The 54,337-nt window shown below is 74.4% G+C and carries 58 protein-coding genes, 1 tRNA gene and 1 pseudogene (2 of these 60 only partly in view); 31 read left to right on the plus strand and 29 right to left on the minus strand.

The features are described from left to right. The 4 genes from xylA to ACGF7U_RS24640 all read left to right on the plus strand — a co-directional run. Positions 1-474, plus strand: the end of a protein-coding gene (gene xylA, locus ACGF7U_RS24625; RefSeq protein WP_393110378.1) for a xylose isomerase. The gene continues 714 nt to the left of window position 1, outside the view; the window shows 474 of its 1,188 coding nt (coding positions 715-1,188); its start codon lies beyond the left edge, outside the window; the stop codon is at positions 472-474. Positions 475-486: 12 nt separating this feature from the next. Beyond that, positions 487-1,950 carry a xylulokinase gene (gene xylB / locus ACGF7U_RS24630; protein WP_393110380.1) on the plus strand — a complete coding sequence of 488 codons (1,464 nt, stop codon included), beginning with the start codon at positions 487-489 and terminating at the stop codon, positions 1,948-1,950. A gap of 40 nt (positions 1,951-1,990) precedes the next feature. Next, the gene (locus ACGF7U_RS24635) at positions 1,991-3,100 is read left to right on the plus strand and encodes a DUF5925 domain-containing protein (RefSeq protein ID WP_393110382.1); all 1,110 of its coding nucleotides are present in this window, start codon (positions 1,991-1,993) and stop codon (positions 3,098-3,100) included. 62 nt (positions 3,101-3,162) lie between these two features. Beyond that, a complete protein-coding gene (locus ACGF7U_RS24640) occupies positions 3,163-4,614 on the plus strand; it encodes an MFS transporter (RefSeq protein WP_393110384.1) in 1,452 nt (483 codons plus the stop codon). Between the two features lie 26 nt (positions 4,615-4,640). Here ACGF7U_RS24640 and ACGF7U_RS24645 read toward each other — a convergent pair whose 3' ends face one another. The 5 genes from ACGF7U_RS24645 to ACGF7U_RS24665 form a co-directional block, all read right to left on the minus strand. After that, complete coding sequence (locus tag ACGF7U_RS24645) at positions 4,641-6,317, minus strand: alpha-amylase family glycosyl hydrolase (protein WP_393110597.1); 1,677 nt, start codon at positions 6,315-6,317, stop codon at positions 4,641-4,643. 64 nt (positions 6,318-6,381) lie between these two features. After that, positions 6,382-7,494 (minus strand): LacI family DNA-binding transcriptional regulator, encoded by a 1,113-nt coding sequence (locus ACGF7U_RS24650; protein WP_393110386.1) that lies wholly within the window; start codon positions 7,492-7,494, stop codon positions 6,382-6,384. A 63-nt stretch (positions 7,495-7,557) separates the two neighbouring features. Next, a complete protein-coding gene (locus tag ACGF7U_RS24655; protein ID WP_393110388.1) occupies positions 7,558-8,526 on the minus strand; it encodes a carbohydrate ABC transporter permease in 969 nt (322 codons plus the stop codon). 1 nt (position 8,527) lies between these two features. Continuing rightward, a complete protein-coding gene (locus tag ACGF7U_RS24660) occupies positions 8,528-9,577 on the minus strand; it encodes a carbohydrate ABC transporter permease (RefSeq protein WP_393110390.1) in 1,050 nt (349 codons plus the stop codon). 65 nt (positions 9,578-9,642) lie between these two features. Further along, positions 9,643-10,983 (minus strand): ABC transporter substrate-binding protein, encoded by a 1,341-nt coding sequence (locus ACGF7U_RS24665; RefSeq protein WP_393110392.1) that lies wholly within the window; start codon positions 10,981-10,983, stop codon positions 9,643-9,645. A 248-nt stretch (positions 10,984-11,231) separates the two neighbouring features. Between ACGF7U_RS24665 and ACGF7U_RS24670 the strand changes: the two genes are divergently transcribed. Continuing rightward, entirely contained in the window at positions 11,232-12,008 is a 777-nt protein-coding gene (locus ACGF7U_RS24670; protein WP_393110394.1) for a peptidoglycan DD-metalloendopeptidase family protein, read from the plus strand. Between the two features lie 495 nt (positions 12,009-12,503). Here the strand turns inward: ACGF7U_RS24670 and ACGF7U_RS24675 are convergent, their stop codons facing one another. The 5 genes from ACGF7U_RS24675 to ACGF7U_RS24695 all read right to left on the minus strand — a co-directional run bounded on the left by ACGF7U_RS24675 (position 12,504) and on the right by ACGF7U_RS24695 (position 14,931). Beyond that, on the minus strand, positions 12,504-12,998 hold the full coding sequence (locus tag ACGF7U_RS24675; protein ID WP_393110396.1) for a TspO/MBR family protein: 495 nt from the start codon (positions 12,996-12,998) through the stop codon (positions 12,504-12,506). Positions 12,999-13,154: 156 nt separating this feature from the next. Beyond that, the gene (locus tag ACGF7U_RS24680; protein WP_167179460.1) at positions 13,155-13,298 is read right to left on the minus strand and encodes a GPGG-motif small membrane protein; all 144 of its coding nucleotides are present in this window, start codon (positions 13,296-13,298) and stop codon (positions 13,155-13,157) included. Further along, the gene (locus ACGF7U_RS24685) at positions 13,289-14,065 is read right to left on the minus strand and encodes a metallophosphoesterase (protein ID WP_393110397.1); all 777 of its coding nucleotides are present in this window, start codon (positions 14,063-14,065) and stop codon (positions 13,289-13,291) included. Before ACGF7U_RS24685 ends, ACGF7U_RS24680 begins: the two co-directional genes overlap by 10 nt. A gap of 9 nt (positions 14,066-14,074) precedes the next feature. Then, a complete protein-coding gene (locus ACGF7U_RS24690) occupies positions 14,075-14,350 on the minus strand; it encodes a hypothetical protein (protein ID WP_393110399.1) in 276 nt (91 codons plus the stop codon). Beyond that, positions 14,347-14,931 carry a nucleotidyltransferase gene (locus ACGF7U_RS24695; RefSeq protein ID WP_393110401.1) on the minus strand — a complete coding sequence of 195 codons (585 nt, stop codon included), beginning with the start codon at positions 14,929-14,931 and terminating at the stop codon, positions 14,347-14,349. Before ACGF7U_RS24695 ends, ACGF7U_RS24690 begins: the two co-directional genes overlap by 4 nt. Before the next feature lie 157 nt (positions 14,932-15,088). Here ACGF7U_RS24695 and ACGF7U_RS24700 point away from each other — a divergent pair, with 157 nt between their 5' ends. Next, complete coding sequence (locus tag ACGF7U_RS24700) at positions 15,089-15,820, plus strand: dTMP kinase (RefSeq protein ID WP_393110403.1); 732 nt, start codon at positions 15,089-15,091, stop codon at positions 15,818-15,820. 13 nt (positions 15,821-15,833) lie between these two features. On the opposite strand, the gene ACGF7U_RS24705 is transcribed toward ACGF7U_RS24700, so the two are convergent. Then, entirely contained in the window at positions 15,834-16,526 is a 693-nt protein-coding gene (locus ACGF7U_RS24705) for an SDR family NAD(P)-dependent oxidoreductase (RefSeq protein ID WP_393110405.1), read from the minus strand. Positions 16,527-16,783: 257 nt separating this feature from the next. Between ACGF7U_RS24705 and ACGF7U_RS24710 the strand changes: the two genes are divergently transcribed. The 3 genes from ACGF7U_RS24710 (at position 16,784) to ACGF7U_RS24720 (ending at position 20,136) form a co-directional block, all read left to right on the plus strand. Continuing rightward, positions 16,784-17,698: a MurR/RpiR family transcriptional regulator gene (locus ACGF7U_RS24710; RefSeq protein WP_091103696.1), complete on the plus strand. Its 915-nt coding sequence runs from the start codon at positions 16,784-16,786 to the stop codon at positions 17,696-17,698. Beyond that, positions 17,695-18,651, plus strand: a complete 957-nt coding sequence (gene murQ / locus ACGF7U_RS24715; protein ID WP_393110406.1) for an N-acetylmuramic acid 6-phosphate etherase — start codon at positions 17,695-17,697, stop codon at positions 18,649-18,651. The genes ACGF7U_RS24710 and murQ overlap by 4 nt, the downstream gene beginning before the upstream one ends. 495 nt (positions 18,652-19,146) lie before the next feature. Continuing rightward, positions 19,147-20,136 (plus strand): RNA polymerase sigma factor RpoD/SigA, encoded by a 990-nt coding sequence (locus ACGF7U_RS24720; protein ID WP_176737563.1) that lies wholly within the window; start codon positions 19,147-19,149, stop codon positions 20,134-20,136. Positions 20,137-20,208: 72 nt separating this feature from the next. Here ACGF7U_RS24720 and ACGF7U_RS24725 read toward each other — a convergent pair whose 3' ends face one another. Beyond that, positions 20,209-21,183, minus strand: a complete 975-nt coding sequence (locus ACGF7U_RS24725) for an NlpC/P60 family protein (protein WP_393110408.1) — start codon at positions 21,181-21,183, stop codon at positions 20,209-20,211. 490 nt (positions 21,184-21,673) lie between these two features. Here ACGF7U_RS24725 and ACGF7U_RS24730 point away from each other — a divergent pair, with 490 nt between their 5' ends. Continuing rightward, on the plus strand, positions 21,674-22,201 hold the full coding sequence (locus ACGF7U_RS24730; RefSeq protein WP_393110410.1) for a DUF6232 family protein: 528 nt from the start codon (positions 21,674-21,676) through the stop codon (positions 22,199-22,201). Between the two features lie 5 nt (positions 22,202-22,206). On the opposite strand, the gene ACGF7U_RS24735 is transcribed toward ACGF7U_RS24730, so the two are convergent. Continuing rightward, on the minus strand, positions 22,207-22,536 hold the full coding sequence (locus tag ACGF7U_RS24735; RefSeq protein ID WP_393110412.1) for a DUF3817 domain-containing protein: 330 nt from the start codon (positions 22,534-22,536) through the stop codon (positions 22,207-22,209). Positions 22,537-22,563: 27 nt separating this feature from the next. Further along, positions 22,564-22,980, minus strand: coding sequence for a hypothetical protein (locus ACGF7U_RS24740; protein WP_393110414.1), 417 nt, complete (start codon positions 22,978-22,980; stop codon positions 22,564-22,566). Between the two features lie 122 nt (positions 22,981-23,102). Here ACGF7U_RS24740 and ACGF7U_RS24745 point away from each other — a divergent pair, with 122 nt between their 5' ends. The 3 genes from ACGF7U_RS24745 to ACGF7U_RS24755 are packed head-to-tail and all read left to right on the plus strand — an operon-like array spanning position 23,103 to position 24,322. After that, a complete protein-coding gene (locus ACGF7U_RS24745) occupies positions 23,103-23,426 on the plus strand; it encodes a DUF6158 family protein (protein WP_393110416.1) in 324 nt (107 codons plus the stop codon). Next, the gene (locus ACGF7U_RS24750; protein WP_393110418.1) at positions 23,426-23,746 is read left to right on the plus strand and encodes a hypothetical protein; all 321 of its coding nucleotides are present in this window, start codon (positions 23,426-23,428) and stop codon (positions 23,744-23,746) included. The genes ACGF7U_RS24745 and ACGF7U_RS24750 overlap by 1 nt, the downstream gene beginning before the upstream one ends. 36 nt (positions 23,747-23,782) lie before the next feature. Beyond that, positions 23,783-24,322, plus strand: coding sequence for a DUF1360 domain-containing protein (locus ACGF7U_RS24755; RefSeq protein ID WP_393110420.1), 540 nt, complete (start codon positions 23,783-23,785; stop codon positions 24,320-24,322). A gap of 67 nt (positions 24,323-24,389) precedes the next feature. Here the strand turns inward: ACGF7U_RS24755 and ACGF7U_RS24760 are convergent, their stop codons facing one another. The 3 genes from ACGF7U_RS24760 to ACGF7U_RS24770 form a co-directional block, all read right to left on the minus strand. Further along, positions 24,390-24,599, minus strand: a complete 210-nt coding sequence (locus ACGF7U_RS24760) for a hypothetical protein (RefSeq protein WP_393110422.1) — start codon at positions 24,597-24,599, stop codon at positions 24,390-24,392. 95 nt (positions 24,600-24,694) lie between these two features. Continuing rightward, on the minus strand, positions 24,695-24,934 hold the full coding sequence (locus ACGF7U_RS24765; RefSeq protein ID WP_393110424.1) for a hypothetical protein: 240 nt from the start codon (positions 24,932-24,934) through the stop codon (positions 24,695-24,697). A gap of 364 nt (positions 24,935-25,298) precedes the next feature. Next, a complete protein-coding gene (locus ACGF7U_RS24770; RefSeq protein WP_393110426.1) occupies positions 25,299-26,396 on the minus strand; it encodes a 3-deoxy-7-phosphoheptulonate synthase in 1,098 nt (365 codons plus the stop codon). Positions 26,397-26,653: 257 nt separating this feature from the next. On the opposite strand from ACGF7U_RS24770, the pseudogene ACGF7U_RS24775 reads away from it, so the two are divergent. Further along, positions 26,654-27,111, plus strand: a pseudogene (locus tag ACGF7U_RS24775) (alkaline phosphatase PhoX); the annotation flags it as partial. A gap of 287 nt (positions 27,112-27,398) precedes the next feature. On the opposite strand, the gene ACGF7U_RS24780 reads toward ACGF7U_RS24775, so the two are convergent. Then, the gene (locus ACGF7U_RS24780) at positions 27,399-28,139 is read right to left on the minus strand and encodes a phosphodiesterase (RefSeq protein WP_393110428.1); all 741 of its coding nucleotides are present in this window, start codon (positions 28,137-28,139) and stop codon (positions 27,399-27,401) included. A gap of 88 nt (positions 28,140-28,227) precedes the next feature. Here ACGF7U_RS24780 and ACGF7U_RS24785 point away from each other — a divergent pair, with 88 nt between their 5' ends. The 5 genes from ACGF7U_RS24785 (at position 28,228) to ACGF7U_RS24805 (ending at position 33,275) form a co-directional block, all read left to right on the plus strand. Then, the gene (locus tag ACGF7U_RS24785) at positions 28,228-29,520 is read left to right on the plus strand and encodes a M16 family metallopeptidase (protein ID WP_393110430.1); all 1,293 of its coding nucleotides are present in this window, start codon (positions 28,228-28,230) and stop codon (positions 29,518-29,520) included. Further along, positions 29,520-30,866 (plus strand): M16 family metallopeptidase, encoded by a 1,347-nt coding sequence (locus tag ACGF7U_RS24790; RefSeq protein ID WP_393110432.1) that lies wholly within the window; start codon positions 29,520-29,522, stop codon positions 30,864-30,866. The genes ACGF7U_RS24785 and ACGF7U_RS24790 overlap by 1 nt, the downstream gene beginning before the upstream one ends. Before the next feature lie 260 nt (positions 30,867-31,126). Continuing rightward, positions 31,127-32,152, plus strand: a complete 1,026-nt coding sequence (locus ACGF7U_RS24795) for an aspartate-semialdehyde dehydrogenase (protein ID WP_393110434.1) — start codon at positions 31,127-31,129, stop codon at positions 32,150-32,152. Between the two features lie 132 nt (positions 32,153-32,284). Next, complete coding sequence (locus ACGF7U_RS24800; protein WP_393110436.1) at positions 32,285-32,725, plus strand: PPOX class F420-dependent oxidoreductase; 441 nt, start codon at positions 32,285-32,287, stop codon at positions 32,723-32,725. Between the two features lie 133 nt (positions 32,726-32,858). After that, complete coding sequence (locus ACGF7U_RS24805; RefSeq protein WP_393110438.1) at positions 32,859-33,275, plus strand: CBS domain-containing protein; 417 nt, start codon at positions 32,859-32,861, stop codon at positions 33,273-33,275. A gap of 64 nt (positions 33,276-33,339) precedes the next feature. On the opposite strand, the gene ACGF7U_RS24810 is transcribed toward ACGF7U_RS24805, so the two are convergent. Further along, complete coding sequence (locus ACGF7U_RS24810) at positions 33,340-34,446, minus strand: DNA glycosylase AlkZ-like family protein (RefSeq protein WP_393110440.1); 1,107 nt, start codon at positions 34,444-34,446, stop codon at positions 33,340-33,342. 153 nt (positions 34,447-34,599) lie between these two features. Between ACGF7U_RS24810 and ACGF7U_RS24815 the strand changes: the two genes are divergently transcribed. Together ACGF7U_RS24815 and ACGF7U_RS24820 are read left to right on the plus strand one after the other, a co-directional pair. Continuing rightward, positions 34,600-34,977, plus strand: coding sequence for an SCP2 sterol-binding domain-containing protein (locus tag ACGF7U_RS24815; RefSeq protein ID WP_393110442.1), 378 nt, complete (start codon positions 34,600-34,602; stop codon positions 34,975-34,977). Continuing rightward, entirely contained in the window at positions 34,977-37,037 is a 2,061-nt protein-coding gene (locus ACGF7U_RS24820; protein ID WP_393110444.1) for a glycogen debranching N-terminal domain-containing protein, read from the plus strand. Before ACGF7U_RS24815 ends, ACGF7U_RS24820 begins: the two co-directional genes overlap by 1 nt. Before the next feature lie 147 nt (positions 37,038-37,184). Here the strand turns inward: ACGF7U_RS24820 and ACGF7U_RS24825 are convergent, their stop codons facing one another. Then, the gene (locus ACGF7U_RS24825) at positions 37,185-37,829 is read right to left on the minus strand and encodes an alpha/beta hydrolase (protein WP_393110446.1); all 645 of its coding nucleotides are present in this window, start codon (positions 37,827-37,829) and stop codon (positions 37,185-37,187) included. A gap of 133 nt (positions 37,830-37,962) precedes the next feature. On the opposite strand from ACGF7U_RS24825, the gene ACGF7U_RS24830 reads away from it, so the two are divergent. Both ACGF7U_RS24830 and ACGF7U_RS24835 read left to right on the plus strand, forming a co-directional pair. Continuing rightward, positions 37,963-38,712 carry a lysophospholipid acyltransferase family protein gene (locus tag ACGF7U_RS24830; protein WP_393110448.1) on the plus strand — a complete coding sequence of 250 codons (750 nt, stop codon included), beginning with the start codon at positions 37,963-37,965 and terminating at the stop codon, positions 38,710-38,712. A 219-nt stretch (positions 38,713-38,931) separates the two neighbouring features. Next, positions 38,932-39,192: a cysteine hydrolase family protein gene (locus ACGF7U_RS24835; RefSeq protein WP_393110450.1), complete on the plus strand. Its 261-nt coding sequence runs from the start codon at positions 38,932-38,934 to the stop codon at positions 39,190-39,192. 96 nt (positions 39,193-39,288) lie between these two features. Here the strand turns inward: ACGF7U_RS24835 and ACGF7U_RS24840 are convergent, their stop codons facing one another. From ACGF7U_RS24840 to ACGF7U_RS24860, 5 genes are all read right to left on the minus strand, one after another. Further along, positions 39,289-40,014 (minus strand): hypothetical protein, encoded by a 726-nt coding sequence (locus tag ACGF7U_RS24840; protein ID WP_393110452.1) that lies wholly within the window; start codon positions 40,012-40,014, stop codon positions 39,289-39,291. Positions 40,015-40,087: 73 nt separating this feature from the next. Further along, complete coding sequence (locus ACGF7U_RS24845; RefSeq protein WP_393110454.1) at positions 40,088-40,801, minus strand: response regulator; 714 nt, start codon at positions 40,799-40,801, stop codon at positions 40,088-40,090. After that, a complete protein-coding gene (locus ACGF7U_RS24850; protein ID WP_393110456.1) occupies positions 40,774-41,949 on the minus strand; it encodes a hypothetical protein in 1,176 nt (391 codons plus the stop codon). The genes ACGF7U_RS24845 and ACGF7U_RS24850 overlap by 28 nt, the downstream gene beginning before the upstream one ends. Continuing rightward, a complete protein-coding gene (locus ACGF7U_RS24855; protein WP_393110458.1) occupies positions 41,939-43,117 on the minus strand; it encodes a sensor histidine kinase in 1,179 nt (392 codons plus the stop codon). The genes ACGF7U_RS24850 and ACGF7U_RS24855 overlap by 11 nt, the downstream gene beginning before the upstream one ends. Before the next feature lie 123 nt (positions 43,118-43,240). Next, the gene (locus ACGF7U_RS24860) at positions 43,241-44,143 is read right to left on the minus strand and encodes a class I SAM-dependent methyltransferase (protein WP_393110460.1); all 903 of its coding nucleotides are present in this window, start codon (positions 44,141-44,143) and stop codon (positions 43,241-43,243) included. A 188-nt stretch (positions 44,144-44,331) separates the two neighbouring features. On the opposite strand from ACGF7U_RS24860, the gene ACGF7U_RS24865 reads away from it, so the two are divergent. Further along, positions 44,332-44,955 (plus strand): hypothetical protein, encoded by a 624-nt coding sequence (locus ACGF7U_RS24865; protein ID WP_393110462.1) that lies wholly within the window; start codon positions 44,332-44,334, stop codon positions 44,953-44,955. Positions 44,956-45,036: 81 nt separating this feature from the next. Here ACGF7U_RS24865 and ACGF7U_RS24870 read toward each other — a convergent pair. Next, a tRNA-Arg gene (locus ACGF7U_RS24870) sits at positions 45,037-45,112 on the minus strand. A gap of 166 nt (positions 45,113-45,278) precedes the next feature. Between ACGF7U_RS24870 and ACGF7U_RS24875 the strand changes: the two genes are divergently transcribed. Continuing rightward, the gene (locus ACGF7U_RS24875) at positions 45,279-45,980 is read left to right on the plus strand and encodes a hypothetical protein (RefSeq protein ID WP_393110464.1); all 702 of its coding nucleotides are present in this window, start codon (positions 45,279-45,281) and stop codon (positions 45,978-45,980) included. 19 nt (positions 45,981-45,999) lie between these two features. Here the strand turns inward: ACGF7U_RS24875 and ACGF7U_RS24880 are convergent, their stop codons facing one another. Together ACGF7U_RS24880 and ACGF7U_RS24885 are read right to left on the minus strand one after the other, a co-directional pair. Next, positions 46,000-47,037: an alpha/beta hydrolase gene (locus tag ACGF7U_RS24880; protein WP_393110466.1), complete on the minus strand. Its 1,038-nt coding sequence runs from the start codon at positions 47,035-47,037 to the stop codon at positions 46,000-46,002. Positions 47,038-47,132: 95 nt separating this feature from the next. Continuing rightward, entirely contained in the window at positions 47,133-47,561 is a 429-nt protein-coding gene (locus ACGF7U_RS24885) for an HPF/RaiA family ribosome-associated protein (protein ID WP_393110468.1), read from the minus strand. Positions 47,562-47,905: 344 nt separating this feature from the next. On the opposite strand from ACGF7U_RS24885, the gene ACGF7U_RS24890 reads away from it, so the two are divergent. The 3 genes from ACGF7U_RS24890 (at position 47,906) to ACGF7U_RS24900 (ending at position 51,500) form a co-directional block, all read left to right on the plus strand. Beyond that, on the plus strand, positions 47,906-48,664 hold the full coding sequence (locus ACGF7U_RS24890) for a single-stranded DNA-binding protein (protein WP_393110470.1): 759 nt from the start codon (positions 47,906-47,908) through the stop codon (positions 48,662-48,664). 290 nt (positions 48,665-48,954) lie between these two features. After that, positions 48,955-49,959 (plus strand): cobalamin biosynthesis protein, encoded by a 1,005-nt coding sequence (locus ACGF7U_RS24895; protein WP_393110472.1) that lies wholly within the window; start codon positions 48,955-48,957, stop codon positions 49,957-49,959. Then, positions 49,956-51,500 (plus strand): cobyric acid synthase, encoded by a 1,545-nt coding sequence (locus ACGF7U_RS24900; protein WP_393110474.1) that lies wholly within the window; start codon positions 49,956-49,958, stop codon positions 51,498-51,500. Before ACGF7U_RS24895 ends, ACGF7U_RS24900 begins: the two co-directional genes overlap by 4 nt. Positions 51,501-51,537: 37 nt before the next feature. Here ACGF7U_RS24900 and ACGF7U_RS24905 read toward each other — a convergent pair whose 3' ends face one another. Continuing rightward, the gene (locus ACGF7U_RS24905; protein WP_393110599.1) at positions 51,538-51,939 is read right to left on the minus strand and encodes a rhodanese-like domain-containing protein; all 402 of its coding nucleotides are present in this window, start codon (positions 51,937-51,939) and stop codon (positions 51,538-51,540) included. A gap of 249 nt (positions 51,940-52,188) precedes the next feature. Here ACGF7U_RS24905 and ACGF7U_RS24910 point away from each other — a divergent pair, with 249 nt between their 5' ends. From ACGF7U_RS24910 to ACGF7U_RS24920, 3 genes are all read left to right on the plus strand, one after another. Beyond that, on the plus strand, positions 52,189-52,851 hold the full coding sequence (locus ACGF7U_RS24910) for a uridine kinase (protein WP_393110476.1): 663 nt from the start codon (positions 52,189-52,191) through the stop codon (positions 52,849-52,851). Between the two features lie 36 nt (positions 52,852-52,887). Beyond that, positions 52,888-54,240, plus strand: coding sequence for a dipeptidase (locus ACGF7U_RS24915; RefSeq protein WP_393110601.1), 1,353 nt, complete (start codon positions 52,888-52,890; stop codon positions 54,238-54,240). Positions 54,241-54,317: 77 nt separating this feature from the next. Then, positions 54,318-54,337 carry the beginning of a hypothetical protein gene (locus ACGF7U_RS24920; RefSeq protein WP_091103798.1) on the plus strand. The gene runs 187 nt beyond the window's last position, so the window shows 20 of its 207 coding nt (coding positions 1-20); the start codon lies at positions 54,318-54,320; its stop codon lies off the right edge, out of view.

A 54,337-nucleotide genomic window follows, 5' to 3' on the forward strand; every position in this document is an offset into this window, starting at 1 on the left:
GGCAAGCTGTTCCACATCGACCTCAACGGCCAGCGCGGCGTCAAGTACGACCAGGACCTGGTCTTCGGCCACGGCGACCTGCTCAACGCGTTCGCCCTGGTCGACCTGCTGGAGCACGGCGGTCCCGGCGGCGGGCCCGCCTACGACGGCCCCCGGCACTTCGACTACAAGCCGTCGCGCACCGAGGACATGACCGGCGTCTGGGCGTCGGCGGAGGCGAACATGCGCACCTATCTCCTGCTCAGGGAGCGGGCGGCGGCCTTCCGGGCGGACCCGGAGGTGGCCGAGGCGCTGGCCGCCGCGAAGGTCGCCGAGCTGAGCACCCCGACGCTGGCGCCCGGGGAGGGCTACGCCGAACTGCTCGCCGACCGCTCCGCCTTCGAGGAGCTGGACGTCGACGCGGTCGCCGCCCGGGGCTTCGGCTTCGTCCGGCTCAACCAGCTCGCCGTCGAGCACCTGCTCGGCGCGCGCTGAAGGCAGCCGGAGATGCCGCTCGTCGCGGGGTTCGACTCCTCGACCCAGTCCTGCAAGGTGGTCGTCCGGGACGCGGAGACCGGCGCCCTGCTCCGGCAGGGCCGGGCGCCGCACCCGGACGGCACCGAGGTCGACCCGTCGGCGTGGTGGTCCGCGCTGGCCGCGGCGGTCGACGACGCCGGCGGGCTGACCGACGTGGCGGCGGTCTCCGTCGCCGGCCAGCAGCACGGCATGGTCTGCCTCGACGAGGCGGGCGCCGTCGTCCGGCCCGCGCTGCTGTGGAACGACACCCGCTCCGCCGGGGCCGCCGCCGAGCTGGTCGAGGAGGCCGGCGGCGGGGCGGCCGGCCGCCGGTTCTGGGCGGACGCGGTCGGCAGCGTGCCGGTGGCCAGCTTCACCGTCACGAAGCTGCGCTGGCTGGCCCGGCACGAGCCGGAGCGCGCCGCCCGGGTGGCGGCCGTCTGCCTGCCGCACGACTGGCTGACCTGGCGGCTGGCCGGCGCGCCCGGCCTGGCCGCGCTGCACACCGACCGGGGCGACGCCAGCGGCACCGGCTACTGGTCCCCGGCCACCGGCGACTACCGGCTCGACCTGCTGGAGCGGGCCTTCGGCCGACGTCCGCACGTGCCGGCCGTGCTCGGCCCGGCGGACCCGGCCGGCGCGGTGCGCCCCGACGCCCTCCCCGCCGGCCGGCTGCCCGACGGGGGCCTGCTCGGCCCCGGCAGCGGGGACAACGCCGCCGCCGCGCTCGGCGTCGGCGCGGGGCCGGGCGACGTGGTGGTCTCGATCGGCACCTCCGGCACCGTCTTCAGCGTCGCCGACGCCCCCGCCGCCGACCCGACCGGCACGGTCGCCGGCTTCGCCGACGCCACCGGCCGTTTCCTGCCGCTGGTCTGCACGCTGAACGCCGCCCGGGTGCTCGACGCCGCCGCGGCGCTGCTCCGGGTCGACCTGGCCGAGCTGGCCGCGCTGGCGCTCTCCGCCCCCGCCGGCGCGGACGGGCTCGTCGTGGTGCCCTACCTGGAGGGCGAGCGGACCCCCGACCGGCCGCTGGCGACCGGCGCCGTGCACGGGCTCACCCTGCGCACCTCGACCCCGGCCCACCTGGCCCGCGCCGCCGTCGAGGGACTGCTCTGCGCCCTCGCCGACGGGCTCGACGCGCTCACCGCCCAGGGCGCCACGGTGCGCCGGGTGATCCTGGTCGGCGGGGGAGCCCGCTCGGCGGCGGTGCGCCGGATCGCGCCCGAGGTCCTCGGGGTGCCGGTGGTCGTCCCGCCGCCGGGTGAGTACGTCGCCGACGGCGCCGCCCGCCAGGCGGCCTGGGTCGCCCTCGGCGGCGCGGCGCCCCCCACCTGGTCGGTCCGGGGCACCGAGGAGTACGCCGCCGCGCCCGTTCCCGCCGTCCGCGAGCGGTACGCCGCCGCCCGCGACCGCTTCCTCGACCGGCTCGACCGCGCCCCGGCCGGCGAGGGGTAAACGACTGTACGGGCGGACCCCGGCTGGCGATCATCGACGGATGCGAACCACCCCCGCAGCGGACGAGCCGCCCGGAACCGTCGGGACCGGCATCCCCTCGATGCTCCAGTACGACGACGCGGACACCCCCTGCGACGTCATCGACGCGCTGGTCCTGGCGGACTTCGTCACCGGCCGGCACCCCTGGTCGCACACGGTCCGGCTCTCCCGGGTGCGCCCCGACGCGCCGCTGACCGCCCCTGACGGGCGGCTGGTGCGGACGGCCGTGGAGAACCGGCAACGGTCCCGCCTGCTGGCCGGCGACGGCTGGACGGCCCGGGTGGTCACCTGGAAGGGGCGGGGCGCCGAGGTGACGGTCACGGCGGTGACCGAGGAGGTCGGCCGGGCGGCCCTCGACCGGATCGTCGACGGCGCCGCCGAGCCGGAGGATCCGGGCGCCGGCCGGATCGGCTTCTGGCACCAGAATCCGCGCCGCGGCAGCCAGCGGGACGTGCGGTCCATCGCCGCGCCGGAGTGGGCGCAGATCCGGCCCAACTACGCCGCCGGGGCGCGCACCGCGCTCGACGCGCTGATGGCCACCACCCCGGCGCACCTCGCCGGCCGGTTGGTGCTCCTGCACGGCGCGCCCGGCACGGGAAAGACCACGGCGCTGCGCGCCCTCGCCCGCGAGTGGCGCGACTGGTGCCAGGTCGACGCCGTGCTCGACCCGGACGTGCTCTTCGCGGACCCGGCGTACCTGTCCGAGGTGGCGGTCGGGGACGAGGACGGCGAGCAGGGGACGCGCCGGTGGCGGCTGCTCATCCTGGAGGACTGCGACGAGCTGATCCGGGGCGAGGCGAAGCAGGCCGCCGGCCAGGCGCTGTCCCGACTGCTCAACCTGACCGACGGGCTGCTGGGGCAGGGGCGCGACGTGCTGGTCGCGATCACCACGAACGAGGACCTGTCCCGGCTGCACCCGGCGGTGGTCCGCCCGGGGCGCTGCCTGGCCCGGATCGAGGTGGGCCCGCTGTCGTACGAGGAGGCGACCGGCTGGCTGGGCACGTCGGCGGGGGTGCCGCCCCGGGGCGCCACGCTCGCCGAGCTGTACGCGCTGCGGGCGGGCGCGCCCGCCACGCCCACGGCCACGCCCGCGATCGGCGGCTACCTCTGAGCCGCCCGGCGCGCCCGCGCGCCTTCACCCGCTCGTGACCTGACCCTGGTTGGCTGCCGCACATGACGTTGATCAGGGGCGGGCCGGCGCGGGCGTGGGGCGGGTCGGCCGCGCACCGGTTCTACAGCGTCGTGGTCTTCGTGCTGCTCGCCTCGCTGGACAACGTGGCGATCGGCCTGGTGCCCCCGCTGTACGGGCCGATCGCCGACGCCTTCGACGTGCCGCGGCGGCTGCTCGGCCTGGTCACCGCCGTGAGCTTCCTGGCCAGCGCGGTGGCCGCGGTGGGCTGGGCGTACGTCGGCGACCGCGCGAACCGCAAGCCGCTGCTGATGGTCGGCACCCTGATCTGGGCGCTCGGCACCGGCGGCAGCGCGGTCGCGGCGAACTACCCCGCCTTCCTGGCCGCGCAGCTCGTGGCGGCGGTCGGGCTGGGCGCGGTCGGGTCGGTCGGGTTCTCGGTCGTCACCGACCTGATCTCGCCCCGCCGTCGCGGGCTGGTGATGAGCTTCTGGGGGCTGTCCCAGGGCGTCGGCACGCTGGCCGGCACGCTGGTCGGCGGGCTGCTCGGGGCGGCCGACTGGCGGCGGCCGTTCCTGGCGCTGACCGTGGTCGGCCTGGTGGCGACCGCCGCGTACCTGCTCACCTACGACATCCGGCGCGGCCAGAGCGAACCGGAGCTGGCCGACGCGCTCGCCACCGGCGCCGAGTACGACTACCGGATCAGCCGGGCGGACCTGCCGAGGATCCTCGGCCGGCGGACGAACCGGTGGCTGATCCTGCAGGGGCTGACCGCCCAGGCGGCCTTCGGGTCGCTGGTCTGGCTGCCGGTGCTCTTCGCCGAGCGGGCTGAGGACCAGGGCTACTCCGCCGCCACCGCGGTGGTCGTGGGCAGTGTCTTCGCGACCCTGTTCCAGCTCGGCGGGGTGCTCTCCATCGTCGGCGGGCTGGTCGGCGACGCCCTGCAACGCCGTACGCCCCGGGGCCGGGCGATGGTCGCGGCGGTCGGCATCCTCGCGGCGCTGCCGTTCTACCTGGTGCTCTTCTTCGTGCCGGTACGCATCGACGTGCCCGACGGCGCCGGGGCGGGGACGGTGGTCCAGGCGGTGCTGGCCAGCGTGGTCACCGAGCCGACGGTCGGGCTGAGCCTGCTCACCGCCGTGGTGGCGCTGGCGCTGACGTCGGCGAACTCGCCGAACTGGTTCGCCCTGATCGCCGACGTCAACCCGCCCGAGCACCGGGGCACCGTCTACAGCCTCGGCAACCTGGTCAACGGCGTGGGCCGGGCGGCCGGCAACGGGCTGGTCGGGGTCGCCTTCCACGGGCTGCGGGCGGCCTTCCCGCCGCCGCTGAACTACGCCGTCGGGCTGGCCGCCTTCCAGCTCTTCTTCATCCCCACCGGGATCATGTACTGGCTGGCCTCGCGGACCTCGCCGAAGGACATCGCCGACGTCCACGACCTTCTGCACGAACGCGCCGGGCGGGCGGTGCGTGAGGGGCCCCCCGTCGACGCGTAGCGCCGGCGGGGAGCCCCTCGCACCCGTCAGCCCGTCCGGACCCAGACCGTCACGTCGGTGGGCACGGCGCCGTTCTCGTCCAGCGGGGCGCTGGCGTGCACCAGCTCGCCGCCGGCGGGCAGCGGCACGGCCGCGGCGCCGAAGTTGGTCAGCACCGTCAGCCCGCCGTTGCGGAACGAGAGCACCTCGTCCCCGGTGGCGAGCCACTGCAGCGTGCCCGCGCCGAGGCCGTGCTCGCGGCGCAGCCGCAGCGCCGTCCGGTACAGCTCGTACGTCGAGCCGGGCACGTCCCGCTGGCGGTCCAGGGCGCGCTCCGCCCAGACCGGCGGCTGCGGCAGCCAGCTCGCGTCGGTCGGCCCGAAGCCGTACGACGGGGCGTCGGCCTCCCACGGGATCGGCACGCGGCAGCCGTCCCGGCCCCGCTCGGTGTGGCCGCTGCGCGCCCAGGTCGGGTCCTGCCGGGCCTCGTCGGGCATCGTGGTGTGCTCCGGCAGGCCCAGCTCCTCGCCCTGGTAGAGGTAGGCCGAGCCGGGCAGCGCGAGCATCAGCAGGGTGGCCGCCCGGGCCCGGCGCAGGCCGAGCGCGGCGTCCGGCTGCGGGTCGCCGATGCCGATGCCGTTGGGCCGCTTGCCGCCCACGGGCAGGCCCAGGCGGGAGGCGTGCCGGACCACGTCGTGGTTGGACAGCACCCAGGTGGTCGGGGCGCCGACCGCGTCGGTGGCCTCCAGCGAGCGGGTGATCACCGCGTACTGGGCGGGCGCGGTCCACGAGGCCAGCAGGTACTCGAAGTTGAACGCCTGGTGCATCTCGTCGGGGCGCACGTACCGGGCCAGCCGCTCGGCCGGCTCGACCCACGCCTCGGCGACCAGGATCCGCTGGCCCGGGTAGCCGTCCAGCAGCCGGCGCCACTCCCGGTAGATGTCGTGTACGCCGTCCTGGTCCCACATCGGCGGGCGGGGCTTGTCGACCTCCCGGCCGGAGAGGATCTCCTGCGGCTCCTGCCAGTCGGCCAGGTCGGCCTGCTTGATCAGGCCGTGCGCCACGTCGACCCGGAAGCCGTCCACCCCCCGGTCCAGCCAGAACCGCAGCACGTCCAGGAACTCCGCGCGGACCTCGGCGTTGTCCCAGTTGAGGTCGGGCTGGCCGGTGTCGAACAGGTGCAGGTACCACTGGCCGGGGCGGCCGTCGGCCTCGGTGATGCGGGTCCACGCCGGCCCGCCGAAGACGCTCTGCCAGTCGTTCGGCGGCTGGGCGCCGTCCGGCCCCCGGCCGTCCCGGAAGACGTACCGGTCGCGCTCCGGGCTGCCCGGGGCGGCGGCGAGCGCCGCGGTGAACCACTTGTGCGCCGACGAGGTGTGGTTGGGCACCAGGTCGACGATCACCCGCAGGCCGCGCGCGTGCGCCTCGGCGATCAGCCGGTCCGCGTCGGCGAGGCTGCCGAAGAGCGGGTCGACGTCGCGGTAGTCGGCCACGTCGTACCCGGCGTCGGCCTGGGGCGACGGGTAGAACGGTGACAGCCAGACCGCGTCGACGCCCAGCTCGACGAGGTGGTCGAGGCGGGCGGTGATGCCGGGCAGGTCGCCGATCCCGTCGCCGTCCGAGTCGGCGAAGGATCGCGGGTAGATCTGGTAGATGACGGCCCTGGTCCACCAACCGGTGGCCGGGTCGGTGGGCGTGTCCTGGTGGGTCGCGTTGCTGTTCAGGGCCTTCTCCCGTGTGTCGAGCGGTGCAGTCGGGTGCTGGTGCCGGAAACGTCCGCGGTCCCCGTCAGTGTGCCCGGGGCGGCGCGGTCGATTCACGCACGATCAGGTGAGTGGGCAGGATCACGGGCGTCTCGGGCGTGTCGCCGTCGCGCGCGGCCGGCTGGCGCCGGCCGGGTCCCGCGCCGCCGGCGGTGGGGTCGACGCCGTGGTGGGCGGTGGCGGCGGGCGCCTCCAGCCGCCGGCCGACGAGCGGGTCGAGGAGCATCTGCGCGGCGAGCCGGCCCTGTTCCGCCGCGGGCTGGGCGATCGTGCTCAGCCCGACGACGCGGGCCAGGTCGTGGTCGTCGACGCCGATCACGCTGACGTCCTGCGGCACCCGCAGGCCGGCGTCGCGCAGTGCCGTCATCGCCCCCATCGCCATCTCGTCGCAGGCCGCGAAGATCGCCGTCGGGGGCTCGCCGCGCCGGAGCAGCTCCTCGGCGGCCCGCGTGCCGCCGTCGATGGTGAACTGCGACTCGACGTCCAGGGCCGGGTCCGGGTCGAGGCCGGCCTCGCGCAGCGCGTCCCGCCAGCCCTGTCGCCGGTCGAGGTGGGTGGTGAAGGCCAGCTCGTCGTCGGGGTCGCCGGAGATGTGCGCGATCCGGCGGTGGCCCAGGTCGAGCAGGTGCCGGGTGGCGGTCCGGGCGGCGTCCACGTCGTCGATGCGTACGCAGGGCCAGCCCGGGACCACCGTGCCGGAGCTGACGGTCACCCCGGACAGCTCCAGCTTCGCCAGCGCGGTCAGGTCGGCGGGTCGCAGCGGCGTGGCGACCAGCATGATCGCGTCCACCCGCTTGTGCAGGTTGGCGGTGTGCAGCACCCGCTGGCGGGTCTGCTCCCGCCCGCCGAGGTTGTGCAGCAGCAGGTCGTAGCCCGACTGGTGGACGAACTCCTCGACGGCCTCCACGACGGTGGCGAAGAACCACCGGGTGATCCGGGGGACCACGACCGCGATCGTGCCGGTCCGTCCGCCGGCCAGCCGCGAGGCGCTCGGCGAGACGGCGTACTCCAGTTGCTCGGCCGCCGCGAGCACCCGCCGCCGGGTCGCGGCCGAGACCGTCGGGAGCCCGCGCAGCGCCCGCGAGACGGTGGCCGTGGAGACGCCGGCCAGGCGAGCCACATCATCGATCCTCGTCACGGTGGTACCCCCGCTTCGCGCCGGCTCCGCCGCCGCCGGGTCACCGGCGGCGGCGGAGCGGCGTCAGCCCTTGACGCTGCCGGCGAGCAGACCCCGCACGAAGTAGCGCTGCAGGGACAGGAAGACGATCAGCGGTACGACGATCGAGACGAACGCGCCGGCCGTGAGCCGCTGCCACTCGTTGCCCCGGGTGCCGGCCATCTCGGCCAGCCGGACGGTGAGCGGTGCGGTCTCGTTGCCGCCACCGGCGAAGATCAGCGCCACCAGCAGGTCGTTCCAGACCCAGAGGAACTGGAAGATGCCGAACGCGGCCAGCGCCGGGGTGATCAGCGGCAGCACGATGGTGCGGAAGATCTTCGGGTGGGTGGCCCCGTCGACCCGGGCGGCCTCCATCAGGTCCCCCGGGAGCTGCGAGATGAAGTTGTGCAGCAGGAAGACGGCGAACGGCAGCGCGAAGCAGGTGTGCGCGAACCACACCTGCGCGAACTTCTGTTCGTCGACCAGGTCCCAGGCCGGCATGACGGTGACCCCGCCGATGGTGACCCCGGTGGAGAAGAACTTCAGCAGCGGCACCAGGGCCATCTGCAGCGGCACGATCTGCAGCGCGAAGATCGCGATGTACATCCAGTCCCGCCCCCGGAAGTTGATCCAGGCCAGCGCGTACGCGGCCAGGGCCGCGAAGGCGAGCGGGAAGAGCACCGACGGGATGGTGATCGCCAGCGAGTTGATGAAGTAGCTGGCGAGCTGCCCGGACGACGAGGAGCGCCCGAACAACACCTCCTGGTAGTTCTCGAAGGTGAACTGCGGGTCGGTGAAGAAGGTCCACCACCCGCTGCTCTTGATCTGGTCCTCCGGCCGGAACGACGAGATGAACAGGCCGAAGGTCGGAACGGTCCAGAGCACCGCGATGACGATCGACACGAGGGTCGCGGTACGGCTGTTCAGCCGCTTGCGCACCCGGGCGGCGGTGGTGGACTTGCGGCCGTCGGTCTTCTGCGTGCCGGCGGCGACGGTGGGCGTTGCGGTGGTCATCTCAGCCCTTCCGCTGCTCTCGGAGGTTGCGGATCTGGTAGATCACGATCGGCACCACCAGGATGAACAGGACGACCGCCAGCGCCGAGCCCTGCCCGTTCTGGCCGTACCGGAACGCCTGGTTGTACATCTCGTTGGCGATCACGCTGGTTTCGTAGTTGCCGTTGGTGGCCGTCCGCACGATGTCGAAGACCTTGAGGGTGGCGATCGACAGCGTCACCACGACCACGATCAGCGCCGGCCGGATGCTCGGCATGGTGATCTGCCAGAACATCTGCCACGGGCTCACCCCGTCGAGACGGGCCGCCTCCACGATGTCGCCGGGGATGGCCTTGATGGCGGCGGAGAGCACCACCATCGCGAAGCCGGCCTGGATCCATACCATGATCACGATCAGCAGGAACGTGTTCAGCGGCGACTCGAGCAGCCACTGCTTCGGTTCGCCGCCGAGGCTGACCACGATCTGGTTGAGCAGGCCGATCTGCTCCTGCCCGTCACCCCGGTACGCGTAGACGAACTTCCAGATGATGCTGGCGCCGACGAAGGAGATCGCCATCGGCAGGAAGATCAGCGACTTGGCGACCGCCTCGAAGCGGGCCTTGTCCACCAGCACCGCGTAGATCAGGCCGAACGAGGTGGCCACCAACGGGACCAGGAGCACCCAGATCAGCGTGTTGACCAGGACCCGGACGATCGAGTCCTCGGAGAACATCCAACCGTAGTTGCGCAGCCCCACCCAGTCGTTGCTGCCCGCGTCCATGAACGAGAGCATCGTCGTGCGGATGGCCGGGACCACCAGCCCGATGGTGAGCAGCAGCAGCGTCGGCAGCAGGAAGAAGAGCGCGAAGACGCCCTCCCGCGGCTTGCGCCGGCGGGGGAGCGGGGCGCCGCTCGCGGAGGCGGCGACGAGCTGCGCCTCCCGGCGGCGGGCGAACCAGGCCGGCACCACGTCGAGGAGCAGGAGCAGACCGCCCACCACCGCGACGAAAGCGATCAGCCCGTACATCAGCATGAGGAACTTCGGCTGTTCCTCCGCGAAGTCGAACTCCATCGACCCTCCCAGGTCTGGATCTGCCGGGGGGCCGGCCCGCACGCGGACCGGCCCCCCGGTTCAGATCACTTCCAGCTGCTCTCGATGCCGCCGAGCACCGTCGCGGTGTCCTTGCCGTTGATCCAGTCGACCATGCCCTTCCAGAACGTCCCCGCGCCGACGGTGGCCGGCATCAGGTCGGAACCGTCGAAGCGGAAGACCGTGCTCTTGTCCTGGAGGATCTGGACGGAGAGCTTGTCGATCGGGTTGGCGACGTTGGCCAGGTCGAGCTTGTTGTTCGCCGACACCCAGTCGCCGATCTTGGCGCGGCTGTTGGCGTACTCGCCGGAGGCCAGGTAGGTCTGCACCGCCTGGACCTCGGGACGGTCGGCGAAGGCCGCGACGAACTCGCCGCCGCCCAGCACCGGCTTGCCCTTGGTCGCGTCGATGGCCGGGAAGTAGAAGGCGAAGACGTCGCCGTCCTCGGCCACCTTGGTGCCCTGCGGCCACTGGTTCGCGTAGAAGGACGCCTGCCGGTGCAGGGCGCACTTGCCGGTGGTGATCGGCACGCCGGCCTCCTGGAAGGAGGTGGTGGCGATGCTCTTCACGCCGCCGAAGCCGGCGTTGACGTACTTCTCGTTCTTGAGGATGGTGCCGGCCTTGTCGACGGCCTCGACGACCTTCGGGTCGTTGAACTTGATGCCGTGGGTGGTCCACTGGTCGTAGACCTCGGGGGTCTGCGTGCGCAGCATCAGGTCTTCGATCCAGTCGGTGGCCGGCCAGCCGGTGGCGTCACCGGACTCGATGCCGACGCACCACGGCTTGGTGCCGCTCGCCGCGATCTTGTCGCTCAGGGAGATCAGCTCGTCCCAGGTGGTCGGGACGGTCCAGCCCTTCTCCTTGAAGGTCTTCGGCGAGTACCACACGAACGACTTCACGTTCGAGCCGAGCGGGGCGCCGTAGAACTGACCGTTGACGGTGCTGTACTTCAGCCAGTCGGCCGGGTAGTTCTCCTCGGCCGTCTTCTTCGTCTCGGCGCCGGCCGGCTTGAGCTTGCCCGAGTCGGCGAAGCGCTTGAGCAGGCCGGGCTGCGGGATGAACGCGAGGTCGGGGGCGTTGCCGCCGTCGACGCGGACACCGAGCTGGGCCTCGAACTCGCCGCTGCCCTCGTGGTCGATCTCGATGCCGGTGCAGTTCTCGAACTGCTTCCAGGACTCCTCCAGCCGGTCGGCCTCGATGTCCCGGATCGACGAGTAGATCGTGACCTTCTTGCCGTCGTTGTCGCCGTACTTCTCGTATGCGGCGCACTCCGCGGAGCCCGCGGTGTCACTCTTCTTGTCGTCGCCGGTGCCGCAAGCGGTGGCGCTGAGCGCCAGCCCCAGTACGCCGGCGATCGCGAGAGCCTGGCGTGATCTGGCAAACGCCATGCCGTTCTCCTTCCTTGCCGGCGCATGGGGGATGTCGAACCCGCGCCGGTCCGATGGGCGTCTCCACATGTAAGCGCTTGCATCCGGCCCGGTCCACCCCTGACCGGACACGACCGAGTAACAATCCGGAAACCCTGTCGTTGCCGCGTGGGCGCGCTCCCATTAGGGGTGCCGGCATCTTTTCAGGGGTGGCGATTTCTGTCACGCTGGGGGTAGTCATAGAAAGATTTCAACATGGGAGGTTATGGATGCGTAAGCGATGGCTCGGTCTGCTGGCGACGGGTCTGCTGGCGGTGGGCGTGCTGCTCCCGGCGGCCCCGGCGATGGCCGCTCCGACGTTCAAGGTGCCGTTCCCCTGCGGGCAGTCCTGGTCCGGCCAGACGCGCACCGGCCACAGCCCGGCGTACGCGGTGGACTTCAACCGCACCGACGACCTCGGCGACCCGGTGGTGGCCAGCGCGCCGGGCACCGTGGACCGGGTCACTGACCTGGGCGGGACCAGCTACGGCAAGTACGTCCGGATCAACCACGGCAACGGGTACAGCACCTACTACGCCCACCTCAACGGCTTCAACGTCTCCGTGGGCCAGACCGTCGGATACGGCAAGGTGATCGGCTGGGTCGGCAGCACCGGCGGCTCCACCGGCCCGCACCTGCACTACGAGCAGCGGCTCAACGGCAGCGACATCCAGGTCCGCTTCAACGGCGCGCTCGCCCTGTACTGGGGGACGAAGACGTACACCAGTGACAACGGCTGCGGCAGCGCCGGTGCCGGCTCCGGCACGGTCGACACCAGCGGGACCCCGCTGACCGTGCGCTCCGGCCCCGGCACCGGCTACGCGGCGGTCGGCACCGTCGCGGACGGCACCCGGGTGACCATCCAGTGCCAGACCAGCGGCACCACCGTCACCGGCACCTACGGCACCAGCTCGATCTGGGACCGGATCGGCAGCGGCCGCTTCATCGCCGACGCCTACGTATACACCGGCCACGACGGCTACATCCCCAACGTGCCCCGCTGCTGAGCGCGCGCTGGGGCCCCGGCACACGCTGGGGCCCCGGCACCGCGCCGGGGCCCCGGCACCGTCGGAGCGGTCGTTCGGCGGGCGGGCGCGGGACGCGCAAACGGAACGCTGTCGAGCTGATGTCGTAGACGATTCGGCACCCGACGATGCCGGGCATGCGGCGGTGCGGGCATGGCGGCGGTGCGGGCATGCGGCGGTGCGGGCATGCGGCGGTGCGGGCATGCGGCGATGCCGGGCATCGGACCTGGGCACCCGACGATGCGGGCATCCGATCATTCAAGCGACCGGCCTGATGTCGCAAACGACTCAGCTCGACAGCGTCGTGCCGGCCCTACCCACCGCCACCGGAACCGAGAAGACACCGCCTTCTGCCAACGGACCGGCTCACCGGCCACCACGGCTCGGCCGGCGCGGTCTCCGGTCTCCGGTCGCTGGTCTCCGGTCTCTGGTCGCTGGTCTCCGGTCTCTGGTCTCCGGTCGCCGGTCTCCGCGGGGTCAGCTGTTGAGGCGCCAGATGGCGAAGTTCAGCGCGGCGGCGAACGTGACCCACGCCCAGTAGGGCAGCATCAGCAGCGTCGCCGGGCGGGACACCTCCCAGAAGAGGAAGACCGTCACCCCGATCGCCACCCACATCGTCAGGATCTCGGCGAACGCCAGGCCGTACCGGCCGGCGCCGAAGAAGAGCGGCGTCCAGACCGCGTTGAGCACCAGCTGCGCGATCCAGGCCCAGAGGGCCGGACCGAAGCCGACCCGCCGCCAGACCAGCCAGCCGGCCACCGCGATCATTGCGTAGAGCGCCGTCCAGACCGGCCCGAAGAGCCAGGACGGCGGGGCCCAGGAGGGCTGTTCGAGGCTCGCGTACTCGGCCGAGGTGCCGCGTACGCCGAGGCCGCCGATCGCCGCTGCGGCCAAGACCGCCGCCCCGAAGCCGAGCAGGGCCCACCACCGCGGTGCGCCGGCCGTCCGCCGCTCGCGCCGAGATGTCTCCATGGTCGAGATGTCTCCGTTCGGGCGCCCGCTAAACCTCATCGGCGTCCGGACAGCACGGCGCCGGGGTCGTCGCGTCCGGATCCTCCTGTCGGGAGGACGGAGTTTCCGGTCGCGACGACCCCGGCGGGTCCCGGTCGGCGGCGTCTAGCCGCCACGTCAACTGAAGATGCTCACACCACCCGGCCCGACCAGCAGGCCCACCACGATGAGGACGACGCCCCACAGGATCTGCCGGCGGAACAGCGCGAGAATGCCGGCGACCACGAGTACGACTGCGAGAATCCAGAGAATCAGCTCCATGGTTGCTGAGTACCCGAGCCGCCGACGCGGGAAACCTCCGGTTGATCGAGGCCGTCGCCCAGGTGGAAGATGCTGTACGCCTGCTTGATCACGGGGTGGGCGACGTTGCGGACGCGTACCCCGCCGGGTGTGGTGCCCCGCTCGGTGCCGGCGTGCGCGTGCCCGTGCAGCGCCAGCGCGGTCGGCGCCGAGTCGATCGCCTGACCGAGCTGGTACGACCCCAGGAAGGGGTAGATCTCCAGCGGCTCGCCGGCGAGTGTGTCCGGCACCGGAGAGTAGTGGGTGAGCGCCACCAGCACGTCGCAGTCCAGCCCTCGCAGCGCCGCGCCCAGCGCGTCCGCGCTCTGGGTGGTGGTCCGGACGAACGCCTTCATCTCCGGCTCCCCGAAGTCGCTGGCGCAGCGCCCGGCGAACCCGCCGCCGAACCCCTTGACGCCGGCGACGCCCAGCCGTCCGCCGGCGCACTCCAGCACGACGCCGTCGCCCTCCAGGACCCTGATCCCGGCGTCCTCGAGCACCTTGACCACCTGCGGCACCTGGTCGCACTGGTGGTCGTGGTTGCCGAGCACGGTCACCACCGGCACGCCCAGCCCGCCGAACTCGGTGGCCACGCACCGGGCCTCCGACTCGGTCCCGTGCCGGGTCAGGTCCCCGGCGAGGAGCAGCACGTCGGCGTGCTCGGGCAGCTCCTCCAGCGCCGGCCGGAACCGGCCGACCACGTCCTCGTCCAGATGCACGTCACCCACGGCGGCGATCCGGATCACCATGGAACCTCCTCAGGGCAGTTGCTCGATCTCCGTGGGCGCCTGCGCGCGGATCACCCCGATGTCGCTGGTGATCGGCACGTCCGGGAAGCGGTCGGCCACCCGCCGCAGGATCTCCTCCCGCCGGTGCGGGCTCTCCACCTCGCCGTAGAGCACGAGGCCGCGTTCCCGGCGGACCACGGTGATGCCCTGCTCGGCCACGTCCGGGTCCTCGGTGAGCAGCCGGTGGATCTCCGCCTCGACGTACTCGTCGGGCGGCCCCGTGGCGACGTCGCGGTGCTCGGTCACGGTTTCCCCTCTTCCTCCGGGGTGCCGGAGTGCGGCACCACTTCCAGCCGGTCCAGCAGCACCAGGAACGCCTCGGCGTACGGCGAGTGCTGCGTCTCCTTGCGTACCCGTTCCCAGTCGATCTGCTCCCGCAGCGAGCGGGCCAGGGGCAGGCCCCGGGCGAAGTCGCAGTAGTGCTGCGAGAAGCTGAGCAGCTTGTGCACCATCAACTGGGTGGCCGAGAGCACCGGCATGTGGATCGCGTCGACCGGCCGTACGACCGTGTCGGCGAACGTCTCCTCGGTCACCGGCGTCTCGATGGGCCGGTGGATGAGGTCGACCATCCGCCCGTCGTCGAAGACCTTGACCAGCCAGTCCTCGGGCGGGCGCTCGGCCGTGAACCCCGCCGCGACCAGGGCCTCCAGGGCGCGCTCCACGTCGACCTCCCGGATGAGGAAGTCGACGTCGTGCTCGCTGGAGTGGCCGCCGTGGGCGTACACGGCGAAGCTGCCGCCGAGCGCGAAGGGAATCTCTTCCTGCTTGAGCACGGCGGCGACCTTCTTCAGCGTGTGCACCAGGCTCTCGTCCCCGCGCTCGGCCATTGGCATCTCCCGTCGTCTGACTGGTGGGCGGCTGATCCAACTCCGGTACCCGGCATCGTGGCGGGCCACACCTGGCACGCGACGCGGGTGGGGTCAACCGGGAGGAGCCGGCACAAAACTCCGGGGACGCGAGCGTGGGTCGGATAGCCTGGGCAAGGTGTCCAGATCACCGGAGGCACGGCGCGGCAGGGCCCGATTGCGCGCCGTCGCCCTGATCGGCATCGACGGCTCGGGCAAGACCACTCAGGCGCACCGGCTCGCCGACGCGCTCACCGCGGCGGGCCACCCCGCCACCTACCACCGCAACGCCGGCGGGCGGCGCTGGCTCGGCCGCGTCGCGCACCGCCTCGGCCGCCCGGACGCCCAGCGCCTCCTGGGGCGCAGCGGTCTGCTGGCCGTGGAGTCCGTGCTGCGCTGGCTCGCCATCGCCGCCGCGCTGCTCGGTCGCCTGGCGACGGGCCGGATCGCGGTCATGGACCGCTACTCCGCCTGCCAGTACGCGAGCATCCGGGCGCACGGGGGCCGGCGCTGGGAGCGGCTCGCCCGGGTGGGCTACCGGCTCTTCCCGCGGCCGCAGGTGACCTTCCTGCTGGCCGTCGATCCTGCCGAGGCGTACCGCCGGATCGAGCAGCGCGGCACCGACCACGAGAGTATGGAGTACCTGACCGCCGCCGACGCCGCGTACCGGTCCCTCCCGGAATACCCGACCTTCGTCGTGGTCGACGCCGGGCGTCCGCCGGAGGAGGTGTCCCGGCAGATCAGGTCCCACCTGGCCGGTTGGCTCGCCGCCGCCGACCGGCGCGACGACCGGTCCCGCGTCGTGGCCGCCCCCGGGGTGGTGGCCGCACCGGGCGTGGAGCCGGTCACGGCCGTCCGGCTGACCGCCTGACGGGCCCGGCGCGTCAGGCGCGGCCGTAGACCGGGATGCTCGCGCCGCTGGTCGGCGCCGACTCGTCCGAGGCGAGGAAGCGGACCACCGGCGCGACGTCGGCCGGCGTGACCCAGCGCGAGTGGTCGGCGGTGGGCTGGGCCGCGCGGTTCGCCGGGGTGTCGATGACGCTCGGCAGCACCGTGTTGCAGCGCACCCTGGCCGCCCGGTACTCCACCGCCACCGCGTTGGCGAAGGCGAGCACCGCCGCCTTGGCGGTCACGTAGCCCGCGGCGCCGGGGAAGGGGGCGACGGCCGCGCGGGAGGACACGCAGACCACCGCGCCGCCGCCGGCCGCGACCAGTCGCGGCAGCGCCGCCCGGGTGACCAGCCAGGTGGGCCGCAGGTTGAGCGTCAGCATCCGGTCGAACTCCTCGACCGGGGTCTCGTGCACCAGCCCGCCGCCGGCGTACCCGCCGACGAGGTTGACCACCGCCCGCAGCGGCGCCGACGGGTCCTCGGCGGCCGCTGCGACCGCCCGCTCCGCGCCGGCCGGGTCGGTGAGGTCCGCGACCAGCCGGACCGGTCCGCCCGCTGCCGTCTCCATCGAGGGCGATCTTTCCCGCCCGGGTACGACCACCCGCCAGCCCGCGTCGAGGAAGGCGGCGGTGACCGCCCCGCCCAGCCCGCCTGTTCCTCCGGTGACCAGCACACTCCGATCCGCCATGCGCCATACGCTAGTTGCCCGGGCGGCAGGGCCCGGCCGGGGTGGCGGGGCGTCGCGGAAGGCGGGAAGCTGGCATGGTCTGTGCGGGGCGCTGGCCGGCGCCGGCGACCGTCCGGCACGGCTGAGCCGCCCTCCCGGGGGAGGTGACCGCACGGGGGAGTGGCACGCTGGGCAGATCCGGGATCCGGCGGGCGGTGTTTTATCCAACACGTGGAGTCATGGTTGACGCTCACGCCTCATGAAAGTAAGTTTCATCCGTGGCGAAGAGTCCGAAGATTTCTGCGAGTCACGAGCCGGGTGGACTGATCGTCCACATCAGCGGCCTGCTCCCGTCGTTGTCGCCGGCCGAGCAGCGGGTCGCCCGGCTGGTCGTCGCCGACCCGGCCGACGCCGCGCGTCGGACAATCACCGACCTCGCCACCGCCGCCGAGACATCCGAGGCGACCGTCATCCGGTTCTGCCGGTCGGTCGGCATGGACGGCTACCCGCAACTGCGGATCCGGCTCGCCGCCGAGGCCGCCCGTCGGGTCGAGCCACCGGACGCCCGGGTCGTCGGCGGCGACATCCCGCCCGGCGCCGACCTCGCCCAGATCATCGCGACCATCGCCTTCAACGACGCGCGCGCCGTCGAGGAGACGGCCGAGCAGCTCGATCCGGCGATCTGCGAGCAGGTCGTCGAGGCCATCGCGGGCGCCGGACGGATCGACGTCTACGGCGCCGGCGCGAGCGGCTTCGTCGCCTCGGACTTCCAGCAGAAGCTGCACCGCATCGGCCGCACCGCCTTCTACTTCCCGGACGTGCACACAGCGCTGACGTCGGCCGCGCTGCTCGGTCGGGGTGACGTCGCGGTCGGCATCTCGCACACCGGCACGACGTCGGACGTCATCGAGGTGCTGGAGCAGGCCCGGGCCCGGGGCGCGGCCACGGTGGCGCTGACCAACTTCCCCCGCTCGCCGATCACGGAGGTGGCCGACTTCGTGCTCACCACGGCGGCCCGCGAGACCACCTACCGTTCCGGCGCGATGGCGAGCCGGCTGGCCCAGCTCACCGTGGTCGACTGCCTATTCGTCGGGGTGGCCGCGCGCAACCGGTCGCGGGCCAGGAAGGCACTCGAGGCGACCGCCGAGGCGGTCCAGTCGCACCGGGTCGGCTCGGGACGGAGGCGGGCATGACGACCGGCGCGGTGGAACCCCACGACGTGACGGCTGCGGTGTCGGCCCGGCCGGTGATCCGGGTCGGCGCCCCGACGGAGCGGCGCAACCCGCACAGCGTCGACCTCGACCTGATGTCGACCCGGGACGTCCTCGAGGTGATCAACGAGGCGGACCGGCGGGTCCCCGGCGCGGTCGCGGACGTCCTGGACGAGATCGCCGCGACGGTGGACCTGGCGGTGGCCGCGCTGCGTGCCGGTCACCGGGTGCACTACTTCGGGGCCGGCACGTCCGGCCGGCTCGGCGTGCTCGACGCCGCCGAGCTCGCGCCCACCTTCAACTCCCCCCGGCACTGGTTCTGCGCGCACATCGCCGGCGGACCGGAGGCCATGTGGCGGGCCGTCGAGGACGCGGAGGACGACGACCGGGGCGGCGCGGCCGAGGCCGCCGAGTGTGTACGGGCCGGCGACCTCGTGGTCGGGCTCGCCGCGAGCGGGCGCACGCCGTACGTCCTGGGGGCGCTCGCCGCGTCCCGGGCCAAGGGGGCCTCGACGGTGCTGCTCTGCGCCAACCCGGAGGCGGAGGCCGCCGGGTCGGTGGACGTCTTCATCGGGGTGGACACGGGGCCCGAGGTCGTCACCGGGTCGACCCGGATGAAGGCGGGCACCGCGCAGAAGCTGGTACTCAACACGTTCTCGACGGCCGTGATGGTCCGACTGGGTCGGGTCTACTCGAACCTCATGATCGACATGGTGGCCACGAACGCGAAGCTCCGGGGCCGGATGATCTCGATCCTGATGGAGGCCACCGGCTGCTCGGAGGAGATCTGCCGACGAGCCCTCGCCGAGGCCGACGGCGACATGAAGGCCGCGCTCGTCTCGCTCGTCTCCGGGGCGGAGGTGTCGGCCGCGCGGGCCGCCCTCGCCCGCTCCGCCGACCAGGTCCGCGGCGCCCTGGCCCTCCTGGCCTCCTGACCCCGGCGCCCGCCCCCACCCGCCGGCCTCACCCCACGTCCCCGGTCCGTCACCCGGCTCACCCGGCACCCCGTCGTTCGCCGTCTGCTGCGGGCCCCGTCACGTGCCGGGCATAGATCCGGGGCGCGGATTGTTCACCTGGGCGTGGGGTATTACCACGGGCGTGGATGAACCGACCGGTCCACCGGCGCGTATCCGGCAGTGACCGAGATCGCAGCGCGGCGGTGAGCCGGGTCGCTGTGTCACCGGGGCGGGCGGTGTTGCCATAAACCGGGGGACGGCGACGCGTCGATCCGCCGACCGTTCGTGGTGCCCACCGGAGAGCAGCCACACGGGGTGCTGACAGCAAACATGGACCGTGCTCTCAGCGGATTATCAGGCATTCGTGACACTTTCGACTCACGACATGGAATCCCCAACGCGTCTCATCTGTTGTGTAGGTCAGCACCGGGCGGGCACAGCGGAAGTTACGGGGGAGGGCTGATGGACGTGGGGATGGCAAGGAACCGGGCAACCGGCGCGAGCGAGGGGACCGTGGGCAACGTGGACAAGAACATCGGCATGCGAACCGACGAGGTTGCCGAGGAGCGCGACCTGGTCGGCGTCTACCTTCACGAGATCTCCCGGACGCCACTGCTGGACGCCGCCAAGGAGGTCGATCTCTCCAAGGCCATCGAGGCCGGCCTCTACGCCGAGCACCTGCTCGGCGAGGACCGCGTCCCCGCCGGTGTCGACCGGGAGGACCTGGAGCGGCTGGTCGCCGAGGGTGAGCGGGCCAAGGACCTGTTCATCCGGGCCAACCTGCGGCTGGTCGTCTCGATCGCCCGCCGCTACGTGCGGTCGGGCATGCCCATGCTGGACCTGATCCAGGAGGGCAACACCGGCCTGGTGCGGGCCGTCGAGAAGTTCGACTACGAGCGCGGCTACAAGTTCTCCACCTACGCGACGTGGTGGATCCGCCAGGCCATCAGCCGGGCGATCGCCCAGCAGGAGCGCACCGTGCGCCTGCCGGTGCACCTGGTCGAGGACGTCAACCGGATGCGCAACGTGGCCCGGCAGCTCACCCGCGAGCTGGGCAGTGACCCGGAGCCGGAGCAGATCGCGGCGGCCCTCGGGGTCACCGTCGAGCGGGTCAACGAGCTGGTCCGCTGGTCGCAGGACACCGTCTCGCTGGACACCCCGGTCGGCGACGACGGCGACACCAACCTCGGCGACCTGGTCGCCGACAGCGACGCCCCGTCGCCGGAGGAGATCGTCCTCACCGGCCTGGAGCGGCAGCGGATCGAGGGCCTGCTCAACCACCTCGACGACCGGTCGGCCGGCATCATGCGGGCCCGCTACGGGCTGGAGGACGGCCGTGAGCACTCCCTCACCGAGGTGGCCTCGCGGTTCTCGCTCTCCCGGGAGCGGATCCGACAGCTGGAGATCCAGGCGCTCGGCCGGCTCCGCGAGCTGGCCCGGGCCGAGGGGCTGCAGGCAGCCTGAGCCGGTAGGAAAAACGGCGAACGGCCGGCGTCCGATAGGGGGACGCCGGCCGTTCGCCGTGTCCGGGTGCGGTCAGCGCACCCGCCCGTAGCCCTGGATGGGCATCAGGTTCATGCCCCGCTTGAGCACGTTGCGCCCGGCGCTCGGCGCATCGATGACCTGGCCGCCGCCGACGTAGAGGCCGACGTGCCCGAGGCCGCTGTAGAAGACGAGGTCGCCGGGGCGAAGCTCGGCCCGGCTGATGTGCGCGACCGCACCCCACTGCATCCGGGTGTTGTGCGGCAGCGACTTGCCGGCCGCTCGCCACGCCGCCGAGGTCAGGCCCGAGCAGTCGTAGCCGTTCGGACCGTCGGCGCCCCAGACGTACGGCTTGCCGAGCGCGCCGTAGGCGTACCGGACGGCGACGCCGGCCCGGCCGGAGATCGCGGGCGCGTCGTCCGCGCTGTCGGGTCGGGCGGCGGGCTTCTCGGTGGCCCGGCCGTACGCCTGGCGGCGCAGCTCGTAGAGCTCGGCCAGGTCGCCCTCGATCCGCTTCTTCGCGGCGTTCAGCTCGCGGGCCTGGGCGGCCTGCCGGCTCAACGTGACGTCCAGCCGGGTCTTCTCGTCGAGCAGCCGGCGCTGGTTGCCGGTGAAGTTCGCGATCTTCTCCTGGCGCTGCCGGGTGAGCTGGTCGAGCATGCCGAGGCGGTCCAGCAGGTTCTCCGACCCGCCGGGGCGCAGCAGCGCGTCGACGGTGGTGAGGTTGCTGCCGGTCTTGTACGCGGTCACGGCCAACTGGCCGACGTCCGCCCGGCTCCGCTCGGTCTCCTCCTCCAGCGGACCGATCCGGTCCTGGACCCGGGCCACGGCGGCCTTGTTCGTCTTGATCTCCTCCCGGAGCTTGTTGTACGCCTCGACGACGTGCTCCAGCTCGGTGGAGGACTTCTCGATCCGCCGGGTCAGCTCGGCGGGGGACGGTTCGGCCCGGACCGGCACCGCGGGCGCGACCAACATGGCCGACACCGCGGCGACCAACAGGGCGCGCAGCGTGTTCCTGAGGGACGACAAGAGCGGAAGGCTCCTCTCCCATCGGTCGCCGCGGGGCTGCTGACGCCCCCGGCGACACCGGGCCGGTGCTGTCCGGGTGGACGGCGGTCGACCGGCCGGCCCGCACAACGTAACCCGTGGCGGGAGTGACCCGCAGTTGAAGCAGGGGCGAATGTTGGCAAAGTGGCGGGAAGTGTCGATCAAGGCGGTGACCGTGTGTGCCGTCGCCGTCGCAACCCCCGCTGATTGTCGTCGTTCAGGCGTTCCGCGGCTTTCGTCGTTCTCGACGCATGCCGGCGGAGGGCGGTCCGCCATGACCGACAAGACGGACATGGCGGGCTGTACCCGGCGACGGCGCCGCCCGGCCGGCCGAGGAGGGGACGCAAACCGGCGTATCGGCTGGCACGTGCGCCACACAATGAGGCGCGGAGCCGGGAATCCCGTCGATCGGCAGTGATGCGAGCCGCCGGCGGGAGCCGATCCCGGCACACCAGCCGCGGGAGGTGCAGCCGTGAATCCTCAGAGCACCACGACACGACAGACGCGGTCACCGGGGGCGACCGCCGGGAAGAACACGCTGCTCTACGCCCGCCCCGGGATCATCGTGACGGTCGACCGGTTCACGGTCGGACGCAACAGTTGGCCGGTGCGGGAGCTGACCCACCTGGAGACCACCCGCGGGCCGCACGACCGGGTCGCCGTCCGCGCCGTCGTGGTCACCGGCGCGATGCTCGGCGGCGTCGGGCTGCTGCTCGGCTTCACCGGCGGGCTGCAACGGCTCACCGCCGGCGCGTACCTCATCCTGGGCGTCGTGTTCCTGCTGCCGGTGCTGGTCGCCGTCGTGGGGGACCGGTGGCGACCGCCGGCGTACGAGCTGTGGGGCCGGCGGCGGGGCGAGCAGGTGCTCCTGTTCAGCAGCGACGACGAACGGCAGTTCGGCCAGGTCACCCGGGCCCTGCGCCGGGCCCGGGAGATGAACCGGTACGGCGGCTGGACGGACCCGCTCGCCTCGGCCGACCCGTGGCGGCCGAACCGGTAGCCGGCTCAGCCGGCGACCGGCTCCGGGGTGCGCTCGGCCCGCCCGGCGGTCACCCAGTTGCTGACCCGGCGCTCGGCGTAGAAGGAGACGAACGGCACCGTGCCGGCCAGCATGACCAGGACCATCCGCTTCAGCGGCCAGCCGGCCCGGCGGGACAGGTCGAACGCGGCCACCAGGTAGAGCATGTAGAGGAAGCCGTGCGCCTGGCCCACGGTCTCCACCAGGATCGGATTGTCGAAGCCGTACTTCATCGGCATGCCGATCACGACCAGCAGGATCAGCGCCACGCCGACGATCCAGGCGATCACGCGGTACCGGGTCAGGGCTGCGCCCACCGTCGTCCGTCCTTCCGCGCCCGGGCCTCAGCCGGGGTAGTCACCGGGCTTGGCGCCCGGGTTGTCGTTCAACCATTGCAGGTAGCGGTTGTAGGCGGCCAGGTCGGCGTCCTCACCGCCGTGGGCCGCCGCGGGCACGCGGGCGACCCGCACGGGTCGGCGTACGACCGGACGCGTCGGGGCGTCGGCGGCCCGCGTCCCGGCGGCGGTCGGCTCCCGCTCGGCGGGTGCCTCCGGGCCGCGCAGCGCGTGCCGGACCTCGCGCCACCAGACGAACACCACGAAGCCCGCGAAGATCGGCCACTCGACCGCGTAGCCCCAGCTGATCGCGTTGCCGGCGGTGGCCCGGCTGACCTGCCACCAGCCCAGCCCCAGGAAGCCGACGACCAGCACGACCATGGCCACGTGGCGCGCGATCCACGCCGGGGTCCAGAGCCGCTTCATGGCATCGAGAGTACCGGGGCGGCCCGGGGTCTCCGACGCGGTGTCGTAGTCGGGCGGGTTGGTTTGGTGCCACCTCGTGTGGGCAACCGTGTAGACGCCAGCCCAAAACGACCAGGGGGGCGATGATGACCGGATCGATACGGCAGGACGAGTTCGGCAGCCCGGAGCAGCGGATGCCCGAGTGGGACGGTGACCACGTCCACGACATGGCCTCCAGCGAGGCGGACGGCGACGGCGAGCTGCTCGGCGTCGACCCCGCCGAGCTGGGCGACGAGGACCTGATCCGCGAGATGCACAGCCTGCACCGCACGCGGCTGGACACCCTGCGGCACGCGGCGGACTCGGCGCTCGCCCATCACCTGCGCCGCACGGCGGAACTGGAGACCGAGTACCTCGCCCGGAACCCCGGGCGCGAGGTCGACCCGAGCCGGCTCCGGGACGCCTGATGGCGCACGCCGAGCGCGGGATGTCCGCGCCCCCGGAGGTGGTGTTCAGCACCGCCACCGACCCCGACCGGGCGTCGGCCTGGCTGCCCCAGCCGCTGCGTGCGGACGGCAGCCCGGCGGAGGAGATCAGCGCGGAGGAGCTGCGGGCGCGGTGGAGCGCCGCCGGTGACTGGTCCGCCGAGATCCGGGTCGAGCCCGCACAGGCGGGCGGGGCCCGGACCCGGCTCGACCTCACCGGCGGGGCGGACGCCGACCGGCTGGCCGACGAGGCCCTGGCCAGCCTCGCCCGTGAGGTGGCCGACAACCTGCAGGCCGGCTGAGCCGGGCCGCACGACCCGAGGAATCGAGGAGACCGGGTGACCGACGTGAAGGACAAGGTGGCGCGGTTACGCCGGGCCTACGCGCCGCACGAGCACCGGCCGCTCGGCGGCTACCTGGTGTCGATGAGCAGCTATGCCGCGGTGACCGCGGCGCTCGCCGGGCTGGTGAAGGCGACCGGCCGGCAGGTGCCCGAGCGGCCCGCCACGGCGGACGTGGTGCTGCTCGGCATCGCGACCCACAAGCTCAGCCGGCTGCTCGCCAAGGACGCGGTGACCAGCCCGCTGCGCGCCCCGTTCACCCGCTACGACCGGCCCATCGGCAGCGGCGAGGTGATCGAGCAGGTCCGCGACCAGGGCAGCAGCACCCGGCACGCGATCGGGGAGTTGCTGAGCTGCCCGTTCTGCCTCGCCGTCTGGGTGGCCACGGGGTTCACCGGCGGGCTGGTGCTCGCCCCCCGGCTGACCCGGCTGGTCGCCACCGGGCTCACGGCCGTGGCCGCCTCGGACTTCCTCCAGTTGGCGTACGCGGTGGCGCAGCGCGCCGCCGAGGGCGGCGGGCGCGACGACGAGGACTGAGGACGCGACGACACCACGAAGGGGGCCGGCGGTGTGCCGGCCCCCTTCGTCGCGTCCGCCCGACCGGTCAGGTCGGGGTCGTGCCATGGTCCTCGCCGGCCCACCCCCGGGACGCCTCCGGCTCCCGCTCGTCGTCGTCCGCGCCGGTGATGATCTCCCGGTCCACGGCGGTACGGTCGTGCTCGTTGGCGAAGTCAGGCTCCGGCAGGGTGTCCGTGCCCTCGGGGGGTTGACCGAGCGCCGGCAGCTTGTCGTGCCGCTCCTCGTGGTGGGACATGTCGCTCTCCTTACTCCTCGTCGGCCGCCCGACGCCGGGAGGCTGCCGGCCCGCGGTGGTGCCCCGGGCCGACCGCGCGGGGCCGCCGGGGGCCGTCAGGTGACCGATCCGCCGAGCAGGTCGGCCGCCTCGTCGACCGCGTACTCGCCCTCGGGCAGCGCGGCGATCCGGGTGAGGAGCTGCGCGGGCAGTTCCGCGGCGACGGCCCGGCGGTAGATATCCGCCTGGCTGATCCGCTCCTGGCCGTGGTAGAGGTCCTCGAGCAGGTCGTCGAGGCGCCGGGTGTCCGGCTCGTCGGTCGCGGGCGCCTCGGTCACGGGTGCGTCGTCGGTCACGTCGGGTCAGCTACCCGCGACCGAATCGGTCAAACGTCACCATGCCGCCGACCTCGCCGACGCCGCCGGGCCGCGTCCGCGCCGGGCCGCTCCCGGACGCTCCCCGCGTGCCCGCCGCCGGCTGTGGCGGCGGTCACGGGCTAAGCCGGAACAGCGGGGGCGGGTGGTCCGTTGAGTGAGGTGTCGGTGTGTCCAGTGTCCCCGGGCCTCACCCACATAGCCCTCGCGGAATACCGTCCGGCTGGAGCCGCGTCGCGCCACTCGCCGAGAGGCGACCTGCACACCGACACCAGCGCCGCCCCCGAGCCCACAAGGCCCGGGGGCGGCGCTGTCCGCTCCCCGCCCCGTCCCGCGGGTGCGCCGGTCAGGCGGGGGTGGGGGCGGGGGTCCGGCGCCGGGTGCGGACGGCGGCGGCCAGGTCGGCCAGGACCTCCTCGGTGGTCTCCCAGCCGATGCACGCGTCGGTGACCGACCGGCCGTAGGTCAGCTCGCGGGTCGGGTCGAGGTCCTGGCGGCCGGCGAGCAGGAAGCTCTCCAGCATGATCCCGACGATGCCGCGCTGCCCGGCGGCGAGCTGGGCGGCCACGTCCGCCGCGACCTTCGGCTGGTTGCGGTGGTCCTTGCCACTGTTGGCGTGGCTCGCGTCCACCACCAGGCGCTCGGGCAGGCCGGCCGCCCGCAGCAGCTCCAGCGCGCCGGCCACCGACTCCGCGTCGTAGTTGGGCCGGCCGCCGCCGCCGCGCAGGACGAGGTGCCCGTCGGCGTTGCCCCGGGTGTGCATGATCGCCGGGGTGCCGGAGACGTCGATGCCGGGGAAGACGTGCGGCACGCCGGCGGCCCGGATCGCGTCCACGGCCGTGCCGATGCTGCCGTCCGGGCGGTTCTTCATGCCGATCGGCATCGACAGGCCGGAGGCGAGCTGCCGGTGCACCTGGCTCTCCACCGTCCGCGCGCCGATGGCGCCCCAGGCCACCGTGTCGGCGATGTACTGCGGGGTGATCGGGTCGAGGAACTCGCAGCCCACCGGCAGGCCCAGGCGCAGCACGTCGAGCAGGAGCGCCCGGGCGGTGCGCAGGCCCGCGTTGACGTCGCCGGAGCCGTCCAGCCCCGGATCGTTGATCAGGCCCTTCCAGCCCACGGTGGAGCGCGGCTTTTCGAAGTAGACCCGCATCACCACCAGCAGGTCGTCGGCGACCCGGTCGGCGGCGGCGCGGAGCCGGTGGGCGTAGTCGAGCGCGGCGGCCGGGTCGTGCACCGAGCAGGGGCCGACCACCACCAGCAGGCGGTCGTCGGCGCGGTCCAGCACCCGGCCGACGGCGCGCCGGCCGGTCAGCACGGCCGAGGCGAGCGTGTCGTCCAGGGGCAGCTCGTGGTGCAGCAGGGCGGGGGTGGTCAGCGGCACGACGCGGTCGATCCGCTGATCGCTGACCCGATCGGTCTCCGGGGTCGTCACGGTGGGCATCCTTCCGCCGACCGTGCCCCGGGGCCGGTGCCCGGGTCGAGCCGGCTGCTCGTACGCAAAAGGGCAGGAACGAAAGCTCCTGCCCGGCCGGCTCGATGGCGGTGACGTCAGATCATGGTGAAGTCACCGGCGTGCGAGCCGGCTGCCTAAACCATCGATACGAACGCGTCACGCGGCCCAGCGTACCCGACGGCCCGGCAGGGTCCACCCGGTCGTCGGAAAACGCTCCCGCCACGTTTACCTGAGTCGATGTAATCACCAGCCGGGTGATCGCCCGCTCCCGGCAGGCGGTGCCCGGCACGTCGTACACCTGGCACGACGCGCCCGACGGCGGTGCCTGCTTCGCCGCCGGCACCGGCTGGATCTACGTCTCGAACTCCGGGATCGCCACCGCCGGCGGGCCTCCGCGGTGCGCTTCGCCGCCGACGGCAGCATCGCCTCCGCGTACCGGATCCTGTCGAACACCAACCGCAACTGCGCCGGCGGCGCGACCCCCTGGGGGACCCGGCTCTCCGGCGAGGAGGTCAGCCGGGGCTACGTCTACGAGACCTGGCCGCAGGGCGACCGGGCCGGCGTGCGGCGCGCGGCGATGGGGCGCTTCACCCACGAGGCCGCCGCCTGCGACCCGGACCGCCGGGTCGTCTACCTGACGGAGGACGAGACCAGCGGCTGCTTCTACCGGTTCCGGCCGATTACCTGGGGCGACCTCTCCGCCGCCGCGCCACGGTCGCGGCCGGGCGCCGGTGGCCCCGCGACGGGGGCGGCACCGGCCGCGACCGGGCGGGCGTGCCCGACGCGCCCGCGGGGTATGTGGGCGGGCATGAGTCACGAGCAGAGCGACCAGGAACGGGTGGAGTCCCGCGCCCACCTGCTGCCCGAGGAGGCGGCGGTCGGCAGCGACGACCCACAGGCGCAGGCGGACGCCATCCTCGAGGAGTCGGACATCCGGGAGGAGGACCGCAACGCCGCGCCGGACACCGTCCTGGAGCGGCGCACCTCCGATCAGACGGTGACCCCCATCGAGCCGCCCGACTGAACCCGGGCCCCGCGCGCCCGCTGCGAGGCTGGATAGGTGTGCTTCCGCAGCCAGGCGATCGGGCCCGCCGCCCGCAGCCCCGGCGGCAGGTTGCCGACCGGGTCGAAGGCCAGCGCGGCGTCCTCCCGGGCGCTGAGCTGGTCACCGAGGCTGACCTGACCGAACGGCCGCCACGGCCCGACCGCGGACGCGACCGCAAGCACCAGCCGCGGCGCGTCCGCCCGGGCGGCGGCGGCCACCTCCGCCAGACTGCGGCCCAGGTCGGGCGACTCCGGGTCGGCCAGCGCGGCCAGGAACAGCCGCCGCCGGCCGGCCCGGAACGACATGATGGTGCTGTACGTCCCGGCGAAGCGACGCCGGGGCAGCGGCAGGTTCCGCAGCACCGGCGGGGCCCCGCTGGAACTGACGAGCAGGTCGAACGGCCGGCCGGAGTCCCGGTGCAGCCGCACGGCCAGGCCCAGCACGTCCGGCCAACTGCCCGGCGTGGGCACCCCCTTGGAGAGGCGAACGGTCGCCGGGAAGCGCCCCGGGGCGTCCAACAGCGCAACCCCGGTCGGCGGCCCCGGCGCACCCCACACGGTCACCTCGCCGGTGAAGGAGCGGCCCGCGGGGTGCAGCAGGCGGGCCCGGCGCAGCCGGGTCAGGGCGGCGGTCGCGCGGTCGACCGCGACGGCGGCCCGGTCGGTCACGGTGGCGGCAGGCGGCATCCTCACCCCGTACCCGGCCGTGGACGGTCGATGCCTCGCCGCGAGCGGCGTGTCCCGTCCGGCCCGCCTGATCGGATAGCGTCGTGCCATGCCCGACAGCGGTTACCCCTGGCCCATCGAGACGACCCGACTGGACAACGGCCTGCGCGTGGTGGTGAGCGAGGACCGCACGGCGCCCGCGGTCGCCGTGAACCTCTGGTACGACGTCGGCTCCCGGCACGAGCCCACGGGGCAGACCGGCTTCGCCCACCTCTTCGAGCACCTGATGTTCGAGGGCTCGGTCAACGTGGCGAAGACCGAGCACATGAAGCTGGTGCAGGGTGCGGGCGGCTCGCTCAACGCCACCACCAACCCGGACCGCACCAACTACTTCGAGACCGTCCCGGCCGAGCACCTGGAGCTGGCGCTCTGGCTGGAGGCGGACCGGATGGGCGGCCTGGTCCCGGCGCTGACCCAGGAGACGCTGGACAACCAGCGCGACGTGGTGAAGAACGAGCGGCGCCAACGCTACGAGAACGTCCCCTACGGTGACGCCTGGCTCCGGCTGCTGCCGCTGCTCTATCCGCCGGGGCACCCGTACCACCACGCCACGATCGGGTCGATGGCCGACCTGAACGCCGCCGACCTGGCCACCTTCCAGGCGTTCCACCGGACGTACTACGCGCCCAACAACGCGGTGCTGACCGTGGTGGGCGACGCCTCCGCCGCCGAGGTCTTCGCGCTGGCCGACAAGTACTTCGGCGCGATCCCGCCCCGCGAGGACATCCCGCCCGCGCCCGACTGCCGGACGGTCCCGGCGGCCGGGCGACCGGCCGTGGAGACGGTCACCGGCGACGTCCCGGCGCCCCGCGTCTACGTCGCGCACCGCACCCACGCCTTCGGCAGCACCGGCTACGACGTGGTGACCGTGCTCGCCACCGTGCTGGGCAGCGGCCGGGGCAGCCGCCTCTACCAGCGCCTCGCCGACGGGGAGCGGATCGCCCAGCCGGACCTCGTCGGCGCGTACGGGGTGGACCTGGCGCACGCCCCCGCGCCGCTGATCGCCACCGCCACGGCCCGCCCCGGCATCAGCGGCGAGCGCCTGGCCGCCGGGCTGGCCGAGGTGGTCGACGAACTGGCCACCGTGCCGGTGACCGCCGCCGAGCTGGACCGGGCCAAGTCCCTGCTCACCACCATGTGGTGGCGGCAGATGTCCACCGTGGACGGCCGGGCGGACACGCTCGGGCGTTACGCCACCCAGTTCGGCGACCCGGCGAAGGCCGCCGAGCGGCTGCCGGCCTGGCTCGCGGTGACCGCCGAGCAGATCGCCGAGACCGCCGCCGAGGTGCTCGCCGCCGACGACCGGGTGACCCTGACCTACCTGCCCGAGGAGAAGCCCTGATGACGCTGATCACCGACCGTCCCGGGCCGGGCGTTGCCCGCCCCTACCGGTTCCCGCAGGTGGTCCGCCGCACGGTGGCCGGCGGCCAGGTGGTCGCCGCACACCTGCCCGGGCAGAACCTCGCCGTGGCGCTGCTGCTGCTCGACGCGGGCGCCGGGCGCGAGCCGACCGGTAAGGAGGGGCTCGGCGGGGTGCTCGCCAAGGCGCTGGAGGAGGGGACCGCGCAGCGGGACGCGACCGCGTACGCGCTGGCGATCGAGGCGCTCGGCACCGAGCTGGTGACCGGGCTGGACTGGGACTCGTTCCAGGTCAGCGTGCAGGTGCCGGTGGAGCGGCTGAGCGCCGCCGTGGAGCTGCTCGCCGAGGCGGTCCGCACCCCGAAGCTGGATCCGGACGACGTCCGGCGGGTCCGCGACGACGAGGCGACCGCGCTGCGGATGGACTGGGCCAACCCCGGTCCCCGCGCCGACGCGGCGCTGCGCGCGGACCTGTTCGGCGCGGAGAACCGCTGGGGCCGCCCCATGTACGGCGACCCCGACTCGGTGGCGGGGCTGGACGTCGAGGACGTCACCGTCTTCCACTCCGAGTGGTTCATCCGCCCCGGCACGCTGGTCGTCGCCGGCGACCTGGACCGGCTCGACCTGGACGCGCTCGGCGCGACGGCGTTCGCCGGCACCGGCGGCGGGCCGGTCGACCGCGGCGGCCCGATCGAGGTGGCGACCCGCCCCGGCCGGCGCATCATCCTGGTGGACCGCCCCGGCTCGGTGCAGTCCACGCTGCGGCTGGGCCACCCGTCGCCGCACCGCGCCCACCCCGACCACGTGCCGATGACCCTCGCCGGCACGGTGCTCGGCGGGGCGTTCACCTCCCGGCTCAACCACCTGATCCGCGAGGTGCGCGGCTACACGTACGGCATCCGGGGCGACTTCGCCTCGTCGCGCCGGTTCGGCCGGTTCGCGGTCAGCTCCGGCGTGCAGACGGCGGTCACCGCGCCGGCCCTGGTCGAGGCGGTCGGCGAGATCACCCGTACCCAGGAGACCGGGGTGACCGGGGAGGAACTGGCGGTGGCGCGCTCCTGGCGGGCCGGCCAGCTCTCCGTCGAGCTGCAGAGCCCCCGGGCGATCGCCTCGGCGCTGACCACCCTGGTCGTGCACGACCTGCCGGACGACTACCACGCCCGGCTGCGGGAGTCGCTGCTCGCCGCCGACGTGGCGCAGGTCTCCGCGGCCGCCGCCGCGCACCTGCACCCGGAGGCGCTCACCCTGGTGGTGGAGGGCGACGCCGCCGTGATCCGCGACGAGCTCACCGCCACCGGCCTGGGCGACCTGGTCGACCACGCCTCCTGACCGGTGCCCAGGCGGTGTGATCTGGATCGCGCCGCCCCGGCCGCGGGCCGTCCCGCCCGCGGCCGGGCCGACGCGAATGCTCCGGCGGGGCGACCCGGGGAGCGGTGGTTCTTCCGGGCGGCCGGGCCGATCGGCGGCGTCGTTCCGGCCCCGCCCCACCCCGGGCGTGACCGGCGCCACCGCCCGAGCCGGCCCCCCGCCCGCCCGGGCGGTGGGAAAGCGTTCCCGGTCGGGTCGGCGGGCTGGGTAGCCTCGCGGGCATGAGGATCGGCATTGTGGGGGCCACCGGCCAGGTCGGTGGCGTGATGCGGCAGGTGCTGGCGGAGCGGGAGTTCCCGGCGGAGCAGGTGCGGTTGTTCGCCTCGGCCCGGTCGGCCGGGCGCACCCTGCCCTTCCGCGGCGGCGAGGTGACCGTGGAGGACGCGGCCACCGCCGACTACTCCGGGCTCGACATCGTGCTCTTCTCGGCCGGCAAGGGCACCGCGAAGGAACTCGCGCCCCGGGTCGCCGCGGCGGGCGCCGTCGTCATCGACAACTCCTCGGCGTTCCGCATGGACCCCGAGGTGCCGCTGGTCGTCGCCGAGGTCAACCCGCACGCCGCCGCCGTACGCCCCAAGGGGATCATCGCCAACCCGAACTGCACCACGATGGCCGCGATGCCGGTGCTGCGCCCGCTGCACGCCGAGGCGGAGCTGGTCGCCCTGGTCGTCTCGACCTACCAGGCGGTCTCCGGCGCCGGGCTGGCCGGCGTGGCCGAGCTGGACGAGCAGGTCCGCAAGGTCGCCGAGCACGCCGCCGGGCTCACCTTCGACGGCGCGGCCGTGGAGTTCCCCGCCCCCCGCTCGTTCGCCCGGCCGATCGCGTTCAACGTGCTCCCGCTCGCCGGCTCGATCGTCGACGACGGCTCCTTCGAGACCGACGAGGAGCAGAAGCTGCGCAACGAGAGCCGCAAGATCCTGGAGATCCCCGGGCTGAAGGTCTCCGGCACCTGCGTGCGGGTGCCCGTCTTCACCGGCCACTCGTTGCAGATCAACGCCCGGTTCGCCCGCCCCGTCACCCCGCAGCGGGCCCGCGAGCTGCTCGACGGCGCCCCCGGCGTCGCGCTGAGCGACGTGCCGACGCCGCTCGAGGCCGCCGGCCAGGACCCGACCTACGTCGGCCGGATCCGCGTCGACGAGACCGTCGAGCACGGGCTCGCCCTGTTCTGCTCCAACGACAACCTGCGCAAGGGCGCCGCGCTGAACGCCGTGCAGATCGCCGAGCTGGTCGCCGCCGAGCGCCGCTGACCGACGCGCGCGCGACGGGCCCCCGCCGGTTCGCGGCGGGGGCCCGTCCGGTCCGGGGTACGCGGGGGCGTGCCAGCGGCCGTACGCCGTGGTTCGATGGGGGCGGCGTGAGGGGTCGAACGGGAGGTTGCCGTGGCGGACGACGAGACCCGGCGGGCGTTGGCGAACCTGGTCGCGGGACACCGGCTGGGGGTGCTGGCGACCCTCCGGCGGGACGGGCCGCCGCAGCTCTCCACCGTCATCTACGCCTTCGACCCGGAGTCCGCCGTGATCCGGGTGTCGGTGACCGACGGCCGGGCGAAGACAGCCAACCTGCGCCGCGACCCCCGGGCCAGCTTCCACGTCAGCAGCGAGGACGGCTGGGCGTACGCGGTGGCGGAGGCGCGCGCCGAGCTGACGCCGGTGGCCGCCGACCCGGACGACGAGACCGTGGCGGAGCTGGTCGACCTCTACCGCGCGATCCAGGGCGAGCACCCGGACTGGGCCGACTACCGGCGGGCGATGGTCGCCGAGCGCCGCCTCGTGCTCCGGCTGCACGTCGAACGCCTCTACGGCATCCCGCCACGCGGCTGATCCGGCCCGCGATCCGGTCGCGGCCCCGCGGCTGGATCCGGCCGTCGACCAGGTGGCTCCCCCCGGACCGCACCGCGTTACCCCGCCCGGCCGGCGGGTAGACGGCCGGTGCCGACACCGAGAGGGGAGCACCATGACAACGGTCGGAGAGTTCATGACGACCCGGTTGGTGACGATGGACGGCAACGACACGCTGACCGCCGCGGCGCAGGAAATGCGCGACAGCGCCATCGGCGACGTGGTGGTGACCGATGGCGACGATGTCGTCGGGATCGTGACGGACCGGGACATCACGGTCCGGGGCGTGGCGGAGAACATGGACCCGAACTCGACCCCGCTCAACCGGATCACCAGCAAGGACGTGATCACGGTGAGTCAGTACGACGACGCGGTGGCCGCCGCCGACCTGATGCGGACCTACGCCGTCCGCCGGTTGCCGGTCATCGACGACGGACGGCTCGTCGGCCTGGTCTCGATGGGTGACCTCGCCGTGGAGCGGGAACCGCAGTCGGTGCTCGCCGACATCAGCGCCGACGAACCGAACAACTGACCGTCCGCCGCGGCGTGCCGGCTCTCCGACCGGGGAGCCGGCGTCGCGGCTTCCGGGGGCGGGGTCAGGACGGGGCGACGGTGACCCGGACGTCGGCGGCGCCGCGCGCGGCGGCCACCGAGGCGGCCTCCGCGTCGAGGTCCTTCCGCGCCCGGGGCGGCAGCGCGGCCCACGGCGTGACGGTCACTTCCAGCACGCCTCGGCCGGCCTGCTTCGCCCGCCAGGTGCCGGCCACGTCGCCGGCCACGAGCAGCGCCCCGGGGTTGCCGATGACCCGCCAGAGCTGCGACTGGCGGGCCCGGTCGGGGACCAGCACGTCCCGGTCGCGGGCCTGGAGGAACGGATCGCCGGGCGGCAGCAGCCGGACCCCCGGCAGGGGCCGCGCGCCGCGCAGCGCGTCGAGCCGCTCCGCCGGCAGCCAGGCCCGCCGGCCGTCCACCCGTACCTCGGCGAGCCCTTCCGGCCAGACGGGGCGCAGCGCGGTGGCGGTGGTGCCGAGGAAGCCGGCGATGTCGGCAGGCGTCGCCGGCCCGAGCAGCCGCAGGCAGGTGAGCACCCGGGCGGTGGTGCCCGCCGCCCGCGCGGGGGGCCCGGGCCAGCCCGGCAGCGGCGCGAGCGTCGTCGCCCGCCCCGACACCGCCAGGCGTACGCCGCCGGCGAGGCCGGCCTGCTGGAACAGCGCCCCGGAGACGTGCCGGGCGCCGCACGGGCCACAGTCGTACGTCAGCTCGGCGGGCACCCGGTCGCTCACCGCGCGGCTCGCCTCGCCGCGGGCCGTCGGCGCGGTCACCACCTCCGCGAACGCGCGCGCCACGACCTCGAACGCGGCCAGTCCCAGCTTGGCGCCCTCGCGGATCTGACCGGCGATCCGGCGGGTGGCGTCGGCGTCGCTCAGCGGCCAGATCGCGGCGGCCAACGCCGGCAAACCGGCGCGGCGGTGCAGGTGCGGCGCGCCCCGCATCGACCAGACCAGCTCCAGCGGGTCGTCGTCGAAGGCCGTCACGCCCCGGGCGGCGAGCGCCAGCCGGGCGGAGCCGTGGGGCGTGTCCTGCACGCCCAGCTCCGTCACGGCCAGATCGGCGGGCCGCCGCGCCGGACGGTCCAACTCCTGCGCGACCGCCCGGTAGGCGAGGACCCGCTCCCGGCCGACCTCCGGACCGCCGCCCGCCATACCGACCTCCGCCGCCGTCTCGACCTGCCCCCGCAGGCTACTGCGGCGGTACGACCTCGCCGGCGGCGCGACTCACCCGATGCGGGCGAGGTTGACCCCGCACCGGACGGGGACCCCGGGTCGGGACATGACCGACGGGGAGGAGAGGACCCGATGGTGGACGCGACGACGAGGTTCCTCGAGGACCTCGACCAGCGGGAGTACGAACCCCTGCTGGCGAAGTCCTCCGGGACCCTGCGCCTGGACCTGCACGAGGGGGCGCAGACGACGCACTGGCTGTTGCGGATCGACCGGGGCCGGGTGCAGGTGAGCCGGGAGGACCAGGAGGCAGACACGGTGGTGGGCACCAGCCCCGCGCTCTTCGAGGACCTCGCCACCGGCCGGGAGGACGGGGTGGCGGCGCTGCTGCGGGGGGACATGACGGTGACGGGGGACCTCCGACTGGTGTTGCAGCTGGAGCGGCTGTTCCCCAGCCCGCCGGACTCCCGCGGCCCCCGCCGGCACTTGCAGGGACAGCGGGAGGTGCACTGATGGCGCAGAGCAACACGATCCGGATCCTGGACGGCAGCACCTTCGTGGTGTCGGAGGACACCGGGGACATCGAGGCGACGCCGAGCGAGCCGACCGGGTTCTTCTCCCTCGACACCCGGTTCCTGTCCACCTGGGTGCTGAAGGTCAACGGGGAGCGGCTCAACCCACTCTCGTACGACGACCTCCAGTACTACGAGGCCCGGTTCTTCCTGGTGCCGGGGATGGCGACGCACTACATCGACGCCAAGTTGTCGATCATCCGGGAGCGGGCGGTCGGAGGCAGCTTCCGGGAGCAGCTCACCATCCTCAACCACGACGAGAAGCCCGTCGACCTGGAGATCAGGATGGACGCGGCGTCCGACTTCGCCGACCTGTTCCAGGTCAAGGACGAGATCCTGAACAAGAAGGGCGAGATCTACACCGAGGTCGAGACCGACCGGCTGCGCCTGGGCTACCGGCGGGGCAACTTCACCCGGGAAACGGTGATCAGTGCGTCCCCGCCGGCGCGGTACGACCGCAACGGCTTCGCGTACACGATCCACCTGGAGCCCAACGAGCAGTGGGAAGCCCGGATCGACGTCAAGACCCTGGCGCTCGGCCCTGGCGGCCGGGACCTGCGGATGGGTCTGCGGGCGCACGGCACCGAGCGGCTGGCCCTCCAGCACGACCTGGAGGAGTGGATCGCCAGGGCCCCCAAGGTGAACAGCCAGCACGACCGGGTCGCCGCGACGTACCGCCGGAGCATGATCGACCTGGCCGCGTTGCGCTTCTCGCCGCTCTCGCTCGGCGGCGCGGCCCTGCCGGCCGCCGGCCTGCCGTGGTTCATGACGATGTTCGGCCGGGACAGCATCCTGACCTGCCTGCAGACCCTGCCGTTCACGCCGGACCTGTCGAAGACCACACTGCGGATCCTGGCCTCGTTGCAGGGCACCCGGTTCGACGACTTCCGCGACGAGGACCCGGGCCGGATCCTGCACGAGATGCGGTACGGCGAGACCGCCGCCTTCGAGGAGCAGCCGCACTCGCCGTACTACGGGTCGGTGGACGCCACCCCGCTGTTCCTGGTGCTGCTCGACGAGTACGAGAAGTGGAGCGGGGACGTCGAGCTGGTGGTGGAGCTGGAGCGGGAGTGCCGCGCCGCGCTGAAGTGGATCGACGACTACGCCGACCTCGTCGGCACGGGCTACATCTGGTACGAGCGGCGCAACAGCGACACCGGCCTGGAGAACCAGTGCTGGAAGGACTCCTGGGACTCCATCTCCTACCGGGACGGCAAGCTGCCGCCGTTCCCCCGGGCCACCTGCGAGGTGCAGGGGTACGCGTACGACGCGAAGCTGCGGGCCGCCCGGCTGGCCCGGGAGTTCTGGGGTGACCCCGCGTTCGCCGACCAGTTGGAGCGGGAGGCGGCGGCGCTGAAGGAACGGTTCAACCGGGACTTCTGGGTGGAGGACGGCGAGTACTACGCCCTGGCCCTCGACCCGGACGGCCGCCAGTGCGACGTGCTGAGTTCCAACATCGGCCACCTGCTCTGGAGCGGGATCGTCGACCACGAGCGCGCCGAGAAGATCGCCCACCATCTGGTCGGGCCCCGGCTCTTCAGCGGCTGGGGGGTGCGGACGCTGGCCGAGGGGGAGGTCCGCTACAACCCGATCGGCTACCACAACGGCACGATCTGGCCGTTCGACAACTCGTTCATCGCCTGGGGCCTGCGCCGGTACGGCTTCGCCGAGGAGGCGGCGGTGATCGCCAGCGGCATCCTCGACGCGGCCACCTACTTCGAGGGCCGGTTGCCGGAGGCGTTCGGCGGCTATCCCCGCGAGCTGACCAAGTTCCCGGTGGAGTACCCGACGGCGTGCAGCCCGCAGGCCTGGTCGACCGGGACGCCGCTGCTGCTGCTGCGCACGATGCTCGGCCTGGAGCCGCACGAGGGGCACCTCGCGGTGGAGCCCCGGCTGCCGATCGGGATGGGCCGCATCGAGGTGCTGGACATCCCGGGCCGGTGGGGCCGGGTGGACGCGTTCGCCCGGGGCCGCCTCGACATGCACCAGCTCACCGACTGAGCGACCCGGCGCCGGCCCCGGTCCGGGCCGGCGCCGGCGGTTCGGCGCGACGTTCCGGCGTCGGCCGCTTCGGGCCGGGAGCTGTCGGGGTGGGCGTCCGTCGGCGTCCCGGCACCGACCGTCCCGGGCCGGTGCCGGCGCCCCGGCTCAATCCTCCGGCAGGACGGTGTCGAGGAAGGCCGCGGTCACGGCCGCGAGATCCGGGCGGTCCAGGTCGAGCCCGTGGCCGCCGTGGGTGATCAAGCTGTGCACCGGGTGCCCGGCGGCCAGCAGCGCGGCGGTCAGGTCGACGGTCTGGCCGACCGGCACCGACCGGTCGTCGAGACCATGCACCAGCAGCACGGGCGCCCTGTTGCCGGCGTGCGTGGTCACGGTCGCGTCCACGGTGGCGGGGTCGCCCGCGGCCGGGGCGTGCCCGAGCAGGTCCGCCCACGGGTTGCCGTCGGGCCGCAGCCGCCACTGCGCGGCGAGCGGGTCGGTGGGGGCCCACCAGGCCAGCGCGGCGGCGACGTCGTCGCGGCGGTCGACGCCGCGCAGCGCCAGGTGCAGGGCCAGGGTCGCGCCGGCCGAGTCGCCGCCGACCAGCAGCGGCAGCCCCGGGGCCGCCGCGCGGGCCCGCCGCGCCGCCTCTCGTAGGTCGTCGAGCTGGGCCGGCCAGTGCGCCTCGTGGGACAGCCGGTAGGTCGCCTGGACCACCCGCAGCCCGTACCGGGTCAGTCCCGCGCCGTCCTCACCCGACCGGCCGCGCCATCCGCCGCCGTGGACCCAGAGCAGCACCCCGCGTTCCGTCATCCCGCCATCGTGGTGCCGCCCGGGTCCCGGTGCCAGCCCGCTCTGCCGTGGGCAGACGCCGAGCGGTACGCGGCCCGTCGGCGCGACGTCCCGCCATGGCGTGATCCGCAGCCCGGCGGGGTAAATTCGCGCCATGCCGGAACTCGTGTACCCGCCCGTGATCGCCGCCGCCAAGACGATGTTCCGGGTCCTGGACCTGAAGATCACCGTTGACGGCGCCCACCACGTCCCGCGTACCGGCGGGGCGGTGATGGCCAGCAACCACGTCAGCTACCTCGACTTCATCTTCTGCGGGCTGGGCGCGCACCCGGCGAAGCGGCTGGTGCGGTTCATGGCCAAGAAGTCGGTCTTCACGCACAAGGTGTCCGGCCCGCTGATGCGGGGGATGGGGCACATCCCGGTGGACCGGCGGGCGGGCGCCGGGTCGTACGCGACGGCGGTCAGCGCGCTGCGGCGCGGCGAGGTGGTCGGCGTCTTCCCGGAGGCGACGATCAGCCGCTCGTTCACGGTCAAGGAGTTGAAGAGCGGGACCACCCGGATGGCGGCCGAGGCCGGCGTGCCGGTGCTGCCGGTGGCGCTGTGGGGCACCCAGCGGCTCTGGACCAAGGGCCGCCCGCGCACCCTCACCCGCCGGCACACCCCGATCACCATCCTGGTGGGCGAGCCGATGGATCCCGCCGCCTACCCGGACGCCAACGCGATGACCGTCGACCTGAAGACGCGGCTGAGCGCCCTGGTCGACCGGGCCCAGCGGGAGTACCCGGACCAGCCCGCCGGCCCCGACGACACCTGGTGGCTCCCGGCGCACCTGGGCGGCACCGCGCCCACCCCGGAGGAGGCCGCCGCCCTCGACGCCCCCGGCCGTCGCACCCCCACCTCCTGACCACCCCACCCGCACCCGCCCCCTTTTCTGTGATCTTGCACTCGTTGCCCAGGCAAGCCGGACAGACAGTGCGAACAGGGGGCCGAAAGTGCAAGATCGCCGCAGCGGGTGGCGGCGTGGCGGGGAGTGGGAAGTGGGGCCGCGGGAGTGGCCGGATCGGTCCGGTGCGGGCGGGATCGTGTCTGCCGCGCCGGCGTCCGCCGGGCCAGGCTTCATGGCATGAGCAGAGCAGCACTCGTCGTCATCGACGTCCAGGAGTCCTTCCGGCAGCGTCCGATCTGGGCGTACGCCTCGAACCCCGGCATCGTCGGCCAGGTCGGCCGGCTGGTCGACGCGGCCCGGGGGCGCGGTGACCTGGTCGTCTGGGTCCTGCACGCCGAGCCGGGCAGCGGCGGCGTCTTCGACCCGGCGGGCGGGCACGTCCGGCTGATCGAAGGGCTGGCGGCGGCCCCGGGCTGTTTCGGCAGGCCACCGGGCTGACCCCGCTCGGCTACCAGCAACTGCTGCGGGTGGAACGCGCCGAGCACCTCATCGGGCACGGCGCCACGGTGGAGGCGGCCGCCCGCACGGTCGGCTTCACCGATGCCCGGATGCTGCGCCGGTTGCGGGCCCGTGCCACCCCCGGTCGGAGCGTTCCCGCCGGTAGTAGTCGTCCCGGGAGTGGAACTCCACCGGCAGCGACCCCGGCAGGGTGATCCGGGCGTCGCCGGCGGAGAACACCGCCGCGGCCCGCACCGCCAGCACGTCCCGCTCGGGCGGCGAGAGGTCCACCAGCTCGGGGTGGGCCAGCCGGAACCCGGCCACCGCGCGGCGCACCCGGCTCGCCAGCTCGGCGATCTCCCCGGCGGGACCGGCGAGGCCGAGGGCCGGCTGCTGGATGGTGCGCAGCGCGTCGCAGACCACCAGCAGCCGACAGGGCCGGTCCGGCCCGGCCGGCAGCAGCTCCAGCCGGGACGGCCACTGCCAGCGGATCTGACCGCTGACCAGACCCGGCAGCCGTACGCCGCGGCGGTGCCGGGCCCCGTCGCCCACCCCGCCGACCAGGGCGAGCTGCGGCCCGCCCCCGACGTACGCGATCCGCCGGTCGGTGACGGTCACCGCCACCGGCGCGGGCAGCGTCCACCGCCGTCGCGCCTCCGTCGGGCCGAGCAGGTGGCCGGAGGCGTGCAGCCGGTGCCGGGAGAGCACCCGCTCGCCCGCCTCGGGCACCACCTCGTGCCGCCGGTCGAGCACCGGCGCGTCGTCGTCGGTCCCGTCGAAGCGGTGCGGGGCGATGAAGAAGGGGGACGCTTCATCGTGCATCGTCATGACCTCCGGTGCAGACGGCATCTCACCACGAGCGTCGCCGACCCGCGACCGGCTGTCATGACGCCCGTTAGGGGGTCGGCCGGTCGTGCGCCGCCTGTGACCGGTAGATGCCGATCTCCTCCGGGCGGACGAGGCCGTCCTCGATCGCCCGGGCGAGCAGCGCCGCCTTCGTGGCGGCCGGCCGCCCCGCACGGGTGTACTTGATCCGCGCCCGGTCGACATACTGCTTGACGGTGTGCTCGCTGATCCGCATCCGGCGGGCCACCGACGCCTTCGACATCGACTGGAACCACAGCAGCAGCGCCTCACGCTCCTTGTCGGACAGGGCGGGACGGTCGGGCCGCGGGTCACCCACGATCGCCCCGGCCAGGGCGGGCGGCACGTACGGGCGGTCGCTGGCGGCGGCGAGCACGGTGGCCACGCAGTGCTCCCGCCCCTCGTGCTTGGCGAGGAACGCCACCGCCCCCGCGTCCAGCGCGGCGAGCATCGTCTCCGGATCGGTGTGCTCGGAGTAGACCACCACCCGCCGGCCGGCCGCGCTCAGCTCGGCGAGCTTGTCGAGCGCCATCCGCCCATGCAGCCGCAGGTCGAGCAGGAGCACGTCGGCGGCGGGCGCGGCCCGCAGCACCGCGTCCGGGTCGTCGCCCGTCGCCAGCACCCTCAGCCGGGGCTCGGTGGCCAGCCAGGCGCGGACCCCCTCGATGACGACCGGGTGGTCGTCGACGATCGCCACGCCGACCGGCCGCCCGCCGCTCACCGCCGCCACCGGGTCTGCGTCCATCTGATCTCCCCGTCCCGCTCGTAGAGGTGCTCCACCGGCCCGCCGTCGTCGGCCGGCGGCCCACCGGTGTCCGGGCCGTCCCGGTCGGGGGTGACCAGGCTGACCGCCACCTCGTCGGGGGCGCAGACCACGGTCAGCCGGGCCCAGCCCCGGGCGTCGGCCAGCGCCGCGGTGAGCGGGTCGGCCAGCCGGCGGCGCACCTCGACCGGCAGCGGCGGCGGGTTGCCGATCGCCACCAGGTCGATCGGCAGCCCGTTGCGCTCGGCCAGGTCGGCGGCGGCCCGCAGCTCGTGCAGCAGCGGGTCCGGCACGTCGTCCGACTCGGCGATGAGGCGGCGCAGCCGGGCGGCGGCCAGCACGGCCCGTCGCTGCACGTCCGGGTCCGCCGGGTCGGCCCGGCCATCGGCCAGCTCCGTGAGCACCGCCTCGGCGGCGCCGCTGGCCAGCGCGAGGCGTTCGCGCCGCTCCCGCCGGGCCAGCTCGGCCGCGTCCCGCTCGGCGGTCGCCGCGTGGGCCGCCGCCGCCGCGCCGGCCCGCTGCCGGGCCAGCGCGGCGATCGTCGTGGCGCCGACGAAGACGGCCACCGGCAGCGTCGCGGTGCCGTAGACGTACATCGCGTACCGGGCCAGGTCGGCGGGGGCGGTCGCGCCGTGGGCGAGCACCGCCGCCAGCGCGATCGCCGAGTGCGCGCCCAGCAGGGCGAGCAACCCGGCCACCCGCCGGCCCCAGACCGCCAGCACGAAGAACCAGCCGAGCGTGCCCCACGCCCAGTTCGCGGCGGTGAAGAGCTGCCGCTCGCCGGCCGCGCCGAAGACCGCCGCGTCCACCGCCAGCAGCAGCGCGGCCACCGGCCAGGCCGGCAGCGGCGCGTCGCGCAGCAGCCGCACGCCGGCCAGCACCCCGGTCACCGCGACGAGCAGCCAGCCGGCGAGGACCACCGTCGGGGCGGCGAGTTCCGCCCGGGCCCCCAGCACCGCGGGCAGCGCGATCGCCGCGTGCCACGCCAGCGCGATGACCACCGCGACGAGCCGGGCGCCGCGGTCCGAGGCGTTCGCCACGGCCGCCGCCGGGTCCGTCGGGGTTCCGCCGCCCTCGGGGGCACGCGGGGCCGGCACCGCCGTGGCCGGCAGCGTCGTCTCAGTCGCCACCGGGCCACTCCAACCGGATCCGGGTGCCCGCGCCGGGGCGTGAGCTGACCCGGGCGCGCCCGCCCACGGTGGACATCCGGCCGCGTACCGACTCGCGCAGGCCGTACCGGTGCGCCGGGACGGCGGCCGGGTCGAAGCCGGGACCGTCGTCGGCGACCTCGACCACGACGGTGCCGGCGACCCGGGCCAGCCGCAGCGCGGCGGTCGCGCCGGGCGCGTGCCGGGCCACGTTGGACAGCGCGGCGTAGGCGCTCTCGGCGAGCGCCTCGGCCACCGGCGCCGGCACCGCGCAGGGCGCCAGCTCGGCGGCTACGGACAGCTCGGGCAGCCGCGCCCGGACGGCCCGCAGGCGCTCGTCGAGCGGAACCGGCCCGTCGGCGGGCGCGGACCGCGCGTCGGCCAGCGCGGTGAGGGCGCGCAGGTCGGCGGCGCACCGCTCGCGCAGGGCGGTGGAGGGCCCGGCGACCGCGTCCAGCCCCACCATGGTCAACGTGGCCAGCACGGTGTCGTGCAGGTCCCGGTTCTGCCGCCGCTCCGCCTCCCGGGCGGTCCGGGCGACCAGCGCCTCCCGGGTGAGCCGCTGGTGCGCGACGAAGGCGGCGTCGGCCCGGCCGATCCGGCGGCGCATGATCGCGGTCATCAGAGCCGTGCAGGCGGTCTGCACCAACAGCGTCGCCGCGTGCGCGGCAGCCTCGTCGGGGTTGCCGGCGGCGTGCGCGCCGACCGCGTACGCGGCGGTCACCAGCAGCCCGGCCGGCACCGACCTGCGCGCCGGGGCGGTGGCCTGCGCGTTGATCACCGTGGTGCTGGCCAGCACCGCGACCCAGCTCCCCTCGCCGGGTAGCACCTCGGGCGCCACCAGCACCGGGATCGCCAGGCACGCGGCGGCGGTCGAGACCACGTCACCGGCCACGAGCAGACCCCCGATGCCGTGCCGCAGCGCGCGGTACGCGTACCAGACCGACCAGGCGGTCAGCGCCGCGACGGCCGGCACGAGCAGCGCCGGCTCGACCGGCGGGGTGCGCACCGACAGGGCGACCACCGCGCCGACCAGGCCGCACGTCAGGCGCAGCAGTGCCGGCAGCCGGGTGAAGATGAGGGTGAACGCGCCGCCGGCCGGTGTGTCCAGCAGGGTCGGCGACGTGCTCGGAGCGGCAACGGCCGGCATCGGGGAGAGGCGTCCTTCTGCGACAACGACCCGATCCGGGTCCGCGCGGCGGAGATCGACGCCGGAGAATAACACGAGGACCCGCCCGGGATCACCCTGGGTGCGTGTCGTGTCGCCGATCCGTCAACCCGTTCGATTCCCCGGCGGTCGGTGTCCGGGTGCCGGCGGCGTCACCCGCGGCGCCGAGGGGCGGGCCGACCACCCGTCGCCCGCCGGGTGGTCGGCGCCGAGCCGTGTCGCCGCCAGCAGGTGCGCGCTGGCGCCGATGACCTCCGGGTCGCGCTCGAAGACCGTCGCGCAGTGCAGCATTTCCGCGAACAGCGGCCCGTCGGTCTCCGGCCCGCCCGTCACGTCCAGCAACGGCCACAGCGGACCCTCGACGCCGTACAGGTCGGGCCGGGGGAGCCCGGCCGCCGCGAACTCGTCGAGCACCTCGGCGGGCCGGTGGAAGTAGGCGGTCGTGAAGCCGCCCGCGTCGTTGACGCCGGTCGCGTACGTGCGGAGGTGGGCGGGACGGGTCCGGTCGTCCACCCGGCCCTGCCGGATCAGGTCCATCAGTGGCGCCTGGCGGCTGATGGTCGCCGTGACCAGCAGGCCGCCGGGTCGGGTCAGCCGGGCCGCCTCGCGCAGCGCCGCGACCCGGTCGGCGCGCTCGGTCAGGTGGTAGAGCGGCCCCAGCAGCAGGGTCACGTCGGCGCAGCCGTCGACCAGCGGCAGCCGTCGGGCGTCGCCGACGGCCGCGCGCACCGCCGGGCAGGCACGGCGGGCTGCCGCCGCGTGCGCGGGGACCAGGTCGACCAGATGCACCCGGTGACCGGCCGCCGCGAGCCAGCTCGCGTACGCGCCGGGGCCGCCGCCGACGTCCAGCACCGTCGCGGGTGCCGCCGGCAACAGCCGGGCCAGCACCTGACGGGTACGCAGGCCCTCCAGCCGCCCGAGCGGCGTGCGCTCCAGCCGGTCGGCCTCCACGAAGACGTCGGTGTAGTAGCGCACGATGTCCGGCTCCGCCGGTCCCGATTCCGTCATCCGTCGATGCTGGCCGCTTCCGGCGGCGCTGGCACACCGATTTGTCGGTCGCCGGCCTGATCGGCGGGGCCGGACGGCCGCGGTGGCGGGGGCCGACCGGCCGCGGTGGCGGGAAAGCGGTCGGCACCGTCCATTTCGACGTCGGTGCTACGTTCACGCCATCGCCGCCTCACCCGCCGGGAGCGACCGTGAAGAGGTACGTGGGTCTGTTGGGTGTCATCGTGGTGACGGCGAGCCTCGCCGTCGTCGGCGCCCTCGGCGGCGCCTACCTGGCCGACCGCAGCGCATCCCGGCAGGCCGACCCCACCGCCGGCACCGGCCGCTCCGCGACCGGATCCGGTGACGCCGGGCGGGGCCCCTCCGGGTCGCCGGCCCGGTCGGAGTCGCCGGCCCGGTCCGAGTCGCCGACCCCGTCGGAGTCGTCGGGGGAGCAGCCCGCGCCCCGGACGTACCGGCTCGACAAGGTCATCTACGACCGGGCCTCGATGAGCGTCACGCTGCTCAGCGCCGAGACCACCGGTGGCAGGCTGCGGCTGAACATCAGGTACCGCAACGATTCGTCGGTCACGTGGCCGGTGAGCTGCCCGACGGTCGCAGTCGACCTGGTCTCCTCCCAGGTCACCCTGGCGGACGGCCGGGCCGTGCGCCCCGAGCGGACCTGGTGCGCCGCGACCCGGGCCGGCCAGTCCTTCAGCATCGAGCCGGGCGAGCAGGTGGACAGCTGGGCCGTCTACCCGACGGTCCCCCGGACCGGGTCGTCCTTCGTGCTGAGCTGGTACGACTTCCCCGACCTCCGCGTCCGGCTCCGCTGACCGCCAGACGCGGGTCTGGTCACGCCGGGCCGGTCCGCGCTCCCGTCCCGGGATGACGTGGACTCGGGCTCTACCCGATGGTGGTGCGCCCGGCAGGATTCGAACCTGCGGCCTTGGGATTAGAAGTCCCCTGCTCTATCCGCTGAGCTACGGGCGCGCGGCGTACGTGTCGCGCCAGAAGGGTACCGCCGCCCACCGGATGACCGGTGAAACGGGTGGTGGCGTCCCACGTCGTCGGTCAGGGTCGCACGCACGCCCGGCGACGGTCACCCGGGTTCCGCCGTCCGCGCGGCCCTCGGACCGGCGGGTCGTACCCTCGGCTGGTGCTGCTTGACCCGGACACCGAGAACGACGTCGCCTACGAGCTGTGCCAGCTCCTCGGCCGCGCCGTCCTGCCCATCCGCCGCACCGATGCCGGGGCGGCCGACGGCGGCCGGGGCGAGGGCACGGCGTTCCTCTTCACCGGGCGGGGGCGGGAGTACCTGCTGACGGCCGACGCCCTCACCCACGCCCCGGCCGGGGAGATCGGGCTGCGGGCGAGCGTGACCGAGCCCGCCGGTGTGGCCGGCGACGCCGTGGCCCTGCCCGACTTCGCCGCCCGGTGGCGCCACCACGAGGACCTGGGCGTCGCGATCATGCCCACCGGCGGCCTGCACGGGCACGCCGAGGGGGCGGGCTGGCGCTGGCGTACCCAACAGGTGCCGGATCCGATCGCGGCCGACCGGGACGCGATCGCCCGGATCGGCGCGCAGCCGGGTTCCGCCATCGTCCTCGCCCACGGGGCCGGCGCGGACGGCGCCCGGCCGCTGGAGGTGGCGATCGAGCGGGTGGCGCGCGTGGGCGACACGGTCCGGATCACCACGGAACTGCCCGTCGGCTACGTGGGCGCGCCGGTGTTCGGCGTCCAGGCCGCCGACGGCGACGAGGTGGGGCTGCGCTGCCTCGGCCTGGTCCTGCCGGCCCGCGACGGCGGCCACCCGCTGGCCACCTTCGACCGCATCCGCGAGGCCGTCGCCGCCGCGTGAGGTCGCGTCGGCGGCCGGCTCAGCCGCCCTGCGCGGGCGCGCCCGCCGGGTCGACCTCGTCCGCCGGCCGCCGGCTCGCCGGTGGGCGCTCCCCGTCGCGGACCGTCGGCCCGGCGTCGAAGAACGCGTCCGCCCAGCGCCCGACCTCCTCGAAGACCTTTTCGCGTACGGCGGGGCCGGAGAGCGTGAGGTCGTGCATGCCGCCGTCGAAGCGTGCCACGGTGACGTGCCGGCCCAGGCGGGGCGCCCAGCGGACCATGTGCTCCACGTCGAGGACGGCGTCGGCCAGGGCGGCCGACTCGTGCCACTTCGTGCCCTTGAACGAACGGGTCGAGCAGGCGAGCAGCACCGGCACCTGGATGTCCAGCCCGGCGCGGAGCTGCCGCTGGGCGGTGCGGATGGCGTTCAGCCAGCCGGCCCGGACGGGGAACCCGGCGAGGGGCTTCCAGGTCAGGTCGTAGTTCCATTCGCCGTGGTGCTCGGCGTGGATGCTCTGGCTGTAGACGGTGCCGAGCCCGAACGGCAGGACGCGACGGGGCGCGCGACGGCCCAGCGGGGCGACGAGGGCGGCGAGCGGCCGGCGTACCGCCCAGGGGGCGTTGATGTCGAAGAAGGGGCTGTTCAGGAAGAGCCCGTCGATGATCCCGGCGTCGCGGCGCGCGTGCGCCCAGAGCGGCATGATCAGCCCGCCGGTGGAGTGGCCCATCGCGAGCAGGATGTCGTGCCCGTCGTCCTCGCGGATGATCTTCGCGGCGGCGTCCAGCTCGGGGAAGTAGTCGCTGACGTCGCGGCAGAAGTTCGGGGTCTGGTGGGGTCGCAGGCTGCGGCCGTGCTTGCGCAGGTCGAGGGCGTAGAAGTCCCACCCCCGCTCGGCGAAGAAGTGGCCGAGGTGGGCTTGGAAGAAGTAGTCGGTGAAGCCGTGCGTGTAGAGCACGGCCCGCCCCGTCGGGCGGTCGGCCCGGCGACGGACCAGGGTGGCGACCACCGGTCCCTCGTCGTCGGTGCCCAGGTCGATCGTCTGCCGCTCGTACGGCGGGCCCAGCACGTCCGGTTCCACGAACGCGACGGTACGCCGGGAAGCTACCGGGCGGTAGCCCCGCGTGCCCGGCCCCGCCCGCCCGCACCCGGCGGACGGGGCCTCGGGCGTACGTCTCAGACCGTCTCGGCCTCGGCGCGGGCCGGGTCGGTGTCCGGGTCGGTCCGGGTCTCCGCCTCGGCGGCCGGCTGGCTGACGTCCCGCAGGTGCTTGTTGTGCCGTGGCTCCTGCCTGGTCTTGGCGTCGTTGAGCCGCCGCCGCAGGTCGTCCCGGACGTCGTTGAGCGCGGCGTGCAGGTCCTCCTCGGCGGAGGTGGTGACGATCTTCTGCCGGCCGGCGATCCAGCACTCCAGGGTGACCTTCTGGCCCTTGGCCTCACGGTCCTTCACCGACACCTCCAGCTCGGTGGCGTCGGCGTGGAACCCGGCCAGCCGGGCGTCCAGCGTGGCGAACTGCTCCGCGATCCAGTTCCGGTCGCCCTGGGAGAACCCGGCACCGACCCGCAGGCACTCGGCGACGGTGGCCGGGTTGGCGACGGCGCTCATCGCCGCACCTGGCCGAGGACGGGGGCGGTTGCGGTGGTGGTCATCTTCATGATCGCTGACCTCTCGTTCGTCGTGCTGTCGGCGGTGCGGTTGATCGAATCCATACCCCGCCGACTTCGGTCCGGAACGTGACCTTTCCGGCGTCCCGATCGTGCGCCGGGCGCCGGTCGGCGCCACAGGGCCGCTGGGCCCTAACACACCGGGACCTTGATCAGGTGTTCGTCCACAGGCGGTCCCGTTGTCCACAGGCCGGCGTCGGGAGGTGGCGGCCGGCCGTGCCGGGAGCCGAGGCTCGGTGCCGAGTCGACTCGCGAAGGCAAGCCCGATCTCCCCCTGGAGGGACGATGTTCGACACCTACGTCACGATCGTGGGCAACGTGCTGACCGCCCCGGAGTGGCGCCGCACCACCCAGAGCAACACCCTGGTGGCCAACTTCAAGGTCGCCTCGACCGCCCGCCGGCTCGACCGCGACAGCGGCCGCTGGGTCGACGGCAACAGCCTGCGCGTCCGCGTCAACTGCTGGCGCAAGCTCGCCGAGGGGGTGGCCGCCTCGGTGATGGTCGGCGACCCGGTGGTGGTCTGCGGACGCCTCTACACCCGCGACTGGACCGACGACGCCGGCAACCACCGCACCCTCTACGAGCTGGAGGCGGTCGCCGTCGGCCACGACCTGTCGCGGGGCCGGAGCCGGTTCGTGCGCAACCGACCGAGCATGACGACCAGCACCGTGGAGGACACGGAGGCCGAGCACCGGGTGCACGGCGAGGCCACCGAGCCCGTGCCGGACGAGGACGCCCCCGCACTGCCGGACGGCCGTACGCTCGACGACGAGTTCGAGCTGCCCGACTTCGCCGTGCCCGGTGCCGGCCGGGGCCTGCCGGCCGACGCCGCCTTCGACGGCTCCCTCGACCCCTTCGACGATCCGACCGACGGCGGCGGCGAGGACGAGCCCGACGACACCCCGGCGGAGGCCGGCGACCCGGTGCCGCCGGCCGAGGAGTCCGACGCGACGGTGGGCTCCCCTTCCTCCGAGGCCGGGGTGGGCGCCGCCCCGAACGGGCGCGGCCGCCGGAGCCGGGGGCGGATGCCGCAGCCCGCGTGACCGGCGCGGCCCGGGCGACACGACGGGGGCGGGGTGACGACGGCCGCGCCGTCGTCACCCCGCGTGTCTCCCGCGGCCACCCCCGCCGGACCGCCCTGTCGGTGCGGCCGTGCGGGCGGGGCGCTCCGCGGGGCTGTGCCGTGCGAGCGGGACGTTCGGCCGGCCGTGCGGGCGGGCGCTCCGGCCGGGGCAGTCGTGGCAGGGCCGTCCCGCCGGGCCGTGCGGGCGGGGCGCTCCGGCCGGGGTCGGGGAGGCGCTCGGCTAGGCTGGCCGGCCGGAGGTGATGGCGGGTGCGACAGGCGACGCCGGTGGCGACCGCGGCGGGACTGGTCGCGGGGTACGCCCTCGACGCACTCCTCGGCGACCCCCGCCGGTACCACCCCGTGGCCGGCTTCGGTCGCGCCGCCGGGGCCCTGGAGCGACGGATCCACCGTCCGGACCGGGGCGCCGGCGCCGCGTTCGCCGCGCTGGCGGTCGGTGCGCCGGTGCTGCTCGGGGCGGCCGCGACCCTCGCCACCCGACACCGGCCGGTGGCCCGGGCGGTGCTGGTCGCCGCCGGCACCTGGACCGTGCTGGGCGGGCGCACCCTGCGACACGAGGCCACCGTGATGGGTCGGGCCCTGCGCGACGGCGACCTGCCGGCGGCGCGGCAGCGACTCGGTCACCTCTGCGGCCGGGATCCGTCGGCGCTCGACGAGCCCGAGCTGGCGCGCGCGACCGTGGAGTCGGTCGCCGAGAACACCTCGGACGCCGTCGTCGCCCCGCTGGTGTGGGGCGCGGTCGCGGGCCTGCCCGGCCTGCTCGGTTACCGGGCCGCGAACACCCTCGACGCGATGGTGGGGCACCGCTCGCCCCGCTACGCGCGGTTCGGCACCCCGGCGGCCCGCCTCGATGACCTGCTCAACCTGGTGCCCGCGCGGCTGACCGGGCTGCTCACCGTCGCTGTCGCGCCGACCGCGCACGGCGACCGGGAACGGGCCTGGCGGGTGTGGCGCCGGGACCGCAACGACCACCCCAGCCCGAACGCCGGGCAGTGCGAGGCGGCGATGGCCGGCGCCCTCGGCGTACGGCTCGGCGGCCGCAACGTCTACTTCGGCCGCTCCGAGGTCCGGCCGTTCCTCGGCGACGGCCCCCGGCCCGAGGCCCGGCACCTCGAGCGGGCCGCCCGGATCTCGGGCACCGTCGGGCTGGCCGCGCTCGGCCTGGCCGCCGCGTACCCGCTGACCGTCGGTCGCCTGGTGACCGCCATGGGGCGCCGCGTCGCCCTCCGGCCGGGGCGGGTGAGCGGCCGGTGAGCGGCGGGCTGCTGGTCGCCGGCACCACCTCCGACGCCGGCAAGAGCGTGCTCACCGCCGGCATCTGTCGGTGGCTGCACCGCCGGGGCGTCAAGGTGGCGCCCTTCAAGGCCCAGAACATGTCCAACAACTCGGCCGTGGTCGTCGGGGCGGACGGCCGGGGCGGCGAGATCGGCCGGGCCCAGGCGATGCAGGCGGCGGCCTGCGGGCTCGCCCCCGACCTGCGGTTCAACCCGGTGCTGCTCAAGCCGGGCAGCGACCTGGCCAGCCAGGTGGTGCTGCTCGGCGAGGCGGTCGACACGGTCACCGCCGGCAACTTCCGCCAGTTGCGGCCCCGCCTCGCCGAGACGGCGTACGCGGCGCTCGCCGAGTTGCGGGAGGCGTACGACGTGGTGATCTGTGAGGGCGCGGGCAGCCCGGCGGAGATCAACCTGCGGGCCGGCGACTACGTCAACATGGGCCTGGCCCGGCACGCCAACCTGCCCACGATCGTGGTCGGCGACATCGACCGGGGCGGGGTGTTCGCCTCGATGTTCGGCACCGTCGCCCTGCTGGACCCGGCGGACCAGGCGCTGATCGCCGGATTCGTCATCAACAAGTTCCGGGGCGACCTCGGCCTGCTCCAACCGGGGCTGGACATGCTGCACCGGGTCACCGGGCGGCCGACGTACGGGGTGCTGCCCTGGGCGCTCGACCTCTGGCTCGACGCCGAGGACTCGCTCGCCTACGGGCGGGTGCTCGGCCGGCCGGCCGCCCCGCGCGGCACCGACTGGCTGGACGTGGCCGTGGTCCGGCTACCCCGGATCAGCAACGCCACCGACGTCGAGGCGCTCGCCACCGAGCCCGGCGTACGGGTGCGGCTGACCGTCGAGCCGGCGGAACTCGCCGCCGCCGACCTGGTCGTCCTGCCCGGCTCGAAGTCGACCGTGGCGGACCTGGCCTGGCTGCGGGAGACCGGGCTCGCCGACGCCGTGCTGGCGCACGCGGCGGCGGGGAAGCCGCTGCTCGGCATCTGCGGCGGCTTCCAGATGCTGGGCCGGGCCATCCACGACCCGGTGGAGAGCCGGCAGGGGAGCGTCCCCGGTCTGGGCCTGCTGCCGATCGAGGTGACCTTCGACCCGCGCAAGACCGTCCGGCAGTCGGTCGGTACCGCCGGCGGCGACGTCCCGGTCCGCGGCTACGAGATCCACCACGGCTACGTCTCGCACGCCGAGCCCGCGCTGACCCCGCTGCTGACCTGCGCCGACGGCAGCGGCGAGGGCGCGGTCGTGGGCGCCGTCCACGGCACCCACTGGCACGGGGCCTTCGAGTCCGACGGGTTCCGCCGGCGCTTCCTGGCGGAGGTGGCCCGGCTGGCCGGCCGGTCCGGGTTCCGGGTCGCGCCGGACACGTCGTTCGCCGCCGCCCGCGAGCGCTCCCTGGACCTGCTCGGCGATCTGGTCGAGGAGCACCTGGACACCGACGCCCTCTGGCGCCTTGTCGAGACCGGTCCGCCGGCCGGCCTTCCCTTCATCCCGCCCGGCGCCCCACCCGCCCCCTGACACCGCCCCGCGTCGCGCGCTGCCGTGCCGGCCGGAGTCAGTAGCGGATGTCCGCCGGGCGGTCGGACATGGGCAGCCCCGCCTCGCGCCACGCCTGCACTCCGCCGATCATGTCTGTCGCGCGGTGCAGGCCGAGCGCCCGCAGGCTCGCCACGGCGAGGCTGGAGCTGTAGCCGTGCCGGCACACCACGACGATCCGCAGGTCGTAGCTGGTGGCCTCGGGGATGCGCCAGGCGCTGGCCGGGTCCAGCCGCCATTCGAGCACCGTCCGGTCGATCACGATGGCACCCGGGAGGTCGCCCTGCTCCCGGCGCTGCACGTCGGTGCGGGTGTCGACCAGCAACGCCCCGGTGCGGACCGCCTCGACGGTCTGGTGCGGGGTCAGCCGGCGTACCCCGGCGCGGGCCTGTTCCAGCAGGGCGTTGACGCCCGGACTCATCACGCTGTGGGACACCAGCCGATCATCCCGCACCGGTTCCCGGCTCCGCCGCCCGAACGCCCCGGCCCGCCCGACGACCGCTCGTTCGGGCGACCCCCGATCGGTGGTGTCCGTCCGGACGTCGCCCCGGTGCCGCCGGAGCCGGTCGACGGGCCGTGCGCGCCGGTCGTCCGCCCTTCGGGGTCGGCCGCCGACGCGCACCGGGCCTGACCGCCGGTCCGGTGCGCGTCTCCCGCTACGGTCGGCCCCGTGGTGGTGGCGGTCATGGAGGCGTACGAGCGGCTGGCCCGGCGGGTGCTCGCCGGGCCGGCGCGGTTGGGGCGGACCCGGCTGGTGGCGGTCGACGGGCCGAGCGGCGCGGGCAAGAGCGTGTTCGCGGCGCGGCTCGCGGACGCCCTCGCGGCCCTGCCCGGCGGCGGGCGACCGCCGGTGGTGCACACCGACGACCTGCTCGACGGGTGGGACGACCAGCTCTGCTTCTGGTCCCGGCTCGAAGAGGGCGTGCTCGCGCCGTTGCGGGCCGGGCGGCCGGGGGCGTACCGCCGGTACAGCTGGGTCCGCCGGGCCTTCCTGCCCCGCCCGGTGCCGGTGCCGGTCGCGCCGGTGCTGCTGGTCGAGGGGGTCAGCGCGGCGCGGGCGGCGGCCGCGGCGGACCGCACCCTCGCCGTCTTCGTCACCGCCCCGGCGCCGCTGCGACTCACTCGGGCCGTGCGGCGGGACGGCCCGGGGATCCTGCCGGAGCTGCGCCGCTGGCATCTCGGGGAGCGGGCGCACTTCGCCGCCGACCGCACCGAGGCCCGCGCCGACCTGGTGGTCGACGGGGCGCCGACCCTGCCGCACGACGCCGTCCGGTACTACGTGCGGCGGGGCCCGACCAGGGCCGTCACGGCCTCGGGCGGTGCGGGACGGTAAGGCCGGCATACGATGCCGGTCATGACCACACCGATCATGTCCGAGTCCGAGGTCCGGGCCGCCGTCGAGCGGGAGATGCCCGGCGTCCGTGCCGACCTGGAACGCCTCGTCCGCATCCCCGGCATCGCCTTCGAGGGATTCGACCACTCGCACGTGGAGCGTTCCGCCGAGGCGGTGGCCGAGCTGCTGCGCGGCTGCGGCCTCGACGTGAGCATCGTGCGCTCCGGCGGCCAGCCGGCGGTCATCGGGAAGAAGCCCGCCCCGCCCGGTGCGCCGACGGTGCTGCTCTACGCCCACCACGACGTGCAGCCGGTCGGCGACCTGTCGCTGTGGGAGTCGGACCCGTTCGAGCCGGTGGAGCGGGACGGCCGGCTCTACGGCCGGGGCGCCGCCGACGACAAGGCGGGCATCATGGCGCACGTCGCGGCGCTGCGCGCGTTCGGCGACGCGCTCCCGGTGGGCGTGGTCCTCTTCATCGAGGGTGAGGAGGAGTACGGCTCCGACTCGCTGGAGCGGCTGCTCGCCGAGCACCGCGACGAGATCACCTCGGACGTCATCGTCATCGCCGACTCCGGCAACTGGGACATCGGCGTACCGGCGCTGACCACCTCGCTGCGCGGCATCGTGAACTGCTTCGTGGAGGTGCGTACCCTCGACCACGCCGTGCACAGCGGCATGTTCGGCGGCGCGGTGCCGGACGCGCTCACCGCGCTGGTCCGGCTGCTCGCCACCCTGCACGACGATGCGGGGAACGTCGCCGTCGACGGGCTGGTCGGCCGCGAGGGCGCCGTCGTGGACTACCCGGAGGACCGGGTGCGCGCCGAGGCGGGCCTCGCGGAGGGGGTGCAAGTCATCGGGACCGGGCGGATCACCGACCGGCTCTGGACCAAGCCGGCCCTCGCGGTGCTCGGCATCGACGCCCCGGCCACCGGCGAGGCGCCGAACGCCCTGGTCCCGGCGGCGAAGGCCAAGCTGAGCGTGCGGCTCGCGCCGGGCGACGACCCCAAGCGGGCGTACGCGACCCTGCGCGCGCACCTGGAGAAGCACGCGCCGTGGGGCGCGCGGGTGACCGTCACCTTCGAGCACGACGGCGACCCGTGCGTCATCGACGCGTCCGGCCCGATGTTCGACGCCGCCCGCTCGGCGTTCCGGACCGCCTGGGACGGCACCGACCCGGTGGACATCGGCGTCGGCGGTTCGATCCCCTTCATCGCCACCTTCCAGGAGATGTTCCCGCAGGCCGCGATCCTGGTGACCGGCGTCGAGGACCCGCACGCCCGGGCGCACGGCCCGAACGAGAGCCTGCACCTCGGCGAGTTCGCCCGGGTCTGCCTGGCCGAGGCGCTGCTGCTGAAGAAGGTCGCCGAGGCGGGCACCGACGGGCGTTAGGCGTCGGAACCGTAACTTCCCGGTCGATGTGGCAGTTTGCGGTGTGTCGGCCGCGGGCTTGTTATAGCCTCTCGTACATGCGTACGAACGAGGTGAT

Source organism: Micromonospora sp. NPDC047670, assembly GCF_043204915.1.
Classification (GTDB): Bacteria; Actinomycetota; Actinomycetes; order Mycobacteriales; family Micromonosporaceae; genus Micromonospora.

Coding starts and splice junctions, on each gene's coding strand:
- xylB (WP_393110380.1), top strand. CDS start 487: ATGCCGCTCGTCGCGGGGTTCGACTCCTCGACCCAGTCCTGCAAGGTG.
- ACGF7U_RS24635 (WP_393110382.1), top strand. CDS start 1,991: ATGCGAACCACCCCCGCAGCGGACGAGCCGCCCGGAACCGTCGGGACC.
- ACGF7U_RS24640 (WP_393110384.1), top strand. CDS start 3,163: ATGACGTTGATCAGGGGCGGGCCGGCGCGGGCGTGGGGCGGGTCGGCC.
- ACGF7U_RS24655 (WP_393110388.1), bottom strand. CDS start 8,526: ATGACCACCGCAACGCCCACCGTCGCCGCCGGCACGCAGAAGACCGAC.
- ACGF7U_RS24660 (WP_393110390.1), bottom strand. CDS start 9,577: ATGGAGTTCGACTTCGCGGAGGAACAGCCGAAGTTCCTCATGCTGATG.
- ACGF7U_RS24665 (WP_393110392.1), bottom strand. CDS start 10,983: ATGGCGTTTGCCAGATCACGCCAGGCTCTCGCGATCGCCGGCGTACTG.
- ACGF7U_RS24670 (WP_393110394.1), top strand. CDS start 11,232: ATGCGTAAGCGATGGCTCGGTCTGCTGGCGACGGGTCTGCTGGCGGTG.
- ACGF7U_RS24675 (WP_393110396.1), bottom strand. CDS start 12,998: ATGGAGACATCTCGGCGCGAGCGGCGGACGGCCGGCGCACCGCGGTGG.
- ACGF7U_RS24680 (WP_167179460.1), bottom strand. CDS start 13,298: ATGGAGCTGATTCTCTGGATTCTCGCAGTCGTACTCGTGGTCGCCGGC.
- ACGF7U_RS24685 (WP_393110397.1), bottom strand. CDS start 14,065: ATGGTGATCCGGATCGCCGCCGTGGGTGACGTGCATCTGGACGAGGAC.
- ACGF7U_RS24695 (WP_393110401.1), bottom strand. CDS start 14,931: ATGGCCGAGCGCGGGGACGAGAGCCTGGTGCACACGCTGAAGAAGGTC.
- ACGF7U_RS24705 (WP_393110405.1), bottom strand. CDS start 16,526: ATGGCGGATCGGAGTGTGCTGGTCACCGGAGGAACAGGCGGGCTGGGC.
- murQ (WP_393110406.1), top strand. CDS start 17,695: ATGACGACCGGCGCGGTGGAACCCCACGACGTGACGGCTGCGGTGTCG.
- ACGF7U_RS24720 (WP_176737563.1), top strand. CDS start 19,147: ATGGCAAGGAACCGGGCAACCGGCGCGAGCGAGGGGACCGTGGGCAAC.
- ACGF7U_RS24740 (WP_393110414.1), bottom strand. CDS start 22,980: ATGAAGCGGCTCTGGACCCCGGCGTGGATCGCGCGCCACGTGGCCATG.
- ACGF7U_RS24745 (WP_393110416.1), top strand. CDS start 23,103: ATGATGACCGGATCGATACGGCAGGACGAGTTCGGCAGCCCGGAGCAG.
- ACGF7U_RS24750 (WP_393110418.1), top strand. CDS start 23,426: ATGGCGCACGCCGAGCGCGGGATGTCCGCGCCCCCGGAGGTGGTGTTC.
- ACGF7U_RS24760 (WP_393110422.1), bottom strand. CDS start 24,599: ATGTCCCACCACGAGGAGCGGCACGACAAGCTGCCGGCGCTCGGTCAA.
- ACGF7U_RS24770 (WP_393110426.1), bottom strand. CDS start 26,396: ATGCCCACCGTGACGACCCCGGAGACCGATCGGGTCAGCGATCAGCGG.
- ACGF7U_RS24780 (WP_393110428.1), bottom strand. CDS start 28,139: ATGCCGCCTGCCGCCACCGTGACCGACCGGGCCGCCGTCGCGGTCGAC.
- ACGF7U_RS24785 (WP_393110430.1), top strand. CDS start 28,228: ATGCCCGACAGCGGTTACCCCTGGCCCATCGAGACGACCCGACTGGAC.
- ACGF7U_RS24790 (WP_393110432.1), top strand. CDS start 29,520: ATGACGCTGATCACCGACCGTCCCGGGCCGGGCGTTGCCCGCCCCTAC.
- ACGF7U_RS24795 (WP_393110434.1), top strand. CDS start 31,127: ATGAGGATCGGCATTGTGGGGGCCACCGGCCAGGTCGGTGGCGTGATG.
- ACGF7U_RS24805 (WP_393110438.1), top strand. CDS start 32,859: ATGACAACGGTCGGAGAGTTCATGACGACCCGGTTGGTGACGATGGAC.
- ACGF7U_RS24810 (WP_393110440.1), bottom strand. CDS start 34,446: ATGGCGGGCGGCGGTCCGGAGGTCGGCCGGGAGCGGGTCCTCGCCTAC.
- ACGF7U_RS24815 (WP_393110442.1), top strand. CDS start 34,600: ATGGTGGACGCGACGACGAGGTTCCTCGAGGACCTCGACCAGCGGGAG.
- ACGF7U_RS24820 (WP_393110444.1), top strand. CDS start 34,977: ATGGCGCAGAGCAACACGATCCGGATCCTGGACGGCAGCACCTTCGTG.
- ACGF7U_RS24825 (WP_393110446.1), bottom strand. CDS start 37,829: ATGACGGAACGCGGGGTGCTGCTCTGGGTCCACGGCGGCGGATGGCGC.
- ACGF7U_RS24830 (WP_393110448.1), top strand. CDS start 37,963: ATGCCGGAACTCGTGTACCCGCCCGTGATCGCCGCCGCCAAGACGATG.
- ACGF7U_RS24835 (WP_393110450.1), top strand. CDS start 38,932: ATGAGCAGAGCAGCACTCGTCGTCATCGACGTCCAGGAGTCCTTCCGG.
- ACGF7U_RS24840 (WP_393110452.1), bottom strand. CDS start 40,014: ATGCACGATGAAGCGTCCCCCTTCTTCATCGCCCCGCACCGCTTCGAC.
- ACGF7U_RS24845 (WP_393110454.1), bottom strand. CDS start 40,801: ATGGACGCAGACCCGGTGGCGGCGGTGAGCGGCGGGCGGCCGGTCGGC.
- ACGF7U_RS24855 (WP_393110458.1), bottom strand. CDS start 43,117: ATGCCGGCCGTTGCCGCTCCGAGCACGTCGCCGACCCTGCTGGACACA.
- ACGF7U_RS24860 (WP_393110460.1), bottom strand. CDS start 44,143: ATGACGGAATCGGGACCGGCGGAGCCGGACATCGTGCGCTACTACACC.
- ACGF7U_RS24885 (WP_393110468.1), bottom strand. CDS start 47,561: ATGAGCGCCGTCGCCAACCCGGCCACCGTCGCCGAGTGCCTGCGGGTC.
- ACGF7U_RS24890 (WP_393110470.1), top strand. CDS start 47,906: ATGTTCGACACCTACGTCACGATCGTGGGCAACGTGCTGACCGCCCCG.
- ACGF7U_RS24905 (WP_393110599.1), bottom strand. CDS start 51,939: ATGAGTCCGGGCGTCAACGCCCTGCTGGAACAGGCCCGCGCCGGGGTA.
- ACGF7U_RS24915 (WP_393110601.1), top strand. CDS start 52,888: ATGTCCGAGTCCGAGGTCCGGGCCGCCGTCGAGCGGGAGATGCCCGGC.